The sequence below is a fragment of the Streptomyces sp. NPDC088732 genome, assembly GCF_044751205.1.
Classification (GTDB): Bacteria; Actinomycetota; Actinomycetes; order Streptomycetales; family Streptomycetaceae; genus Actinacidiphila.
The window spans coordinates 54,041-110,005 of record NZ_JBIVLI010000027.1 but is presented as its reverse complement, the minus strand read 5'-3'; the positions used below and the strand labels follow the sequence as shown (position 1 = coordinate 110,005).

Genomic DNA, 55,965 nt, shown 5'->3' with positions numbered 1-55,965 from the left:
CGCCATGACCTACGGCGAACCCGACCGCGGCCACCCCGTCTGGTCCCTCGACGAGGAGGCCGCCCGCCCCCTCGTCAAGCACGCCCTCGAGGCCGGCATCAACTTCTTCGACACCGCCAACCTGTACTCCTACGGCTCCAGCGAGGAGATACTCGGGCGCGCCCTGCGGGACTTCGCGAACCGCGACGACGTCGTCGTCACCACCAAGGTCCGCCACACCATGCGTCCGGGCAGCCCCAACAGCGGCGGCCTGTCCCGCAAGGCGATCATGACGGAGATCGACCACAGCCTGCGCCGCCTCGGCACCGACTACGTGGACGTGTACATGATTCACCGCTTCGACAACGACACTCCGCTGGAGGAGACCCTGGAGGCCCTCGACGACGTCGTGAGGGCCGGGAAGGCCCGCTACCTCGGCGCGTCCTCCATGTACGCCTGGCAGTTCGCCAAGGCCCTGCACCTCCAGGAGCGCAACGGCTGGGCCCGGTTCGTCACCATGCAGGACCACTACAACCTGCTCGCCCGCGAGGAGGAACGCGAAATGCTCCCGCTCTGCGCCGACGAGGGTGTCGCCACCATGATCTGGAGCCCCCTGGCCCGCGGCCGTCTCGCCCGCCCCTTCGACCAGGCGAACGCCGGTGAGCGCGCCGCGACCGACGGCGCCTACGCCGACCTGCTCTACAAAGCCACCGCCGACAGCGACCGCGCCGTCATCGACGAGGTCGGCGCCGTCGCCGAGGCCCACGGGGTGTCCCGCGCCCAGGTCGCCCTGGCCTGGCTGCGCCGCAACCCCGTCGTCGCGGCCCCGGTCGTCGGCGCCCGTACGACGCAGCAGATCGACGACGCCGTCGCCTCCCTCGACCTCGACCTGACCGACGAGCAGGCCCGCCGGCTGGAAGCCCCCTACACGCCCCGTCACGACTTCCAGGGCGTCTCGGACGCACGCGAACTCGAGCGCATCAAGGCCCGCATCCCCGGCTACGACAACATCTGACGCCGGGTCGCACTCCCGGGAGGACGAACGGCCGCGCCGGATCAGAATCCGACGGCCTCCCGCAGAAGAAGCACGGTGCCGCGTCCCGGGCGCGGTTCCGCGTTGAGCACGAGCAGCCGGCTGATGGCGCTGGGCATCCCGTACACCGCCTGGGCACGGGCGTTCTCCAGCGGGAGCGCGTGCTCCTCGACGCGGCGCAGCGCCGTCTCCAGGTCCGGCACCACCTTCTGGGCGCCGACGATCCAGATCGCGTGCGCGGCGCCGCCGGCGTTGGCCGGGAGCTGACTGCCGCTGCCCGAGGCGAGCACGAGCGAGCCGGTCTCGGTGACCGCGGCGACGCTGTTGACGACGACATCGGGGCCGGCGAGCAGCTTGCGGATCTCGTCGGCGCGGGTCGCGCGGTCCAGGGCCAGGACACGCGGCCTGACGGCGTCGTACCGGCCGCCGGTGTTGAGGTCCTCGTCGATGCCGGACAACCGCAGGGTCTCGCTGGCGCCGGTGAGCACGCTGGAACCCTCGGGGACCAGGTCCTTGACGCGGACACGCGCGGCCGCGACGTCGTCGAGGACCTCGGCGGCGAAACCGTTGGCACGCAGCGCGGCCGCGACCCGCTCCAGTAGCTCCGCCGGAGCCGGGTCCGTGAAGGAGGCGGTCGGAGCCGGTACGGTCCCGGAGTCCCGCGCCGCACGGGGTGCCGTGCCGGCCAGCGGGGAGGTGTCGAGGTACCTGATCTCGTAGACCCGCTCGGCGAACCTCCAGCCCTCCGCGGTGCGCTCGTAACGGTCGTGGTAAATGGCGTAGTTGAGACCCTGGCGGCCGTCCAGGGTACGCGCGAGCTCCTGGATGGAGGCGCGGCCGGTCGCCGTGTCCCCGTCGAGTCGGATCGTGCCGGGATGCGTGGTCTGCACGAAGAAGTCCCACTGGCTCTGCAGCCGCTCGCCCCCGGCACGGATCTCCTCGCGGCCGCGGAACTCGGCGGGGATGTTGGGCATGCGCAGGACACCGTCCGGTGTGAACAGCGCTGCCAGCCGCGGCCGGTCGCGCATCATCGCCGCGTCGGTGAACTCGCCGCGCAGCGCCTCGATCTCGACCCGGTCCGCGATGGCCTGGAAGTCGTTCATCGGCGTTCCCCTTCAGCCTCGTTGTCGTCCTGCCGTCCTGCCGTCCTGACCGGTACGACAGTGCAGCCCTCAGGAATGTGAGGTCGCGCCCGCCTCACATTCCGGCGGGCTGTTTCGTCGTACCGGGTAGTGGCGCAGAGACGAGCGAGGGAGAAGGCCGGACCATGACCACCACAGCCGAACCCGGCGACGACCGGGCCGATCCGGGCCTCGGCGCGATCATGAGCGAGCGGCGGCGGCTGATCAACCTCGGCTATCGGCTGCTGGGTTCCCTCGCCGACGCCGAGGACGTCGTGCAGGAGACCTACGCCCGCTGGTACGCCATGTCCCCGCGCGAGCAGCAGGCCATCGAGACGCCCGGCGCCTGGCTGATGACGGTCGCCGGCCGCATCTGCCTGAACATGCTGCGTTCGGCGCGGGCCAGACGGGAGACCTACGTCGGCGACTGGATCCCCGAACCGCTGCCCGAGCCCGCGGAGTGGATCACCGGGCGCTCCGGCGCGGGCGGGACCGACCCGGCCGACCGGGTCACCCTCGACGAGTCGGTGACGATGGCCTTCCTGGTCGTCCTCGACGCGATGACCCCGGCCGAGCGCGTCGCGTTCGTCCTGCACGACGTCTTCCGCTACCCCTTCGGCGAGGTCGCGGAGATCCTCGGCCGAAGCGCGGCGGCATGCCGCCAACTGGCCTCGTCCGCCCGCCGCCGCATCCGTACGGCCCGGCCGTCCGCGGGCCCGAGCGCCGGGCAGGCGGACATCGTCAGGCGGTTCAGGACGGCGTGGGAGGCCAAGGACATCGAGGCCCTGATCGGCCTGCTCGACCCGGACGCCACCGCGACCGCCGACGGCGGCGGGCTGGCCGTCACCCACCTGCGCGCGATCGTCGGCGGTGAGCGGATCGCCCGTGCCTACGCCGAGATCGCCCGTGTGTCGGGCGACCGCACGACGTTCGTGGAGTGCACGGTCAACGGCGTGCCCGGCCTGGTGGCGGAGCAGGACGGAGCCATCGCGACGGTGTTCGCGTTCGCGTTCGCGGGCGACCGGATCAGGCACATCTGGGCGGTACGGAACCCCGAGAAGCTCCGCCCGTGGCGCACCGACTGAGCGGCGACGCTCGCGCGCGGCGCCCGCTACGCCATGACGGAGACGGTGAGGCGTTCGGCGACCTCCGAGGCCGTCGGCATCGCCTCGATCTCGTCACGGAGGCGCTGCGCGGCAGCGGTGAAGCCGGGCTCGGCGAGCAGCCGGCCGACCGCGGCGGCGACGGCGTCCGGGTCCTGCTCGCCGATCGGCAGGGCCAGGCCCGCACCTGCCGCCTGGAGCCGGAAGGCCTGGCGCTGCTGCCCCGCGGTGTCGGGGACCACGACGGCGGGGATGCCGCGGGCCGCCGCCCCGAAGGTCGTTCCGGAACCACCGTGGTGCACGACGGCGGACACACCGTCGAGCAGTTCCGCCGCGGGCAGGAAGGTGACCAGCTCGACCCGGCCCGGCTCCAGCCCGAGGTCGTCGACCGGGACACCGCTGGACGTGGCGACCAGGTCGACGTCGAGGGCGCTCAGCGACCGGAGCAGCGGACCGAGCGTGGGAGCCGCGCCGCGGGCGGTGCTGAGGCTGACGAGCACGCGGGGCCGCCCGGTCCCCGGCGTCCTGGCCGCCCGCGGCGTGCCTTCGGGGCCCTGGTGGGGTTCGGGCCGCAGCGCGATGCGTTCGAGGGCCGGCAGCGCACCGTCGCGCTGCAGGCCGGGCGGGCACAGGTCGAGGAGCCAGCGGCCTGCGGGTGCCTGGGCCGGCGCCTCCAGACCCCGCTCGACATAACGGGAGTGCGCGGTGGCGGCGAGGGCGTCCAGCACCTCGGGCTCCAGCGCCGGGTCGATGCCCATCACGGCGGACGGCACCTTCAACACGGTGGCGACGAGCGGCCCCACGAAGTCGCAGTGTTCCGACACGACCAGGTCCGGTTCCCAGGCGCGCGCTCCCGCGAGCGCTTCGTCGGCGGAGAGGTCGATGCGTACCCCGGCGAAGAACTCGCCGACGAGCGCCGGCGACGGTGCGGTCATCATGTCGGCGCCGGTGCGGCGGCCCACCTCGGCGACGGTCACGTCGACGCTCGGACCGGCGGGGATCAGCTCAAAGCCCTCGGCCCCGACCGCGCCCGCCATGGCGGGCGCGGAGACGAAGGCAACGGCGTGCCCCTGCTTCCGCAGCGCCCAGGCGAGCGGCAACAGGGGGAGGAAGTGGCCGGTCAGCGGGTTGTTGAACATGAGGACGCGCATGGATATCCAGATCACCTGTGTGCTTGTGCCACGAGCCCGGCCGCACCGCGTGCCGCCCGGACCGGATTGATTGCAGGTACAAGCATATCTGGATTACTTGCCGGGACAAGTACAGCCGGGAAAGGTCGCTGGTGCGAGCCCCGCGAGGTTGCTCAGCGCTGCTGCTTGACGTCCTTGACCGAGGTCGGCCCCAGCTGCTTGGCGCTGGCGTACTCCGGCATCGTCATGGGCTTGTCGAACAGGAAGAACGACTGGTTCGTGCCGACGGTGAACTCCATGTACGCGTTCGTCGTGGCGTCGAAGCCGTAGTAGGCGTTGCAGGTGGAACCCGTGGTGTACGTGCCGTCCATGCCCGGTTGCGCGAGGACCGCCACGCCGTTGGAGGTGGACTCGACCCGCTCCGTCGGGGTGAGCATCTTGCAGCGCGGAACCGGCAGGCCCTTCATGATGAAGTACCCGTACTGGCCGTTGGCGTTCTGGATGTAGACGTAGGAGAGCTTCCCGCGCTGCCCCCATGTCTTGACCCACTGGTTGATCGCGTCACGGGTCGGCGAGTACTCCATGCGGCCCGCCGGCTGCTCGGCGACGAGGTGGTCGTAGTTGTCCTGCTTGGCCCTGTTCTCCTTGTCCTGGCTGGAGTCGGTGCAGGAGCTCAGCGCGAAGCCTGCGGCGAGCACGACGACGGCGGCCAGGAGCATGCGTGCGAACTTCTTCATGCGGTGCTGCCCTCTTCCCGGGGTGAGTGGGGGGATCAGTCGGTGCACGTCGTGTGCTTGGCGGCGACATCCAGCCGGTAGGGGAGGTTCTTGTCGCGGAAAGGCGCGCGGTGCTCCTGGGCGGCCTTGGAGTTGTAGTCGTTGACCGACTCGATCCGCGTGGTCTTCAGCGCGGTGATCGACTGGTCGATCTGGGTCGCGCGCGTCGGCGAGGCGGACTTGCGCTCCTCCTGGAGCACTTGGATCGTCCCTTCGGCGTTCTGCACGGCCTCGCACAGGTCGAAGAACTCCTCGTACGTGGTCTGGATGAACACGCCTGAGCCGACGGTGTTGTTGCGCTCCTCCGCCTTGCCGCGGAACGGAGCTGTCATCCACCCCGCACCGCCGAAGGCGAACGTCCCGATCCCCCACAGCAGCGCCAGGAAGACCACCGCGGCGACGGCCCATACGCCGAACCGCGCCCCCTCGCGTACCTGTCCCATGGCCACCCCCTTCGCAGGCGGTTCCGCGGCGTGGAACCGCCTTCTTGCGAAGGAGGACACAGCACCCGCCGAAACGGTTCCGCGTGTGCGGGGAGGGGCAGTTGCCTGCCGGTGCGCGCCGGCTCGTCGTAGCGGGCTTGATCGAGGGTGGTGCCCGAACCGGTCAGTGCGTCCTCGAGCCGTGGCGGCAGCTCCGGGTGGGCGGTCCGCCTGACCAGGGCGTTGCGCACACGCGTGTGCCTTTTGCAGCCCCCGTCATGCTGACTCATCATGGGGTTGCGCGCTAAACGTGAGGAATCGCGTCATAGGCGCACAAAGGGAACTGCCCTATGGCGATTTCCCTGTCGGCTCCGGCTGACCTGCACCACGTCGTCACCCCTTCTCAGGAGAACACCATGCTTATGCGTGCCGTCACCGTCCCCCGCTTCGGCGGCCCTGACGCAGTCGAGATCACCGAACACCCGGTGCCCGTGCCGGGCCCGGGGCAGGTGCGGATCAAGGTGAAGGCGGCCGCGCTCAACCCGGTGGACGCGGCCATGCGCTCGGGCGTCTTCGGCGGCGAGGCGAACATCGGCCTGGGCTTCGACGTTGCCGGAACCGTCGACGCTGCCGGCCCCGGCACCCCCTGGACCGCTGGCGACCGTGTCATCGCCCTGGCCACGGGCCATCACAAGCCGCTCGGCACCCACGCCGACTTCGTCGTCCTGCACACCGACACCCTTGCGCCGGCCCCCACTTCCCTCGACGACGTCCACGCGGCGACGCTCCCGCTGAACACAACGACCGCCGCCCAGGCGCTGGAACTGCTCGCCCTGGCTCCTGGGCAGAGCCTGCTGGTCACCGGAGCGGCCGGAGGCGTCGGGGCCCACACCGTGGAACTCGCGCACCGGCAGGGGCTTAAGGTCACCGGGATCGACTCCGCGGCCTCCGAGGAATTCCTCCTCTCCCGCGGCGCCGACCATTTCCTGGCCCGAGGGCAGACCCCGGAGGCGGCCGCCTTCGACGGCGTGCTCGACGCCGCACGGCTGGGAGCGGACGCACTCGCCGCCGTCCGCGACGACGGCGCCTATGCCGGCCTGTGGCCCGGCTCGGAGCCGCACCCCGAACGCGGGATACGCGTCGAGGCTCTGAGCGTCCGAGCCGACGGTGCCCTGCTCACGGAGCTGTCCCACCTCGCGGAAGAGGGGGTGCTGCTGGCCCGTGTGGCACGGACGTACCCCCTGCACGACGCGGCCGAGGCACACGCACGGCTGGCGGAAGGCAATCTGCCGGGACGGATCGTGCTCGTCCCCTGAGGCCGGCCGACACTCCAGGTGCCCGGATGGGGGGCCGACCGGGGCGCCGTCGGCTGATGAACCGGGTGGCCGACCGCCCGGCTCCCGGCCGGAAGCCGCGGCGCAATCCGGACGCAACCGCGTGACTTCGGCAGGTAGGCAGAACCGGGCTGACCGCTGTGCCGGTCTGCACCTCACGAGGGTGGTCAGCCCCCGCTGATGAATGCCTCCATGGCCCGTCCGGTCATCCGGACGACTGCAGAATCCTCTCGGCCCTCGGGGGGCAGCCTGGAGCGGTCCTCCTCCCTGCGCAGGATCGTCGGCCGGTCCATAGGGATCACGGTCGCCCCGAGACGATCCACCAACTCGGCCAGCACATCGAAGAAATGACCGGGAGGGAAACGGCTGATGCCGATACAGACCTCGTTGATGTCCAGCTCCGCTTGATAGCCATCAGCGAGTTGGATCAGCACATCCTGGAAATCCTCGTCGGCCGCGACGACGTACGGCTTCAGGATCTCCTTCAGGAGATCCATGTCCAGAGGCTTTGGCTCACCGTTCTCGTACACGAGGATGAACATAGTGCGGCTCATTAACGCTCCTTCACCTTCCCCTTCTTTCGTGGACATCCGCGTGAGGCCTTCTCGATATCCCGGCTATTCACGAGAAGGCCTCACGAACGGCCACTCTACGGAACGCCTGTGACAGTGCTCTCCCCGGGCCGCTCCGGGTGCCCGTAACGGAACGCGGTCGCAGCCTTTTCGCTACTGCACGAATGCCTTATGGCTGGCGTCAGGAATACGCCGCCGCGGGCGTAGTCGGCAATAGGTGCGGCCTCCGGTCGCGCCTCTTGCTTGCCCGGTCCCAGATAAACCGGTTGGGCCCGGGCCGGAACGGGCACTACGGTTCCATCGTGATCAACATCAAGGCGGCCCGACTCGGGGCCGAAGCCGCCCGTCGCCTGAAGCAGGCCGACTGCTGCGAGATGGAACCGGGGCTCACCGATGATGAGTTCGAGCGCGTGGAAGCGCAATACGGTTTCCAATTCTCCGATGAACACCGTGCCTTCCTCGCCGCCGGCCTGCCGGTCGGCTCACCGCCCCAGGAAGGCGCGACCTGGGACAATCCCTGGCCCGACTGGCGCAACGGCGATCCTGCCGAGCTGCGAGCCCATGTCGCATGGCCGACCGAGGGCATATTGCGCGAGGTGGAGCACCGCTACTGGCACCGGGGATGGGGTGAGCGGCCCACAGAGCCGCAGGTCGCACGGGCCGTTGCCGAACGGCACCTGGCAACAGTGCCTCGACTGGCCCCCGTGTACGCACACCGGTTCCTTCCGGCGGGCCGCGAAGGCTACGGGCACCCGCTCCTGTCCATCTGGGGCACCGACATCATCTTCTACGGCAGCGACCTGGCCGAATACATCGAGCACGAGTTCAACGAGGATTACGAGCGGGACTGGGAGAGCTGGAACCCGAAGGCGACCGTCCCCTTCTGGAAGGCCTTCTTGAGCTAGACGACCCTCCTATAGGCAGGTCTTATTGGTTTGCTCCGGAAGTCCTTCGGGGGTGGACCTGTCGGCGATTTTGTGCAAGTTCCCGGGGTCCACCAGGAGGAACCGGTTTGCGAAGAGCCGGGAGAAATCGTTCAGTGTTTCTCCCGGTGTGCCCGGGGGCGACTTGGTGCGTGTCGCCGGAGGGTCAGCGGTAGGCAGCGGTGAAGGCCCGGACGCCCGCGTCCGCATAGCGGTCGAGTTCGCTCTGCGTGTGCTGGGGGCTGCCGTGGAACATGGCCTTGTTCACGGGGATCCACAGAAGAAGCCCGGTGAAGTGGTGAGCGGCCAGATGTGCGTCGGTAACGCGGAGGAGACCGTGGTCGGCGAGGCGTTGGAAGGTGGCCGCCAGGGTGGCGAGGACGCGTTCGAAGCCCTGCCTGTACCAAGTGGCGCCGAGCTCGGGGAAGGTGTCGGCGTTGGCGATGATCAGGCGCCGCAGCTGGAGTACCTGGGGCTGGGTGAGTGCGGTCAGGAAGTGGCGGGCCAGGCGGGTCAGGTTCTCCTCCAGTGCCTCGGCGTCGGCCGGGATGTCGGCCACCAGATCGACCATGGCGTCGACCCGGTCCGTCGTGGCCAGGACGATCTCGGCGAACAGCTTCTCCTTGTCCGAGAAGTGCTTGTAGACGGTTTGCTTGGAGACTGCGGCCTGCTTCGCGATGTCGTCCATGCTGGTCCCGGAGTACCCCTTGGCCATGAACGCCTCGGTTGCGGCGTCCAGGATCGCCTTGTGCTTGCGCGCAGACCGGCCTTGCTCGCTCGCTTCCATCGCCCACCCTTCGGTACTGGACAGTCCAGTTTGTATGTGACTAATCTAGCGCCCGGCTCCAACGAGTACCACACCGTCTAGTTCTATCCATGGGGGAATCGCATGACACAGACCATTGGCGTCCCGGTCACGGCCCGCTCGGCGTCGGCACGGCCGACGACGCGGGTTCTGCTGGCAGGCGGCGTCACGGCAGGTCCACTGTTCCTGGGCCTCGGCGCGGTCCAGGGGCTCACCCGCGACGGCTTCGACTTCACCCGCAACGCGATCAGTCAGCTCAGCCTGGGCGATCTCGGCTGGATCCAGGTGACCAGCTTCCTACTGACCGGCTTGCTGGCCGCCGCAGGTGCGGCCGGGATCCGCCGCGCACTGGACGGCGCACCCGCCGGCACCTGGGCACCGCGCCTGATCCATGTGTTCGGCGTCTCGTTCGCCCTCGCCGCCGTGTTCACCGCGGACCCGGGGGCGGGGTTCCCCGCCGGTGCCCCCCAAGCTCCCGCCGCCTCCCTGAGCTGGCACGGCGCCGCCCACATGCTCAGCGCCATGGTGGGCTTCCTCGCGCTGTCCGCGGCATTCCTCGTCCTGGCCGGGTACTTCGCCACGCACCGGGAACGGGGATGGGCCGTGAGCTCACGCCTGGTACCGCTGGGGATCCTGGCCGGATTCGCCGGCTCCTCCGCCACCGTGCCGGCCTTCACCGCCGGAGCCGGACTCGGCCTCCTCTGGCTCACGGCCGTCACCGCCCGGCTGATGACGACCCTCCCCGCAGCACAGAAGTAACAGCACCCGTCCACGCGTCGCCGCCGCAACCAAGACAACCATCAAGATGACCACAAGAGAGACAGGACACCGCAATGACCGGACTGGTGAAGGGCCCCGCCAGCTACTTCCCGTCGATCGAGAAGAAGTACGGCCGCCCGATCACGGACTGGAAGGACCTCATCCGCTCCTCGCCCCTGACCAAGCACACGGAACTCGTCACCTGGCTCAAGACCGAGCACGGACTCGGCCACGGCCACGCCAACGCGCTTGTCGCACACACCCTCGCCGAGGGCAGCGGTAAGTAATCCGGGCATCCGCACCGCCGGACCCGTTCAAGCCCGCAATACGGTTGCGGCTGCGGCTGCGGCTGCGGCGCTGCGGCAAGGGGCGGCGAGATCCACCTCTACTGATCGGCCTGCCTGCCTTGCCTGTTGCCTTCGCCTGCCCGACATCACCGACAGCCTCGCAGAGGCAGCGGCTGAAGAAGACGGCCTACGGCCGCAAGACTCCCCACCAGGCCCGGATGCGCGCGGACCTTGTGCTGCGTGCGGCACGCGGACGCTCCAACGCGCGGATCGCCAGTGAGTCGGGCCTGCACGTGGACACGGTGCGCACGTGACGGGGCCGGTTGACCGCTGGCGGTCTTCCGGCCCCTGAGGACCGTGAGCGTTCCGGGAGGCCGCCGCGTTTCCCCCCGCTGCAGACCGCCGAAGTCAATGCGCTGGCCTGCCAGTTACCTGCCGAGCCAGGCATACCGCTGTCCCGCTGGTCCTGCCCGGAACTGGCACGTGAGGCTGTCGACCGGGGGATCGTGGAGGCGGTCTCGGCCTCCACCGTGCGCCGCTGGCTCAAGCGGGACGCGCTCAAGCCCCAGCAGTACCACTCATGGATCTTCATTCGCGACCCCGACTTCCGCACCAAAGTCGCCCGCATCATGGGCCTCTACGCCGGCCTTTGGCAGTGTTCGGGCTTTCGGGCCTTGCGGCAGCCCTCATCGGACACTGCCGCTTCGCACGCTGAGCCACGAGATCAGTCCGTCAGCGGGGTCAGAGGGTCCGGTCGGGACAGCGTCTCTGACAACGGCAGCCCGTCCCTCGCGGCAAGGGTCCGACGGACGCGCAGTTCAGCGCGTGTCCGCGGGCGGTACTTGGGTTCCTTGCCACACCCGCAGACCGACAACCCTTCGTAGCGAAGTCCTTCACCCAACACCGCCGCCACCACAGACCAACTGCGGACATCACGCCTGGGCGGCGGAGCGAAGTCGTGACCAGCGCAAATGAGGGGCTGAGAACAGTTCGGGCACAGGTGCTTCCGCTGCGGACAGGCATGCTGCTTGAAGCTGACACGGCACGAGACACACGCGTAGTGCAGCTTGTAGTAGGTCATGGCGTAGAAGCACACCGCGTCACCGTACCGAGCAGTCCTTCAAGCAGGCCACCCGTTTCAAGCGGCCAGCGGTCCGCCATCAGAAACGACGTTTTGATCGCGGTCCGACTGCATGACGCCAGCAAGGCCGTGACTGCCGATCGCGTCCGGCCCATGGTGGCTCTGACCGCCTTGCGTGAGCGTGCTTGCGGTCCGTCTACTGCACCGGTTGGCGGGTTCCAGGGGCCCGTTCCGATGGGAGCGATGTCTCGCCGGGCCCGAGGGCCGGCCGTTCCGGCGGTGCGATGTGGGTTCGGGGCAGCCCACGAGCGTTCTCCCGCCCGGCGTTGGCCACGACGACCTCGATGTAGGGCAGTACCAGCCCCAGGACCAGCGTGATCCAGGCCAGGGGAGTGGAGACCTGCCAGAGCACGACGGCGAGGACGAACGACACCGTCCGGATCGACATCGAGATGATGTATCGGCGCTGCCTGGCGCGTACGTCGTCCGAAAGCCCGGCTGCGGCCCCGGTGATCCGGAAGACCTGGTCGTCGCTGTGCTTCCGTGTCACGTTCCACCACTCGATCGATACGTCGGAACCACCCGGTTCCGGCACCGTCCACGGCACGCCGTGGTTCTTCCACCAATGAGACAGACGAGGCGCCCGCGATGTGACATCGCCCGCCGAACCTGCCCCTTCGTTGGGGCACCAAGCCATGGACTGCGCGGCGGGTGATCGGCGATGCTGCCCACATGCTGCTTCCCGCCGTCAGCGCGCAGACGGAAATGATCGAGGTCGTGCGCATCACCGAGGCCATGCACAGCCCCCTCTCCGACGACCTGACCGGTGAGGACACCGCGCTGTGGGAAGCGGACCAGGTTCGGGAGGCTCTGGCGCTGATCGCTGAGCTGCCCCCGGGGGAACGGTACCGCTGCTTTGTTCCTGGCTGGGGCATCCGGGCCCACGGCGACAAGGAGCTCCTCTTCGAGATCGCCTTCTGCTTCCACTGCCAAGGTGCACGTCTGCGGGGGCCAGGCGTGCCACCCGAGGAGCAGGGCATCCAGAGTTTCGACCCTGAAAGCATCCCGGGTCGCGCGCTTCTCGCTCTCTTTCGAACCACTGTGCCGAGCTGATAGCTCGGTCGGACTCAGCTTGGCCAGGACGTGTTGAGAGGGGCCCGTGGAGGGGGATATGGAGGAGCAGGACGGTCCGGGGCGAGAGCTGAACGCGTACGAGCGGGTTCTCGCAGAGGGCCGTCGCGTCGTGCGCGAGATGTTTCGCGTGAGCATCGGCGGTGCCCATGCCGGGCTCGTCATAGCGGTCTTCATCGTGGCCTTTTTCGCTGCCGTCGGCGGCGCCGCTTGGGCTCTGTGCGTCGGCGGAGCGGTCGCGTGCTCGTTCACCGTGGCCCTTGTCGCGGTTGTCGGTGGCGGGCGCCGCGGCCGGGCCGCAGTCACGCGCGCCTACCTCCTGACGTTCGGCTGGGCCGGTTGGCTGTGATCGGACGTGGACGCCGGACCCGACTGCCGTCCGACCCAGCCCTCGGCCGTGGGGCGACCGTTGGCACCCTCGACCTGTCGCACCCGGTGGGGTTCTGCCTCGCCACTGTCGTCCCGCGGTCATAATGGGGGTATGGCAGCCAGCTCGCAGCCCTCGGTCCCGGGGACCGCAGACCAGTCAGGCTTGTACGCCGAGGACCTGGCACTGTACCGGGAGAAGTTTCGGCGGCGCCTTCCGGCCTCGCTGGACGAGCTGCGCGGGCCTGCCCACGGGATCGTGGATCTGCCGCTGCACGTCGCCTGGTCGGGGATGACCTCTTACGATTTGGAAAAGCCCCGCCAGCGCATGGGCCTCTACCGCACTGTCCTGCACGAAGGACTGCACGACGACCTGCCCCAGTACCTCAACAGGGACCTGCTCCTCCAGATGTGGCCTGTTTTGCGCGGCCTGGTCGGACGCACAGTGCGCGCCGTGTGGGAGGAGGCGTTCCCCCAGCTCGCCGCCCGTGCCCGGGCCGCAGCGTGACGGACATGCCGGAGCTGCACGCGCGGCTCCTGGCCGATGTCATCGCTCTTGGTTCCCCCTACCCGCTGGTGCTCACCGGTGGCTATGCCGTGCGCGCCCACCGTTTGGTCGACCGCCCCAGCCAAGACCTCGATGTCGCCACGCAGAACCCGGCTCCCATGGCTGACATCGCCACCACACTCCGCGCCGGCCTGGAAGAACAGGGCTGGCACGTGCAGTCGCTGGAGATCGCTCCGCTCTCTGCACGCTTCACCGTGTCCGACCCCGCAACGGGGCAGGAGTGCGAGGTCGACATCCTGAAGGAAAACTTCTGGCGACCCATCACCCACAGCCCCTACGGGCCCGTCCTCGCCGAGGAAGACGTGATCGGCACCAAGGTCCGCGCCCTCGGCGACCGAGGTGCCCCCCGGGACCTGATCGACGTCTTCGCCGCCTCCCGACGCTGGTCCACCACCGACTTGGAGGAGTTCGGCCGCCGACACGCCCGGGGCCGCTTCGAACGAGAAGATCTCCAGGCCAACCTCGCCGGCGCCGAGTGGACCGACGACGAAGCGTTCGCCGCCTACGGCCTCGACGACTCCACGATTACCGCGCTGCGCTCCTGGGCCGTGCAGTGGGCCGACGAGCTGGCGGCCCGGCTTCTCGCGGAGTCCGACAACCCCGACGCCGACTGAAGGCCGCGAAAGGCCTGGCCGCAGACATGCTGGCGGCGCCCCGAGACCGACCCGGTCGGTCAGCGCTGCCGTGACCTGCGAGGATCAGGTCCTCGGCGGTCGGGATGCCGGGCGGCATCCGAGGTTTCCGCGCCGGCGGGAGTTTGTCCGGCCGAGGGTGAAAGGGAGCGGGCGGTGCCGGACAGGTGAAGGTGTGGAATTGAGGCTGGTGCAGGAGCCGTCCCGGGTGCGGGAGGCTCGATTCGAGGCGTTGTTGGGTGTGGTGGCGGAGCCGCTGCACCGGTACTTGCGGCGGCGGGCGGACGCCGCCGTGGTCGATGACGTGCTCGCGGAGACGATGCTCGTCCTGTGGCGCCGGCTGGAGGATGTGCCGGGGCTCGGCGGGGACGGTCCCGTCGAGTCCGACGAGGTGCTGCCCTGGTGCTACGGCGTCGCGCGGGGCTGTCTGGCCAACGCGCGCCGGGCCGAGGGGCGCCGGCTGCGGCTGGTGGAGCGGCTGACGCAGGCGGAGGAGCCACCGCGCGAGGTGGAGGCGGAGCACCTGGAACTGCATCACGCACTGGGCACGCTGGGGGCGCTCGACCGCGAGGTCGTCCGGTTGTGGGCCTGGGAGGGACTGGCGCCGAGCGCGATCGCGCAGGTCACCGGGCTGACCGCCAACGCCGCGAGCATCCGGTTGCACCGGGCGAAGAAGAAGCTCGCCGCTCGCCTCGAGCGAAAGAATCCCGCTCGGGCCGGACACAGGACGGATGAAGAAGGGAGCCGTCGGTGAACGACGAGGAACTGCTGGCCCGGATGCGGGCCATCGACCCGGCACGGACATCCGCGGCGCCTTCCCCCGATCCCAAGCGTCTCCTGGAGGCCACTGTGACCGCCGACACCCGTGTTTCCCCGACCACGCCCCCTGCCGCGGGCACGTCCCGCCGACGTTTCCTGCCCGTCGCGGTGGGTGCGGCCCTGCTCGTCGTGGTCGGAGGACTCGCCTGGGGTGTGACCTCCCAGGAGACCGAGCCGTCGGCCGCGGCGACCCCGTCGGCCCCGTCGGCCCCCGCTCTGACCCTGGCCGTCCCGGACGCGCCTGCCGGGAAGTGCGCCCCGGTGAGCGTCGACCTCCTGCGCGGTTTCAAGACCGCGTTCGAAGGCACGGCGACCTCGGTCAAGGGCGACCGTGTCGAACTCCGGGTGGACCACTGGTACCGGGGCACCGGCCCCACCACCGTCGGGCTCACCAGTGACGCGAACCTGGCCCAGCTCCTCAACGGAGCGGAGTTCGCCGTCGGCCACCACTACCTGGTCACCGCGGACGACGGCCGCGTCAGCCTGTGCGGCGCGACGGCGGAGGCCACTCCGCAGCTGCGGGGCCTGTACGAGCAGGCGTACGCCGGCTGACGAGCGCCGGTTGCCGTGCGCGTGCCGTCGCACCCCCATGAACCGGGGTGCGACGGCATGCGGCGGAGCGGAGGACTGTCAGAAGTCCAGGCTCCAGTCGTCCAGGTAGCCCGGCACGGCGGCGTTGCCCGGGAAGGACGGGGTGTTGTCCTGGATCCGCAGCTTCCAGGTGCCGTTGGCCGTCACGGTCGAGGCGTCGACGGTGTACGTGGCGTGCAGCTCGTTGCCGGTGTCCCAGACGAAGTCCTTCACCAGGAACGCGGTGCCGTCCGGCGCCACCAGCCAGATGATCTGCCCGCCGATCCACCCCTTGTACACGTCGACACCGACCTTGACCGAGGCGGAGGCGTTGCCCTGCCGGCCCGTGACGGTGATCGGTGACTCCGTGGTCGCCCACGGCCCGATGTCGTACCGGTCGGGGTTGACGAAGTGGCTGCCGCCCGAGGCCAGGACGGTCCACGTCCACGGCACCGGCAGGGTCTCCGCCGCCGAGGTGCGAATCGTGACGACCGCCGCGAAGGTGCCCGCGGCCGTCGGCGTGCCCGTGATCAGGCCCGTCGTACGGTTGATGGACAGGCCGGTGGGCAGGTTGGCCGCCGAGTACGTCAGGGCGCCCGGACGGCTGGTGGCCGCCACGATCTGCCGGCTGACCGGGACGCCCACCGCCGAGTTCCGGGTGGACGGCGGCACCACGGCGATGTGGTTGACGAAGCGCGGACCGACGTTCACCGCGGCCCAGGCGTTGCCCACCGTCTCGTACGCGTCGCTTGACTTGCCGAAGAGGTCCGCGGCGGCCTGAAGGGTGGCCACCCGGGCGGCGGCGTAGTCCGTGGTGCTGGTCATGTAGCGGGTCAGCGCCCGGTACCAGACGTTGGTGGCGTTGTGCAGCCCGAGGCCCGCGACGGGCTTGCCGTCGTAGGTGGGGCTGTCGTAGGCGACGCCGTTGATCGTCTTCTTGCCGCTGCCCTCGGACAGCAGGTAGAAGAAGTGGTTCGCGACGCCCGAACTGTTGTGGACGTTCAGGTCCTTGGTCTGCGGGGTCCAGTAGTCCTGGGACGTGCCCTTGACCGGGTCGGCGTCCTTGGAGGGCTGGTCCATGTAGCGCAGCGGCTTGCCGGTGCCGCGGACGTCGGCGAGCTCGCCCAGGGTGTAGTCCGGGGTGTCCGACGGGTTGTTGGCGTAGAACTCCACGGCCGTGGCCATGATGTCGCTGGTGGCCTCGTTGAGACCGCCGGACTCGCCCTCGTAGATCAGTCCGGCCGTCGCGGCGGTCACGCCGTGCGTCATCTCGTGTGCGGCGATGTCGAGTTCGGTCAGCGGGTGGGCGTTGTCCAGGCCGTCGCCGTACGTCATGCAGAAGCAGCCGTCGTCCCAGAAGGCGTTGGCGTAGTTGGTGCCGTAGTGGACGCGGGAGTACGAGCCGGCACCGTTGTCGGCGATGCCGTTGCGGCCGTACATGTCGTGGTAGAAGTCCCAGGTCTTGCGCTGGCCGTAGGCGGCGTCGACGGCGGCCGTCTGGCGGTCGGCCGTCGTGCCGTCGCCCCACTGGTCGTCGGTGTCCGTGACGAGGGTGCCGTTGCCGCCGACGCCCGTCAGGTCGTAGGTGCTGTGGCCGCCGCGCTGCGGGTCGGTCAGCTCGTAGTGGTCGCCGTTGCGTACGGTGCCGATCTGCACCCGGCCGCTGTACTGGCTCTGCCCGGTACCCGCGTTGATCTGCTCCGCGTGCTGCAGTTCCTCGCCGGTCGCGGCGTCGGTGAGCACCTGGACGCTGCTCGGGGTGCCGTCGTCCTGGACGCCGGTGACGACCGACTGCCAGGCGAGCCGGGGCTTGCCCTTGCCGCCGGCCCAGACCACCAGGCGGGGTGCGGCGGTGGCCTTGGCCTTGTCGTTCCCCTCCTCCTTGACCGAGGCCAGCGCGGACTTCCTCGCCGTGGCGGCCGGCACGGAGGCGACCGTCGTGGGGAGGGATATGCGGCCGGTGGGTTCGGTGGCGGTGCGGGTGGCGCCCTGCTGGTGCACGACCAAGTCGCCGCCGATGACGGGGAGTCCGCGGTACGTGCGCTCGTAGCGGGTGTGCACGGTGCCGTCGGCGTCCTTGACGACGTCCTTCGGCACCAGTTTCTCGCCGCTGCCGAGCCGCAGCGCGCGTGCGGTGCCGGCGCTCGCGCCGGCGGCATCGTCCAGGAGTGCGGCGTGCTGCGCGGTGGAGAGCCGCAGCGGCGCGGCGCCGGCCCGGGCGGTCGCGGATATCCGGGGCGGTGCGGGCCGGTGCGCGGCGTCGTCCGCGGCCCGGGGGGCGGCGACGGCGCCGGCCGCCGGGAGGGCGGTGGCGAGGGCGGCGGCCAGGGCGAGCGCCGCGAGGACGGCGGTCGTGCGGCGCGGAGGGGGCGAGGTCCGTGGCGAAGTGGCGCCCGTGACAGGGGGGTTGTGCGTCACTGGTGCAGCTCCTTGCGCCCGGCCGGAGGGGGCCGGGGGAGGGGGTGGCCGGAGGCGACGGTGCCTCCGCGGCGACGTCGCACGATGCGCAGGTGTGTACGACCCGGGGATCGTTTCAGCCACCCCAACCACCGTCCACAGTTCGGAGATCATTGTCCGAAAAGCGGTGAGCGGTTCATAGCGGGGCCATCACTGCGAGGTGGAGTCACTTGCGGCTTCATGTCGGTGTAACAGTCGGCGGTGCGGCCGTGGTGACAGGTTTCGGCCAACCGTGAACGTGTTGGCGGTGTCGGCATTCCGACAGCTGTCGTCAAAACGACAGCAGTTGGGGGCGGGCCTCACCGGCGGCGTCGGCGACATGCCGCCGTCCGGGATCCTGGTGGCCGTCCAGGCATCGAGTGCCCGCGTCCGTGGCGGAGTTCGTGCAGCTCAGGCTCCCGGCAGACTCCGGATCGCGACGGCCCGGAAGCCGGCCTGCCATTCGCTCCCGCGTCCGGCGGCCCGCTCCGCCACCAGGACAAAACCTCCACGTCAGAGGCCTGTTGCGACGTCGGGCGCGACGATTCGTCACGCGAACGTAACCCTGCCGTGATCGGGTGAAGATTGGGTGTGACGGACATGCACACCGTTCACCTCATGGGAGGAGACTCGTGGTCACAAGCCCGAGCCTTCGACGACGACGCCGACTTGTCGTGGCGTCGGCCATCACTGTTTTCGCCACCATATTCAGCGGCTTGGGGATTGCCGGACCGGCCATGGCGCAGTCCGGCAATCCCCTGCCGGACCTGAAGCTGGGTCAGTACGACGGACCCCGCCCCTCCCTGACCGGCGGGGGTGCCCTGCACTCCGCCCCGCAGCCCGGAACCATCAAGGGGCAGTACGTCGTGCGGCTGCGGGAGGCGCCGGTCACCTCGTACGCGGGTGGCGTCAAGGGGCTCGTGGCGACCAGGCCGGCGGCCGGTCAGGAACTCCAGCCGCACTCGGCCGCGGCCGAGAAGTACCGTCAGCACCTCGGCGACGCGCAGCGTGACGTGCTCGGCGACTTCGGTGTGCGGGCGCAGCGCACCTACACGACCGCCTTCAACGGCTTCTCCGCCAAGCTGACCGGTGATCAGGCCGGCCGGCTCGCCAAGGACCCGCGCGTCGCGGCGGTCACCGCGGCCCGTCTCGTGAAGGCCGACGCCGCGACGACCACGACCCCGCAAACGGCACAGGACACCGCACAGGCGTCGACGCGCACACCGGCGCAACCGGCCGCGCAGACAAAACCGGGCCATGGCTCCGATGTGGTCATCGGTGTGATCGACACCGGAATCTGGCCGGAGAGCGCGTCCTTCGCCGCCACCATGCCGCGGCCCGCGGGCTGGCACGGCACCTGCCAGAGCGGTCAGGACTTCCCCGCCTCCGCCTGCAACGGCAAGATCGTCGGGGCGCGGTACTTCGCCGACGGGTGGCTCAGCGCCTACGGCTCGCTCCCCGACGGGGAGAGCCTCTCGCCCCGCGACATGGAAGGGCACGGCACCCACACCGCCTCGACCGCGGCGGGTCTCCCGGTCAAGCACGCGATGATCCTCGGGCACGACTACGGCGCGATCTCCGGGGTGGCCCCCGATGCGCGTATCGCCGTGTACAAGGCCCTCTGGGGCGGCTCGGGCACGGACGCCGACATCATCGCGGCGATCGACGCGGCGGTGGCCGACGGTGTCCAGGTGATCAACTACTCGGCCGGCGTGTCGATGGGCGACTACGAGCCCAACAGCCCGATCGGGGACGCCTTCCTCAACGCCTACCTTGCCGGGGTCTTCGTCGCGGCCTCGGCCGGCAACGACGGCATGTCCGGGATGGTCAGCAACGCCGAACCGTGGGTGACCACGGTGGGCGCGACCGTCGAGCGTTCCCACGAGGCGACCGTCCGGCTCGGCGACGGCACCCGTATCGTCGGCACGTCGATGGACCGGCTGCCGTCCCGCCGCGACACCCCCATCGTCTTCGCCGACCAGGCCGGATCGCTCGAGGACGGCGCGCAGTACTGCTGGTCCGGAAGCCTCGACCCCGCCAAGGTCAAGGGCAAGATCGTGGCCTGCGACTTCCTCGACGCCGTCGACGCGGTGGCGACCGTCAAGGCCGCCGGCGGTGTCGGCGTGGTGCTGTTCCAGTCGACCGGCAACACGCGGCTGAACGTGATCTACGACTTCCCGACCGTCTACCTGTGGAGCGCCGAACAGGCGGGCAAGCTCTTCAACTACCTGTGGGCGCACCGAACTGACGGGACCGCGTCGCTGGCCGAGGGCGGGGACGGCAGCAGCCTCGTCGGGGTGCCGAGCGTGGCCGGCCTCTCGTCCTACGGTCCCGACCAGGTGCACACCGGACTGCAGAAGCCCGACCTCGTCGCGGACGGCATCGACGTGGTGGCGGCGGTGTCGCCGATGGCCGGAGGACGGCTCTTCGACGCGTATTCGGGCACCTCGATGGCCGCACCGCACGTGGCCGGCATGGCCGCACTGCTGCGTGCCCGGCACCCCAAGTGGTCGCCCGGCGCGACCGCTTCGGCACTGCGGACCACCGCCACCGACACCAAGGGCACGGCCAGCCCGCTGCGCCAGGGCTCCGGGCTGCCCCGCACCTCGTCCGCCGACGACCCGGGCCTGGTGATCGAGCCCTCGCCGGCCGAGCTGACCGCCTTCGCGTCCGCGGCGACCCCGGACGGCAAGGAGATCAACCTGCCGTCGATCGCGCTGCGCGAGTACGACGGAACGAAGCCGGTCCGTGTCACACGGCGGCTGACCAACGTCGGCACGCGAACCGAGGCGTACACGGCGCACGTCGACGGACTCGCCGGGATGAAGGTGACCGTCAGCCCCAAGACGATCTCGGTGAAGCCCGGTGCCACCGCCACGGTGACCATCACGCTGGAGCGCGGCACCGCGACCTGGGACCGCTACGCCACCGGGTCACTGACCTTCACCAGCGCCCGGCACCAGGTGCGGCTGACGGTCGCCGCCCGACCGTGGGGCTTCACCCCGCGTCCGTACGACGACACGGGCATCGAGTTCGGCCGTGTCGGCGGGCAAGGCCAGGGATACCTGGAACCCGGCTTCACCGGACCGCTGGCCGGCCGCACCACCGGGTACACCCCCGTGACCTGGACGGACAAGAAGCTCACGACCTCCGTCAGCGGCGGCGTGTTCTCCCCCGGCGGAGTGGGCACCCAGGGCACGAAGATCGTCGTACCGCCAGGTTCGGCCGGACTCATCGTGCAGACGGCCTCCGACGACCCGAACACGAACCTCGACCTCTACCTCTACAAGGACGGCAAACTGGTCGACCGGAGCTGGGCCTCCTGGCACAGCAACGAGCGCAGCGCCCGGTTCTTCCCCGAACCCGGCGTCTACACCGCCTACGTGCACGCCCAGACGGCGACCTCCCCCGAGGTTCCCTACCGGCTCGGGGTGACCGTCGTCCCTGAGAACGCCGAGCGGCACAACGCCACCTTGACCACACCGACCGAGGTGCAGCGGGGTGGGTACTCCCAGGTGACGCTGAACCCCGTGGGCCCGCAGCCCGACGTCGAGCAGTGGGCGTACACCGAGTTCCGCACCGGCCGGACCGTCGTCCCCGGCCTGCTGATCAGCTCCCGCTGACCGGCGCACACCCAGCCGGGGCCGGCCTTCCGCAAGGGAGGCCGGCCCCGCGGCATTTGCGGCCGGTGCCCAGCGCCGGCACACCTGCGGGTGCTACGGCGTGAGCACGATCCTGCCGAAGACCTCACCGGCGTCCATCTTCCGGTGCGCGAGCTCGGCTTTGTCGAGCGGCAGCAGCTCGTGCACCACCGCTTCGACCTCGCCGCGGCCGGCCGCGGCGAACAGCTCTCCGCGCCGGGCACGCAGGTCGGCCTCCGGGACGGTGGCCGCGCTGAAGGCGGCGAACGACATCGACTTCTGGAACGCCGCCATGATTCTGGTGCCGAAGTCCGCGGGCGGCCGGCCCGCGACCGCGCCGACGGCCACCATGCGGCCGTTCGGATTGAGCCTGTCGAAGAACGACGCCATGTCCTTTCCGGCCGCCACATCGAGAATGACGTCGTAGCCGCCGGGAGCATCTGTTCCTCCGTCGCCGGAGCGGTCCAGCACGTGGGTCGCGCCGAGGCGGCGCAGCCGCTCACCGCGCTCGGCCGACGACGTCGTGACCGCCACTGCCGCGGCTCCACCGACTGCCGCGAGCTGCACTGCCATGATCCCGATACTGCCGGCCGCGCCCCGCACCAGGACGGCCTCCCCGGGGGCGAGGTGAGCGTGCCGCAGACCGAAGTGGGCGACCGCACCTGCACTGCCGAGCGTCACCGCCGCCGCGGCGGACAGACCGGCGGGCAGGGGAACGAGCTGCCCGACCGGCGCGAGCACCTGCTCGGCGTAGCCCCCGCCGGTGCCGGGCGAGCCCCACACCCGCCGGCCGGCCCACGACGGGTCGACGCCGTCACCGACCGCGGTCACGGTGCCCGCCACTTCGCCACCCGGCACGTGGCCCTCCTTGAAGCCGTACGAGGCCAGCGCCCCGCTCCGGATCAAGGTGTCGACACCGCCCACCCCCACGGCCTCGGTGGCGATCAGCACCTCCCCGGCGCCGGGTACGGGCTCCGGCAGGTCGACGACAGCCAGGCCCTCAGGACCTCCGAACCTCTGGATCACCACTGCCTTCAAGGTCATCTCCGAATCTCCGAACCGCCTGTGGACGGTGGCGGCCCTCACATCCCGGGACCGTAACGGACGCCCCCGTCCGTTTGGGTAAAGTGAGAGCGGTGACCGACGATGTGCCTCATTCGCTGCGCTCCGACGCGCTGGACAATCGCGAGCGCATCCTCGATGCCGCCCGGGCGCTGTTCTCCACCGACGGCCTGGACGTGCCGATGCGAGAGATCGCGCGGCACGCCGGTGTGGGGCCCGCCACCTTGTACCGCCGCTTCCCGACCAAGCAGGCGCTCGTCGCCGAAGCCTTCGCCGACCAGCTGACCGCCTGTCGCGCCATCGTCGACGAGGGCAGCGCGGATCCTGACCCCTGGCGCGGCCTGTGCCTGGTGATCGAGAGGATCTGCGAGCTGCACGCACGCGATCGCGGCTTCACGCAGGCGTTCCTGTCCAGTTTTCCGGGAGCGGTGGATGCCGCCGCGAGCCGCGAGTACACGGTGACCGCAGTCGCCTCCTTGGCTCAACGGGCCCAAGCAGCGGGACGCCTTCGGCCCGACTTCGTCCTGGACGACCTGATCGTCATCCTGATGGCGAACCAAGGGATCCACGCCGCGTCGGCCACCACCCAGGTGGCGGCCTCCCGGCGCTTCGCGGCATTGGCGATCCAGGCGCTCGAGGCGCGCCCCGGCCAAGCGCCACTGCCGCCGGCGGTACGACTGGCCTCCGCGGTGCATGCGTCACCGCGTTGACCGGCGTTGCCCGCCGCCGGTTCCCAGGTGCGGGCGAGCGGTCATCGGCAACGGCAACGGCTAGGAGCCCGCGGTCGGGTCGGTCGTGGCAAGGCCCAGCGCCGCGCGGGCCTTGACGGCTTCGTCGTGGCCCGACAGCCGTTCCCCCGCTTTGTAATGGTCGTAGTACGCATGCGCGTTCTTGGCGCCGGCGGCCTTCGCCCAGTGCGCGCGGGCCGCGTCCAACTCCTTCGCGAGCGCCGCGACGTGCGGCCGCGCGGCGGCCGGCCAGTCGTGGTGGCGCAGGAGACGCGACTCTTGGCCGAGGGCGATGGTGACGTCGTGCGCCCACTGCTTGTAGCCCTTGAGGTCGTCCTCGATGTACTCCGCCTCCGGGGCGTCGTCATTCGCGTCGTCGAGCGTGTTGGCGGCCTTCAGATAGACGAGTTGATGCGCGTCGAGCGTGGTCTCGTCGCGCCGCAGCGACCCCGTGAGGGGGCCGCTGTGCTTGCGGTAGAAGCAGATCACCTGGCGCTCGTGGATGTTCCACGACCTGCTGGTGGGGACGAAGTAGGAGACGCCGGCGTCCTTCGGGAACGCCCAGGTGTCCAGGGTGTAGGCGTGTCGCAGCTGCCCGCACCGCTTCCCGGCCACGGTGGCGACCGAGTCGTCCCCCGGGAAGCCGCTGTTCTCCCCGGACATCTGGAAGACCCCGAAGACCTCGCCGGTGTGCACGCGCGCGCACGGCACGGTGGCCGCGCTTCTGATCGCGCCCTTCACCTCGTCCTTCGGGGTGTTGAAGCAGTCGCCCCTGCGCAGGGAGGAGAGCGTGTTGCCGTCCCGGGCGCCATGCGCGAGGCCGTCGCTGAAGCCCTTGGTGAACGCGGCGAGGCCGCCGAGCGCGATGAGCGCGGCCACCAGCGTGCTGAGCGCCGACAGCACCAGACCGGTGACGGCCAGGCCCTTGCCGCGCTCGCCCCGCCTGTTGATCTGTGTCAGCGCCACGGCCCCCAGCACGACGCCGATCACCGGCACGACGCACACCAGCCCCAACACCAGCGCCATGACCGCGAGTTTGTTCAGTGGCCGCCGCGTCGGCGGTTCGAGGGCCGACGGCTGGGGCGAGTACGGCGAGTCCACGGAACAGCGCTCCTCGTGCACGATCGAACGAACGTGCGCGAATATATCCGGTGCCGGCAGACGGCCGGGGCGCGGCCCGGAGTGGGCCGCGCCCCGGCCTGGATCAGGTGCCGGCGGCTGCTACGCGCGCTCCAGCGTCACGTTGTGGACGACGGTTGCTCCCTTCTGGAGCCGCACGGTGGCTACGGTCGGCCGGTAGCCGTCCTTGGCGACGATGACGGTCAACGGGTTGTTGCGGGTGTCGAGCCACAGTCCGAAGGTGCCGTCCGGGCGCGTTGTGAGCGTCCAGGAGCCGGCCCAGCTGTCGATCTGCACGGTCGCGCCGGCCAGCGGGGCGGTTCCTCCTGCCGTGGTCGCCCCGAGAACGGTCCCGCTGATGTTGCCCCATCGTCGCGGTGGGTCGACGTGCAGCGTGACGGGGATGTCGGGCAGTGCGTAGGGGGTGTCGGTGAACAGTGCGAGCCTGGCGCCGAGGTCGCCGGGTTGGGCGACCTCCAGGTTCGCGGTGTCGAAGGTGAGGGTGAGCACCGTCTTCTGACCGGGGGCGAGGGTGATGGTCCTGGCGGACTCGCCGAGCCAGGTGACCTCCGACAGCCCCGCCTGGTCGTAGCCGGGCAGCACCTCGACGGCGGTGGTGGGCGCGAGTTCGTAGGCGTCGACGGTGCCGCCGACCTTGTAGAAGCCCGGCGCGCCGCCGCTTCTGAACGTGCTGGTGTTGGCGTTGGGCAGGGCGGTCCAGGTCGCCGTCGCGGGGTCGAGGGCGAAGCCCTGGTTCGTCAGCAGGCTGTCGTCGGTCACACCGCTGGAGATCAGCAGCAGTCCGTTGGCAGCGGTGTACGCCGCGCCCCACAGCGGGATCGGCATGTCGGGCAGGGCCGACCACTTGTCGGTGGCGGGGTTGTAGACATACGAGGAGGCCACGGCGACGGCGCCGCCGCTCTCCCCGCCGGCGCAGTAGATCTTGGTGCCGATGGCGGCGCAGGACTGCCAGGCGATGGGCTCCGGATAGGGGGCGATCTCCGACCAGCGGTCGGCCTGGGGATCGTAGACGAAGGCGTCGGTCGTGCCGCAGCTCGTCGCGGCGCAACCGCCCACCATGTACAGCTTTCCGTCCAGGACGGTGCTTCCCGATCCGGCGTAGGCCTTGGGCGCCTTCGCACCGCTGGTCCATCGGTTGCTGACCGGGTCGTAGATGTCCAGGGCCGGGTCGATGCCGCCGGTGCTGCTGCCCCAGCCGCCGGCGGCGTAGAACAAGCCGTCGATGAAGCCGTGCGCGGGCGCGCGGCGCGGGTGCGGGGAGGAGGTGAGCCGGCTCCAGGTGCCGGTGTCGGGGGAGAGGCGGTACAGGTCGCCGGTGTCGTCCTCCCCGTCGTACCCGTAGGCCGAGTAGATCTTGCCGTCGAAGCTGTCGACGGCGTTGTCCATGATGGCCGCGGGCAGGTCGGCGACGGGCTTCCAGGCGTCACCCGAGGGCCCGGCCTCGCGGGAGGGAACGGCGTGCCCGGGCGGAAGCGTGGTGCGGCCGTCGATCGGTGCGGTGTGCCCGTCGGCGCCCGATGACGGGAGCGGTCGCCGGGCGGCGCGGTGGAGGGGTGCGCCGGCGCCGGTGCTGCCGGAGCCGACCCGCTCCGCGAGGGTCAAGGTGGCCTGGGCGCCTCCGGTGTTGGTGATGGTCAGCTTGTGCGTCGCGGTCTTTCCCAGGACCGCCGTCGCCTCGATCGGTTCCGTCGTCAAGGACAGCTGACCCGCCGTGAGCTTCCACGCCGAGGCCACGACGGTGTCGGCGCGCGCCGCCACCGTCTTGGACCGCTCCGTGTAGCGCGGCGCCGCTGCCGTGAGGGTGTGCTTGCCCAGGGGCGCGGTCAGGGTGAAGAAGCCGTCGCCGAGGTTCGGGTCCTCGGGTGTGGCCGCCGTGATCGCGCTCAGCGAGGGCTGGTCCCGGTCGATGACGGTGGCCGGTGCCAGCCCCGCGCCGGTGTTGGCGTCGGTGACGGTTCCGGTGATGAGACCGGCAGGGGTGGGGGTGAGCCCCCTGCCTCCGACGAAGACGTTGTCGACGGCCCACCACAGCGCGAAGGAGGCGGTGTAGTGGAACCGCACCCGGACCGAGGGTTCGCCCGCGTACCCGGCCAGGGGTACGTCGAGATGGGTCGGGCCGGCCGCGTCGGTGGTCAGGGACCGGACGTTCTTCCAGGTCACGCCGTCGTCGGTGCTGACGTCGAGGTCGGCGGTCTGCCCGAAGAAGGGCTTGAGGTCGGTGTCGAAGGCCAGCTCGGGGACCGTGACGCCGGTGAAGTCGAAGCGCGGGCTGACCAGGCTGGAGTCCTGCGCGGCCGGGTAGCCGTAGTGGTCGCTGTCGACCACCGCGAAACCGCCGTCGCCGCCAGTGGTGTTGGACCGCGCTCCGGGGTCGTCGAACGCCCAGCCGCCCTGAGTCCCCTCGGCGTCGACCACCGACCAGCCCTCGGGCGCGGAGTCCGTCGAGGTGAACTCCTGTGTCGGGCCGGTCAGCTCCGGCGCGTAGGCAGGGGCGCCGGCCGACCAGACGTCGGCGGGCACCGGAATGTCGAGCTGCTGCGCCGCCGTGCCCGCCGCCAGGTGCCGGGTGACTTCCTCGTAGCCGGGAAGGGACGCCGTGACCCGCAGGGTGTGCGCACGGTTCTGCGGCAGCTCGAGGCTGTACACGCCGGTCGCGGGGTCGCTCCACACCGGGCCGGCGGGCGAGCCGTCCACGACGATCCTGGCGTAGAGCGGCCAGCCGTGCCCGGAACCGTCGGTGATCCTCCCCGTGACCGTACGGCTGGGCACCGCGGTCAGCGCGTAGTTCCTCGTCAGCGTGGCCCCGTCGGCGATCGTGACGTCCGGCGTGGACGCCGTCGCGTAGCCGAAGGCCTCGACGCCGATGTCGTAGGTTCCGGCCGGCAGGGACAGCGTGTAGGCCCCCGAGGCGTCGGAGTGCACGGTGACGTCGCCGCCCGAGACCGCGGCCCCCGCCAGTGCCTTGCCGGTACCGGCGTCCGTGACCGTCCCGGAGATCTCCCCGCGCGGCCCACCGCGGAACGCGCCCAGGCCCCGGGGCGTGCCCAGTCCGGTCGGCCCGTCGAATCCGGGCCCTGCGGTGCACAGATAGGCGGGGTCGCACGTGCCGTTGGACCCGCTGGTCACATCGTTGAGGCCACTGGCCGCGGCGTAGGGGTAGGAGTTGGGGTAGCTGTCGGCCGCCGGCGCTCCGGCCGCCGCGTAGACCCCGGCGATGATCGGCGTGGCAGCACTCGTCCCGCCGTACACCTGCCAGCCGCTCTGTCCGTAGCTCTGGTAGACCGCCACACCGGTGGCCGGGTCCGCGACGGCCGAGACGTCCGCGACGGTGCGGCGGGGGCAGCCGGTGTCCTTCTGGAAGGCCGGTTTCGCCTGGTAGGCGGAGCAGCCCGAGCCGGTGCCCCGGTCGCCGTTGCTCCAGACCGATTCCGACCACCCGCGGGGACTGCTCGGGTCGCGGGCGAGCGAGGTCCCGCCGACCGAGGTGACGTAGGGCGAGGCGGCGGGATACGGGACTCCGTAGTTCAGGTCGCCGGCGGCGACGACCATGGCCACACCCGGGTGGTTGTAGTGCGTGTCGGTGGTCTCGGCGGGGTCCTCACCGCCCCCGGGGAGGCTGTCGTAGTAGGAGCCGTACGAGTTGGACACGACCTTGGCGCCGAGCGCGACGGCCAGGTCGACGGCCGCCCCGAGGTTGTCCCGGTCGGCGCTGTCGGCCTCCACGAGCAGGATGTGCGCGTTCGGCGCCACGGCGGAGACCATGTCCAGGTCCAGCGAGATCTCCCCGGCCCACTCGGGATCGGGCTGCGGGTACTCGGTGCCGCCGCGCTGGTCGACCTTGCGGAAGCAGCCGTTGCCGGTCGTGCAGTCAGGCAGCCCGTACTGCTGCCGGTACACGGCCAAGTCCTGCTCGGCGGTGGGGTCGTCGTACGCGGCGACCACGGCGACCGTCTGCCCGGCGCCGCCGGCTGCCGGGAGGTCGTAGGCGCCGCGCAGGTCGCCGGCGCCGTATCCGGCGGGCGCCTCAGACCGGCGGGCGGTCGGGAGGTCCGTGCGGCGCAGTGCGAAGCACGCGAATTCGTTCTTCTTCGGCGTCGAGCAGGAGGGCTCCGTCGACAGTCCGTTGTCCCGGGCGGTGTCCGCGACCGTGCGCGCCACGCCGGCAGGCGCCTGCGCGACGGCCGATGTCTGCGCCCCGAGCAGGGTGAGCGCCGCGAGGCCCAACACCGCGAGTAACGCGGTGAGTCTGAGCCGCCCGGAGCGCGTGGGCTTTCTCGATATGTGCAAGTGACCGTTCCCATCTGACCGGTGACACTCGATCAACTCTGAAGGCGGTGAGCGAATGAATCCATTCACTGCCGCGTCCATTAGTGATCCACTGCAGATGGCTGTCAATATGGCGCGTGGGCCTGATCGCGCCGGATGCGGCGTGCAGCGCCGAGGGGCGGGGCTGTCCGATGGCCGGGCCCACGGACCTCTGGTCCGTCGAGGAACCGTTGGACAGCCGGACGGGATCCCGGCGCCTTCCCAGCCCATGAACGGTCCCGCGGACGGACCGACTGCATCCGCGCTCAAAGGAAGAGTGGCCGGAGGCTCCCGGACGTCGGCACGCAACCCGCCGCCGTACGCACGACCAGGCGGCGCGTCTCACGGCCGGGAGCGGACCGCGCGTTTCAGGCGACGTGACGCGCAGGAATCCCCTGGAGGCCGGGGAGTTCAGGGTACGGAACGCCGGCGCACGATTCCGCGGCGCGGGGCTCCAGATGGGCCGCTTGATCAGGTGGATGCGCCGACGGGGTGCATGCGGCACCCGTCAGTAGTCGTCGAGGGGCTCGCAGCGGTCGTAGTGCCATGCGCCGTCCTCGCGGACCCACTGCTCCGTCAGGTCGAACCTCGGATCGCCTCCCACCCCGTACGTCACGACCGCGTGGGCACCGAACACCTGGTTATTCATGGACTTCGCTCGCTCCATGAGCCCGGCGAGCCGGTCCTTGCCGCCGGCGACCCGGCACCGACCGGTTGGACCACATCGCGTACCCGGTGTCGACGTCGGGCTCGAAGTACGCGGTGGTGCAGGCCCGTACGGCCTGCTCCAGATGTGTGCGTACGCGATCTTGAGCGGTCCGTGACCCGTTCGTCGCCAGGAACGTCTGCGGAAGCGTTCGGTGACGAGCATGGCCGCGCGCGCCGAGTGCGGCCCAAGGTAAACCCGGACCACGCTCATCACCTAAGGTCTCCCGACGAAACCCCAGAGCGCCCGATCGGAAGAGGTGGACGGCCTGGGCGCGGTCGGAAGCCGAGCGCGCACCGGCCCGTCGCCCTCAGACCTGGTTCACCAGGACCGGCACTGGTCCCGAGGGCCGGTCAGCTGATTGATCACCGGAGGTGAGGGACGGGGCGGGCAGTACGGGAAGCCGTGGTCGTCCCGGCACGGGCCGATTCCCCAGGGGCAGTACGGGGCCTCGGTGACCGTGACCGTTTTCTCGTCGTGGGAGGCGAAGCAGTTGTCGTTCCCGTTGTACGCGGCCGTGATCTTGTGCAGGCCGGTGGTGTTGAAGATCGCCACGTAGAGGGCCCGGCGGTCGGCCGCGACCGGCACCGTCGCCATGATGTCCCCGCCGTCGAAGAACGTCACGCCGAGGCCGTTGCCGCCGCTGGGGGTGCCGGTGCAGGTCACCGTGGCGGTCAGCCGTACGTACGCCCTGGCGGCGGCGGTCGTGGACGGCACCTGGAGTGTCGTCGTCGACTGGTCGGCCGCGGCCGACGGAGACGCGGTCCCCACGACGGCGGCTATCGCCGCGAAAGCCCCGGCACTCCACGTCCTTCGTTTGCACCAGCTCTTCACGAAATAGGCTCCTTGTTCGACTGCAGGCGTGAATCCTGCAGTTGGTCATGGAGCGTCACGTTACGTGGGTCATACAGCTCCCGCACGTGGAGCGAGCGGGGCTCCGCCCCGGGATTTTCGGTCGCCGCCTAGATGACGGGAGGTGCGACACGTGTGTACGTCAGCGAGTTGCTCGTGCCGCCCGGAGTGGTGACGTTGACGGAGACGGCGCCCGGGGGACCGGCCGGGGCGACCGCCGCGACCGCGGTGTCGGACAGCACGGTGAACGCCGCTGACGCCGCGCCGAAGTGGACCGCGGTCGTGGTGGTCAGCCCCGTGCCGGTGAGGGTCACGCCGGATCCCGCATCGGTCGGGCCCTGGGTGGGGGAGAGGAGGGTGAGGACCGGGGATCCCACGTAGCTGTACACGAGGGAGTTGCTCGTGCCGCCCGGTGTGGTGACGGTGACGGGGACGCTGCCGGTGCCCGCCGGGGCGACCGCGGTGATCTGTGTCGGGGAGTCGACGGTGTAGCTGGTGGCGGGAGTGCTGCCGAACCTGACCGCCGTGGCCCCGCTGAGGTCGGTGCCGGTGAGGGTGACCGCCGTGCCGCCGGCGGCCGGCCCTTGGTTCGGTGAAAGGGAGGAGAGGGCGGGCGCGCCGAGGTAGAAGAAGGAGACCGCGTTGCTGGTGCCGCCGGGTGTGGTGACGGTGACCGGGACCGCCCCCGTCCCCGCCGGGACCACCGCGGTGATCTGCGTGGCCGAGTTGACCGTGTACGACGTCGCGGCAGTGCTGCCGAACCTGACCGCCGTCGCCCCGGTGAGCCCCGATCCCGTGAGGATGACCGTCGTCCCGCCGGCGGTCGGCCCCTGGGGCGGGGAAACGGAGACGAGGGAGGGCTGCGCCGTATAGGTGTACGTCACCGAGTTGCTGGTGCCGCCCGGCGTGGAGACCGTGACCGGGACGGCACCCGTCCCCGGCGGGGCGACAGCGGTGATCTGGGTGGCCGAGTTGACCGTGTAGCCCACTGCCGCGGTGGTGCCGAACTTGACGGCGGTCGCTCCGGTGAAACCGCTGCCGGTGAGGACGACGTTGTTGTTGCCCGCGGCGGGGCCGGTGTTGGGGGATGCCGAGGTGAGGACGGGTACGGCGGCGACGGCGGTCGGCTGTGCGGCCGCCGCGGGGCTGGTCTTGTCTTTCACGGAGTCTCCGTACGGTGTCGGATCGGCCTGGAGGCCTGTCGTTGTCCTGCTCGCGCCCGCACGGGCCGGAGGTCCGGCCCGTGCGGGTCGTCCGGGCCGGGGCCCGGGAGGCACGGAGGGGGTCAGATACCGGGACTCGCGACGTAGCTGAACGCGCCCGTCGCGGTGGCGCTGCCCCCGTCGGCGGTCAGCACGACGTCGACGGCGCCGGCGGTCCCGGGCGGGGCGACCGCCGAGACCACATTGCCGTTGATCACGCTGAAGGGTGCCGGGACACCGCCGAAGGTCACCGCGGTGGTGCTGGTCAGTGCCGTGCCGACCAGGGTCACCGAGGTGCCGCCCGAGGCCGGCCCCTGCGTCGGCGTGAGGGTCGTGAGCGTGGGGGCGTCGAAGTAGGTGTACGAGAATCCGTTGTTGGTGCCGCCGACGGTGGTGACGCTGACGCTCACCGACCCGGGTGAACCGGCTGGTGCGGTGACCGTGATCTGCCCGTCCGACACCACGGTCGGCACGGCGGAGTTCGCGCCGAAGGCGACGCTGCTCGCGGTGTACAGGCCGGTGCCGTTGATGGTGACCGTCTCCCCGCCCGCCGTCGATCCGCCGGTCGGGCTGATGCTCTGCTTGAAGGGCGCCCCGATGTAGTAGAAGGGCAGCGGGTTGCTCGTTCCACCTGGAGTGGTGACGGTGACACTGACCGCCCCGCTGCCGGAAGGCGCGATGACGGTGACGCTGGTGGGCGTGACGCTGACGATCGTCGCGAGCCGCGTTCCGAAGTGCACGGACGTGGTGCCCGCGAGGTTGACGCCGGTAATGGTGACCGTTGTGCCGCCACCGCTGGACCCTTGGTTCGGACTGATGGGCATGCGTGTTCCTCCTCGCTCGGAATGCGCCGCATTGCCGAGAAGTGATGAGGGCTTTCGGTCCGCACACGTACCTGGCGGTGGAAGTCAGCTCTCGTCTCCACTGGCCAAGTGGTGAACCCGATCGGCGTCGTACGCGTCGCCCCGACCGGCAGTGCGCATCTGTCGGTCACGTTGGAGGGCCTGTCGAGGGAGAACAGCCTGTCAGGTGTGAGCTGCCGCCTGATCAGGGGATTGCCCACGTCCGCCTGCAAAGTCGAAAGCCGTTGGCACGGACATGTGTAGTAACCCATCAGAGTGATTGCGCGACAAGGCTTAAGCCGAGATGTCTCCCTTTCAGGTGAGCGCCACGGCGTGAAGAGAGGCGGTTGTCGGGCGCATTTAAGATTGCACTTTCATATGCCAATCAGTTGGACATGGCGTCGTCGGTCCTGACGGGACGCCAGTCGTGGCCGTGGGGCCGGTGGTCCGCCCCGGCGTCCGCGGTGCCCAGCGGACACCCCGCGACGGCGCACCGCGCGCTGAAGGGGCGGGCCCGCCTGGAAGGTGGCCAGTGCATCAGTTCGGTGCTTGACTGTTAAGGACTTAATGATTAGCTTCGAGGTGTGGATACAGCCGAAGACGCCGCCGGAAGCGCACGCGCCAGTCCGCTCGAACAGCTCAAGGTGATCGCTTGGGCGCAGATGCGGGCGGGGCAGGAGTGGATCCGCTCCCGCGGGCTCAGCGTGCAGCAGGCATTCGTTCTCAACCACCTCGTTGCACATCCCGGGGCGATCCAGCGCGACATCGCCCAGGCGACACGGACGACTGCCGCGAACGTCTCCGGTGTCCTGCGCGGGCTGGAGGCGCGCGGACTGGTCGAGCGGCGCTTCGAGAACGGCGACGAACGCAGCAAACGCGTCTTCGCCACCGACGCCGCGACCGAGCTCATCTCCGGACACGAGCAGGCGATGATCGCCGCGGACGAGTCGATCCTCGCGTCCCTCACCCCGGCCGAGCGTGCCACCCTGCAGGCTCTCCTCGACAAGATCACCGCTGACCTGCCGCACGTCGACATGCCCTGACCGACGCGCCGAAACCGCCAGGTCCTCTGATCAAGCCACACGCCAACGGTGCGCCGCCGTCCGCCCGGGCGGGGCGCGCACCCACGCGAACGGAGCATCCCCGTGACCACGCAAGCAGACAAGACCCTGACCATGATCCGTGAGGTGTGCGCTCTGGGACGCGTCGAGCTCGACCGCCCACACACCCCCGACGGCGACCCCGCCGCCGGTCGAGCGCTGGTCAAGGGACTGCGGGCCATCGACCAGGACGGCGAGCCCAGCGACATCTCCCTGTCCGTGGGCCTGCTGGCGCCCCGCGCCCCCTACTTCGACCGGCTCGTCCTGGACGCCCTCGCGGCCGGTACCCGCCAGATCGTCAACCTCGGGGCCGGCTACGACGATCGAGCACTGCGGTTCAGGCACTCCGGCGTCCGGTTCTTCGACCTGGACCTGCCCCACACGACCGCCGACAAAGCGCGGCGCCTCGAAGCCCTCGACACCGACTCGGCCCACGCCACCCTCGTCCCAGCGGACTTCGCGACCGACGACGTCACCGATGTTCTGGCGCGCGCCGGGCACGACGCCCACCAACCCACGCTCTTCATCGCGGAGCACCTCGCCCTGTTCCTGAAGCCCCGAGACGTGGCTCGGCTCATGACCGGCATCGCCCACCGCGCCGCCCGGGGCAGCACCCTGGCCCTCACTGCCGAGACGCACCCGGCCGGCCTCGACTCCGCGCTCGTCGTCACGACCGTGGACGAGGTGATGTTCGCCGGCGACGGCCCGTTGCACACGATCATGACCCGCGAGGCCTGGCTCACCCTGTTCGACCAGCACGGTTGGCAGGTGGAGAACGCCGACGAAGCGACAGCCGTCGACCACTTCGAGCTGCCCGTGGCCGACCGGGCGGTCCGGATCCGGACGCAGTTCCTCACCGCGACGACCGCCTGACAGGCGATGGGCACCGGGCCGTCGTCGTTGGCGTCAGCCCGTTGTTGCGTCGGCGGTGTGCTGGTGCAGTGCCGCCGCGGTGCTCCTCAGCCTGGCCAGCAGGGTGGTCAAGGCGTGGTTCCAGCGCGCGGTGCCTTGCTGCTCGGCGACGAAAGCACCAAGGGCCAGGATCTCCTCGGCGGCGAACGATTCCTGACCGGGGTTGTAGGCGAACTGCAGCAGCGGGATCTCCAGCTCGTCGTACCTGGTGGGATCCGTGGTGAACAGCCACGATCCCAGGGCCAGGGCGGCCGTTCCTTCGTCCGTGGTGCATCGCAGACTGACCGCGGGCTCCACGGCGCACTCGACGGTGGAGACACCGTGCGGCGTGAGCAGGACGATCCGTGCGTGTGCCGGAGCGGTCCGGACGGTTTCGAACGGGCCGGCCGACCGGGAGAGTTCTGCCTCGCAGATACCGCAACTGGCGGCGCAGCCAGGGCCCGAGGGGTCGGGACCGCCCTGCGCGGCACCGGCATGGGCGTGCACGGGGTGCTTGCATTCCCCGCAGACTGGCATGGCGTCTCCCGTTGCTGTGGTTCGGCCGGTGGGCGGGTTGTCCCACCGGGATGTGGTGTGAGCGTTGCGTGTACGTCAACCAACGGGGGGTGCGTTGTCATGCCCGCTGGGCATGAGGGCGTGCCGGGAATTCGTTTCGCCGCCGTTGGCGTTCTACGACGCCGGAGGTCGGACGGTCCGCGGGGCCGGGTCCGCCGGCGTCTCCTGGAGCTTGGTGAGGGTCGCCGGGTGGCCGAAGAGGCCGGCCATGCCGCCCGAGTGCAGGAAGACCGTGCGTTGTCCCGGACGTACCTCGCCTTCCTCGACCGCCGCGATGAGGCCGGCCATCGCCCGCCCGGTGTAGACCGGATCCAGCACGATGCCCTCGGTGCGCGCGGTCATGGTGAGAGCCGCCAGCGCGGCCCCGGTCAGGGCCCCGTAGCCCTCGCCGACCTGGTCGAGCCTGATCCGCAACGTCTCGGGCGGACAGTTTCCCCCGGTCAGACCGGAGGCCAGGTCGGCGACCGCCCGCCCGGGATTCGTGACGGCTCCGCAGTGGACTCCCATGACTCGTGTCGTGTCCAGCGCGGCGAGCAGGCCCGCCATCGTGCCCCCGGAGCCGACCGCGACGACGACCGTCGCCAGATCGGGTGCCTGTACGAGCAGTTCCCGCCCGCACTCCTGGTATCCGCGCGCGCCGGTGACGTTGGAGCCCCCGAAGGGGATCAGTGACGGCACAGCGCCCTGCCGTCGCAGACGCGCGACCGCGTCGTCGGCAACCGCGGCGAGTTCCCGATCGTCCACGTCACCGGCCCAGACGATCGTGGCCCCGAGCAGACCGTCGAGCGCGAGGTTGCCGGATGTAGAGGAACCGGGTGTCCCCGAAAGGACGAGGACGACATCGAGTCCCAGCCGGGCCCCGGCGGCAGCGGTCAGGCGCGCGTGGTTGCTCTGCGGCGCCCCGGTGGTAACAAGGACGTTCGCGCCTTCGGCGACGGCCTGGCCGCAGGTCCATTCGAGCTTGCGTACCTTGTTGCCACCACCGCCCAGGCCGGTGAGGTCGTCCCGTTTCACCCACAGGTCATCGGCGCCGAGGCCGAGCGCACGGGCCAGCCGCGGCATCGGCTCCAGAGGAGTGGGCCACGTCCCGAGGACGACCCGACGCGTCGGCCGGCTTTCCGAACTCATCGCAGTTCCTGTCTTCTCACGGCCGTCGCGCACGACAACCGTTGTGATCGGCTTCGCGCCATCCTGCCATCGTGCCCGCACCAGGCCGCCCGTCCGTTCGCGGAAGTTCCCCGTGACGGGTGTCAGACGGCGGGTCGCAGGCGAGGGACTTCAGCGGCCCGCCGTTCTGTGCGGGGTGCTGAACGGGTCAGTTCAGCTCGGTCAGTACTGCCGCCATGTCGTCGCAGGTGCTCCGCACGCCGCCGGTGTTCCCCAGGCGGTGGTGCTCCAGGCGTACGGCTCCCAGGTGGCGTGCCTGATAGATGAGTGAGCGCCGGACTGCCGCCGGAGATCGGTCCAGCGGGCCGTAGCCGTCGCCTTCCCAGAACGCGTCCCGTTCCGTGCCGGGCTTGGCCACGGCCATCCGGATGGTCCAGTCGGCCGCGGGGTCGCCCCACAGGGTCCGGTCCAGGTCGAGGACCCCGCTGATCGTCGGCTCAGGGGCGCCTTCGGCGACCATGACGTTCACGATCCACAGGTCGCCGGCGAGAAGGCGCGGTTCGGTGATGTCGTCCAGGGCCGGCTCTTCCCTGGCGACTGCCACCACCTGGCGCATGTCGGCCGCGTTGAGGCCCTCGGCGTCCAGGTCCGTGGCGATGTCCTCCAGGGACGCGATCACCGCCTGACGCCACGTCGCGTATCCGGGCCCGGCAACCGGCCCGAAATGCGGGCCCCGTACGCCGTGCACCCTGCCGGCGATGGCGCCCATCTGCCGGAAGAACGTCCTCCACGCCGGACGTGGGTACGCGACGAGACCCTGAGGACCGGAAGCGGGCGCTCCGTCCAGCAGGGTCTGGATCATCCAGTCACGGCCGATGACCTCGTGCGACCAGTCCGTCGCGATCACCCTGGGCATGAGGGGTGCGATCACCGAGAGCCAGGGAACGCTGGCGTACTCGTTGCGCATCAGCTGACGCTCGGACCGGAACTGAAGGCCCGGCTCGGGCGCGACACGTACAACCACCGGTCGATCCTGCCCAGTCACCACCACACGGAAGGTGTTGTTGTACATGCCGCCACCCAGTTCGACGGCGGAGACCACCCGCGCCCGGCTTCCGAAGGCTCGATGGCAGATCGCCTGAAGCTCCGCCGCGCCGACCGGCTTCTGGAAGGCCCCGGCAGAGCGCTCGATTGTTGTCAGCTCCATATATGGCTCCCGTCCCGCGTGTTCGTGCACATTCTGACGGCTCGGCTCCGGCGGAGTGGGACGTGACCCTTCCCGTCGGAAAGTTGAACGTGTTCAACTCTTCTGGCAAGGTACGTCTCCACGGCCCACATCTATCGGTTGGCCGAGACCGGCTGAGGGCGGGGAGGTCCTGGTGGGCGCTGGAAGAAGGCCGCATGCGTGGGGGGCGGCCATCGGGGGCTTGGCGGTGGTTCTGGCTGTCCTGACGGCATGCGCCGGCCCGTATCAGTACTACGGGGGAACAGGGGTCCACGACACCACGGCGGCCGAGATCGCAGGGGCCTGGGAAAACGTCGAGGGTACCCGCATGGTGCTTCGCAAAGACGGGGTGGCTCGTGTTGAGAAGCTCGACGGGCAGGACTTCGACTTCGAGGAGGGCTGGCGTCTCTCCGGTACGGGAACCTGGCAACTGAAGGACAGGGACAGTGGACAGGTCGTGCGACTCGCGCTGACAGCCCGGACCCGGGTGGACAGCCGTTCCCCCTCGACGTCCGCCGACTCCTCGGACCCCGAACCCCCGTCGACCTACACGTGGTCCTTCTTCGTGGACCGCGATCAACACGACGATGTGCAGTTGTTCTTCTTCTACGGCGATCCCGACATCGGGAACATGTACATGATGGCGCGCGATTCAGAGGCATAACCATGCGTGTGGTCAGCGGGGCCGCCGGCAACGCGCCTCAACGCGGATCACAGGAGCGCCCGCAACGGGTTGCCGCTCAGCGCACCTACGATCGGCGATCGCGCTCGCCGAGCACGAACTCCGCGGGCCAGCGGTCGTTCAGCACCTTGGCCAGCAGTGGATGGGTGGAGTCGACCACCTCGCAGCGGGAGATCCTCCCCTCCTCCTTGGCCGGCGGGCTCTCAAGGACGACCGGCGCACGCAGCACCTCCTCGCCCCACGGCCCGACCGCGTTGCACAGCAGGCCCTCGAAGCGGTGCCCGGGCAGGGTGCCGTCGTGGACACGGGTGACGAATTCCTCGATCACCTCGGCCTGGAGGTAGATCCAGACCAGGTAGACCACCGTGCGGCCGTCCTGGAGCGGGATCGGGAGCCGCGCTTTGAGGAAGTTGCCGACGCCGTCCACGACCATCATGGCTTTGGTGGCGACGCGTACGCTCTTCGCCCGCTCCTCCTCGGGGAGTTCGGCGACAAGGTGGGGCAGAGCCAAGTCGAAGCCCGGGCGTTCCGGATCCAGCGCCCCGCCGCAGCAGCACTGCGCACCGTGGCCGTGGTGGGGGGCGGGGCCGGTCGTGGCGCCGCTCGGCGCGGGGTCCTCGGCCGGAGTCGGGAGCAGCAGCGTGTAGTAGCGGACCGCCGTGAACGTCGTCGGCTCGGGCAGGTTCAGTGCCGCCATGGCCGCGGAGGCGGCTTGGTGGCGTGTGCCGTTGACCCGGATCTCGGCCTCCATCGCGCCGGGTCGGCCGCCGTAGAAGACTTTGACGCCGTTGAAGAACGGGGATTCCAGGTCCGCGGTGAACGTGTCCGCGACGCGGTGCAGGACGTTCGCTTCCAGCAGGGCGGCCTGCATCCGCCGGTTCTCGGTGGGGTCGAGGCCGAAGGCCACGGTGCCGGAGGTGATCGAGTGCCAGTCGGTCACACCTCGCTCGTGCTCGGGGCCCTCCTGCGCTGCGAAGCGCCCTTGCTGGTACAGGAGTTCAAGCAGGCACGCGCCGGCGGTCTGCACCCATGTGTCTGCGGCGTCACGGGCATCGGCTCCGACCGCCACGACGCAGTCCGTGAAGCAGGGCACGTCCGGCTGGAGACTCACGTCGGGCAGCGCGACCAGGTCGTAGTGACGGCCACCCCCGTGCTGGGGCGGGGTCACCGCTACCGCCCAGCCGTGCGGGCTGAGCAGCGAGTTGCCCTTGAGTTCGGCGCCCTCGGTCACGCCGGGCGCGAGGGCCTCGAGGCCCGCCTTCACCAGAGCGAGGAACTCCAGGTCGGGCAGGCGGTTGTCGGCCTGCTCGGTTTTGCGCCCACGGCGTCGTATCCAGGACATGCGCGGATCATACTGAGACGACCCTGTTGGCCTGGAGGAATTACGGTGCGCCCGGTGCCGCCCCTTCGGTCGCCTGGCATTGCGTGGCAGGCCGACGGCCTCGGCGCCAGCATCCAGGCTGTGCAGTGCTCGTCGTCGTGGGCGAGGACGGGACCGCGGGCGCTGCGGCCGATGGTGAGGCCGGCGTCGAGCCGAAAGACGGGGCGCATGTCGCGACCCGCACACGGGGATAGAGGTGGCCGGAGGTCGCCCTCGCGTCCGTCGCGGGCCGCCGGCCAGGGGCCCGGATGTCGCACGGGACCGGTTCTGAGCGACCGGATTCGCGGGTACGTCCATGCACGACTTCGCCCGTGGCGCGGCGGGGGCGGTACCTCGTCTCGATCGCCAGGTCGGGCGTCGACGCGGCGGCGCTGGAGCGGGCGGCACGTCCGCGGTGGCCCTCATTCCACGGGGTCAACCCCTCCCACGAGGCGGGCCGACCCGTCCCGGGCAGCCCTGGACGGGGCGGGGCAGGGGCGAGGGCCCCCTGCCGGCGCTGGGGACGACGCGATCTCATTGCCGCCCGTCCGCCCGTCCGCCCGTCCGCCCGGCGCCCGCCGCCCACCGTCCGCGTCGAGCGCCGAGTGGGCTGGGTCATAGTTTTTGACCGATCCGTCCAGCATCGAGTTTTTTACCGTATCGTCCATAACGTGCCCCGCCGCGTCGGCGCGGGCCGTACAGCTACAGCTGTGGAGGTCGGACCTCCACCGGACAGGAGACTTGATCATGGGACAGCTCGACGGCAGGACAGCCATCGTCACTGGGGGTAACAGCGGGATCGGGCTGGCCACCGCCAAGCGGTTCGCGGCCGAGGGCGCGTACGTGTTCATCACCGGTCGGCGCCAGGAAGCGCTCGACGCCGCGCTGGCCGAGATCGGTCCGAACGCCACCGCGGTCCGGGGCGACGTCTCCGACCTCGATGACATCGACCGCCTCTACGCCGCCGTTTCCGGGCAGGGGCGCCGCATCGACGTGCTGTTCGCCAACGCCGGCGGCGGCGAGTTCTCGACCTTGGAAGCCGTCACCGAGAAGCACTTCGACTCGACCTTCGGGATCAACGTGAGGGGGACGCTCTTCACCGTCCAAAAGGCGCTTCCCCTGCTGAACGAGGCCGCCTCGGTCATCCTCACCGGGTCCACCGCGGCGACCTCCGGCGGAGAGGCTTTCGGCGTCTACGCGGCCTCCAAGGCGGCCATCCGCTCCTTCTCCCGCACGTGGGCCAACGAACTCAAGAGCCGGAAGATCCGAGTGAACACCCTCGTTCCGGGTCCGATCCAGACCCCCGGCAACTCCGGGCTCGCTCCCAATGCGGCAGAGGCCGCAAAGCTCTGGGACTTCTTCGCCGGCCAGATACCTCTGGGGCGGATGGGCCACCCGGAGGAAGCGGCGGCGGCGGCGCTTTTCCTCGCCGGCGACCAGAGCAGCTTCATCACCGGAACCGAGCTCTTCGTCGACGGCGGTCTCAACCAGGTTTGATCGCGTCACCGCGGTGGCCGGCCAGCGTCCGCCCCACCTCGTCCGCCCGGCGTTGTGCGGACTGCTCGGAGGAGGCCCACGCGATGTAGGCATCCGGTCTGACCAGTACGGACCTGCTGGTCGGACCGGACGTCGTGACGCACTCCACCGTGCCGGCCCACGCTTCGGTCACCGAAGCGGGAAGCGGCGCGTCCGCCGGTGTGACCAGCACGAACCGGCGGCCGCGCAGTACCTCGTACAGGCGTCGGCCGTCGGTGAGCGGGACATCCGGAGCACGCCTCCCCGTGAGCGGGTCCGCGCCCGCCGGGGCGCCGTAGGCGATGTCGATGCCGGACATCGCCCGCGCCAGCCGCGAGGCCACCGGGGGGAGACGCAGGACGGTCCGGGCGGCGACGTCCCGGACGCCGCGCAGCGCGCGCGGGGTGGTCAGGACACCGCGCAGCAGCGCGCCGCTCATACGCAGCACTCTGCGCCCCACCGGGTGCCTTTCGGCCTCGTAGGTGTCGAGCAGGGCTTCGGGGGCACCGTCGCGCAGGACGGCAGCGAGTTTCCAGCCCAGATTGGCCGAGTCCTGGATGCTGGTGTTCATGCCCATGCCGCCGGCGGGGGAGTGCACGTGTGCCGCGTCGCCGACGAGGAAGACCCTCCCGGCGCGATAGTGCGGCGACTGCCGCTCGTCACTGTGGAACCGCGAGATCCAGCGCGGATCGTGCATACCGAAGTCGCGGCCGAGTGCCCGTCGGGCGATGGCCCGGATCTCCTCCAGATCGACCGGTGCGCTGTCCGGCATCTCATGGTGGCGATTCCAGGCCATGATGCGGAACCATCCGTCGCCGTACGGAACGAGGATGGCGAAGGCGTCGCCCACTGCCCCTACGGTGGGGGGCTTTGTCGGGGGGTCGGCCAGCCGGACGTCGGCCAGCATCATGGACCGCACCGCGGAGCGGCCGGGGAACGGCAGGCCGAGGGATCGGCGCACCATGCTGTTTCTCCCGTCGGCGCCCACGACATAGGTCGCGCGCAGCGTTTGGGGGGAGCCGTCCGGGGCCCGTACCTGAACGTCGACGCCGGTCGCGTCCTGCTCGAGCCCGACGGCTTCCCAGCCCTCCCGGATGTCGACACCATGGGAAACGGCCCGTTCCCGGAGTACCCGCTCGGTGTGGTACTGCGGTGTGACCAGCACATGCGGGTACCGGGTCGGCAACCGCGACAGGTCGATCCCCAAGAACTGCAGAACCGGGTTGCGGACGCCGGTCGCGAGCAACTGGTCGGCGACACCGCGGGCGTCGAGTTGCTCCATCGTCCGCGCGTGGACGGCGAACGCCCGGGTGAGCTGCGATTCCTGCACCCGCCGCTCGACGACGGTGCAGCTGACACCGGCCTCCGCCAGATCGCCCGCCAGCAACAGGCCCGAGGGGCCCGCTCCTACGATCAAAACCCGGTTGTCGGAGCTCATACGACCCCTCCAAGGCTGCCGGGGCCACCGCGACGAGCCCGAGGCGATGGGCCGGCCCTCTGGGAATTCCTTGCCCGTCCCTCCGGCGGCGATGCCGACAAGCCGGGGCCCCGGCTCCTTGACAACCCCAGGGCGGCTTTACAAACCGTACCTCCGGGTCCAGCCCTGCGCGCGGCGTGCCGGCGGCTGCGTGTCCCGTCCCGATGACAGGCACCCGAGGTGGAGGCCGTGCTCCGCGTTCGGGGTCACAGCGGGCACGGTGAGCGCTCAGTCGGCGAGCCCGATCACCAGCCACATCAGCAGAGCACCCGTCACCGTGAACAACAAGGTGGCCTTGGAGGGATGGGGGCTGTGGGCCTCCGGCAGGATGTCCGACGTCGCGAGGTACAGCAGGAAGCCGGCGAAGAAGCCGAGATACAGGCCCAGCAGCCCCGTCGGGATCGTGAAGCCCAGCGTGATCGCCGCCCCGACGACCGGAGCCAGCGCGTCGGCCAGGAGCAGCAGTTGAGCCCGGCGCCGGGCATTGCCGTAGAGCCTGGTGATCGTGTAGGTGTTGAAGCCGTCGGCGAAGTCGTGGGAGATCACCGCGATCGCGACGACGATGCCCAGCGTATTGCCGGCCTGATATGCCGCGCCGATGGCGAACCCGTCGATCACACTGTGTCCCACGAGCGCTGACGCCGCCGCCAGGCCGACTCCCTCCGCGGACTCGTGGGTGTGCCCCAACGCGTGGGTGTGGGGCGCGTACTCGCTCTCGTGGGCGCGGTGAATGGCCACCCCCCGCTCCACCACGTGCAGAGCGAGGAACCCCGCGACGAACATCAGCAATGCCGCGGGAACCCCGAACACGTGCCGTGGCTGAGCGGCCAGCGCGTCGGGAAGCAGATCGAAACCGATGACGCCGAGCATGAGACCGGCGGCAAGACCGAGAACCAGATGACGGCGGTCACCGACCCGCTGCGCGACGAATCCACCCACAAGAGTCATGGCCATGGCGCATGCGGCGATCAGAACCGGCATGAGCCAATCTTGCGTGACGCCCTGACGGGTCGCTACTCAGCCCTCCGCGCACACGGGCGCCCCCTGTCCTGGAGTGCCGTGGCACGGCGGACCGCTCTTTGCCGCCCGTACCCGACCGCCGGGGTCCTGGCGGAGCACCGGTCCGTCATCCGGGGGCGTCGGGCGCGCGCCCGGCATGCTGCTGAGGGGTGTGCGGCACTCGGTCTAGAGTGCGTGCGGTAGTAGGCCACAGATCTATGGAGGGTTCGCTCGTCATGTCCGCTGAGATCCACGAGTTCCAGGTGGAAGCGCGTCAGCTGCTGCAGTTGATGATCCATTCGATGTATTCGAACAAGGATGTCTTTCTGCGGGAGCTGGTCTCCAACGCCTCCGACGCGCTGGACAAGCTGCGCTTGGAGTCGTTGCAGAACGACGCACTCGACGCGGACGTCTCCGACCTGCACATCGCCCTGGACGCGGACGCTCAGGCGCGGACGCTGACGGTTCGCGACAACGGGGTCGGCATGTCCCGCGACGAGGTCGTGTCCCTCATCGGCACGATCGCCAGTTCCGGGACGGCGAGGCTGCTGCAGGAGCTGAAGGACACCAAGGACGCGGATGCCGCGGCCGGCCTGATCGGCCAGTTCGGAGTCGGGTTCTACTCGGCCTTCATGGTCGCCGACGAGGTCACCGTGGTGACCCGGCGGGCGGGGGAGAGCCGGGGAACCCGCTGGACCTCGCGCGGTGAGGGAACGTACACGGTCGAGGCCGCCGACGACGCGCCTCAGGGGACGGCGGTGACGCTGCACCTCAAGCCCGCCGATGCGGAGAACCAGCTGCACGACTACACCGACGGCTGGAAGCTCCGGGAGATCGTCAAGCGGTACTCGGACTTCATCACCTGGCCCATCCGCATGCCGGCACAGGCCCCAGCGGCGGCCGCCGACCCGGAGGACGACGGGGGCGAGCAGCCTGCCGCGCCGGAGACCGTGAACTCGATGAAGGCGCTGTGGGCGCGCTCGAAGGAGGAGGTGACCGACGAGGAGTACCACGAGCTGTACAAGCACCTGGCCCACGACTGGCTGGCCCCCGCCGAGACCGTCCTGCTGCGGGCCGAGGGCACCTTCGAGTACCAGGCTCTGCTGTTCATCCCCTCCCACGCCCCGCACGACCTGTTCACCGCCGATCACCGCCGCGGCCTGCAGCTGTACGTCAGGCGCGTCCACATCATGGACGACTGCGAGGAACTGCTGCCGTCCTACCTGCGCTTCGTCAAGGGCGTCGTGGACGCGCAGGACCTCTCGCTCAACGTCTCCCGCGAGATCCTTCAGCAGGACCGGCAGATCCAGATGATCCACCGGCGCCTGACCAAGAAGGTCCTGTCCACCCTCAAGGACCTGATGACGGGCGCACCCGACCGGTACGCCACCGTGTGGCGCGAGTTCGGCTCCGTGCTGAAGGAGGGCCTGCTCAGCGACTTCGACAACCGGGACACCCTGCTGTCGCTGTGCTCCTTCGCCTCCACGCACGACGCGGAAGCGCCGACCACGCTGGCGCAGTACGTGGAGCGCATGAAGGAGGGCCAGGAGGAGATCTACTACCTGACCGGCGACTCCCGGGAGGCCGTCGAGAACTCCCCGCACATGGAGGCCTTCCGCGCGAAGGGCATCGAGGTACTGCTGCTGACCGACTCCGTCGACGAGGTCTGGGTCACCGCGGTACCCGCTTTCGACGGCAAGCAGCTGCGCTCGGTGGCCAAGGGCGAGGTCGACCTCGACGCAGGTGAGCAGGACACGCAGACCGTCAGCGAGCGCGAGAACCAGCAGAAGGAGTACACCGGCCTGCTGTCCTGGATGACCGAGGTACTCACCCAGGACGTGAAGGAGGTCCGGCTGTCCACCCGCCTGACCGTCTCCCCGGCCTGTCTCGTCTCCGACACGCACGACATCACCCCGGCGCTGGAGAACATGTACCGGGCCATGGGCCAGGACGTCCCGCACACCAAGCGCATCCTCGAACTCAACCCGGGCCACCCGCTGGTCGGCAGCCTCAACAAGGCCCACGCCGAACGTGGCGGGGACCCGGCCGACGCCGGCCTCGGCGACATCGCGGAACTCCTCTACGGCATGGCCCTCATCGCCGAAGGCGGCGCACTGAAGGACCCGGCGCGCTTCGCCAAGCTCATGGCCGATCGCCTCACCGTCTGACCCGGCCCGTCCTGCGTGGGCCTTTCGGACCGGTGGGGTCGCTGCCCACCGGGCCGAAAGGCCGAGCGCATTCACGTCTCCCCAACGGTGCCGCCTGTTGCCGTCTCCGGCGCGGGCGGCGCCGTTCAGGCCGACCGGGCCCAGGGGGAGCAGTGGCACTGTTCCGCCGCCGTCATCGGGCTTGCCACTCCCGGGCGCTGGCCGAGTAGACGGTGCGGCGGGCGCGGTTGAGGTTGCCGAGCGGGCGGAACTCCGGCGGGGCGTGCCAGGGGTTGAAGGCAAGGCTGTCCACGCGGTCGCAGTTGGCCAGGCCTCTTTCGCCAAGGATGTCCTGGACGGGAATCGTCAGGGTGGCCACGCCGAGCCAGGGCGAATCGTCCTCCATCCATTCGACCGACCCGTCCTCGATCGGTGTCAGTCGCTCGTTGACGTACTTCTGGATGTGGAGGGCGAATCGCACGGACGAGCCGCTGAGCCGGGCGGCGAATTCGGTCCGGAGTCCGTCGTTCGAGTTCTGCGGCGGGGCGGACGTGGGTTCGGGACCGGCGAGAGGGCTGATGCGGAACCTGACGGGTCCGGCATCGCCCCACAGGATGGCCCCGCGGCTCCAGTAGGACTCCAGAGCCAGACTGGGGGACGGGCGGTTGGCCTGTCGCAGGTTGCCGACGATGCGTGCGGTCTCCGATGGGCCGAAAGCCTCCAGCATGCGTGACATGACCAGGTGTTCGGGACCGGCACCGATCCTGGCGATCTCTACGAACTGGGTGGCGTCACGGGCGTGGGAGACCGGAAAGCTCGTCATGAGGAGGTCGTGTTCGCTCCCACCGGGGTGGCTGATCTTCAGTGCCGCGCCGCGGAGGTCGGGGACGACGTCGGACCGGATGGTCCCGCTGGCGTTGGACAGCCTCACGATTACCGGCAGTTGTGTCCCGGCGACGAAGTGCCCGGCGTGCAGGTCGGCGGGCAGGTCGGTCCGGAACCGGAGCTCCGCGTTGTCCACGCCGACAACGATCTTGGCGTGGAAAGTGCGACGGGAGACCTGCGATCCGGACTTCTCCTTGTTGGCCCGCTGGACACCGACGACGATGTCCGCCAAGTCGCGGAAATGAGCCTCTTCGGCTTCGGGGGAGCCGCCGTGGTGGATCTCGCGCCAGGGGGCTGCCCCCGGAGCGTCAGGTGAGGAGGTGCGGGTGTCTGTCATCGTGCGTCTTTCTTGGTCGGCCCGGTGGTCGGTCGGATGAGCCGGGCGTTGTGCGTCGCTGTCTCGATGACGTCGTCGAGTCGGCCGGCAAGGACCTGCCGCGCCGCGCTGAGCGTGAAGCCGGCAGCGGTGCCGACGGGTACGTGGGCCGGGACGGCGAGCGCATAGGGGTCGACCAGGACGTCGACGACGACCGGGCCGCCCGTGTGGGACAGTGCGCCGGCGAGCCCCTCCTCCACGTCATCGGGGTCCTCGATGCGGATGCCCCTGGCGCCCAGGGCCTCTGCGACGGCGGCGAAGTCCGGATTGGCCAAATCAGTCCCGAAGGGAACGAAGCCCGCTTCCTGCTGTTCGATCTTGACGAAGTCGAGGCTGCTGTTGTTCAGCACGATGTGCACGACGGGAAGGCGGTGCTGTACCTCCGTGAGCAGATCGCCGAGAGCGAGCATGGTGAACCCTCCGTCGCCGCACAGCGCGATCGTCTGTCTGCCGGGGAAGGCGAGCTGTGCGCCGAACGCGCCGGGTGAGGCGGTGGCCATCGACGCCCATGAGAACGATCCGAACAACCGCCGCCGCGGGCCGTACTTGATGTGTCGAGCGGCCCAGATGACGGGAGTGCCCGTGTCCGCGAAGAACAGCGCGTCGTCGTCGGCGAGGTCGCTGAGGACGGTGGCGAGGTACTCGGGCCTGATCGGTTTGATACGAGGACCCTTGTCGGTGTAGTGCCGCATCCTGCGGTGGAAACGTTCGGTCTCCGCCACGCAGTGGGCGAGGTACGCCCCGTCGGCCTTCGGTTCGACCAGCGGCAGCAGCTCGGCCACGGTGGCCCGTACGTCGCCGGTGACGCCCAAGGCCACCGGTACGCGCCGACCGAGCCGTTCCGGGTTCCGGTCGACCTGGATGACCCTGGTCCTGCCGTGCGGCAGGAACTCGCTGAACGGGAAGTCGGTGCCGAGCATCAGGAGCAGGTCAGCGTGCTGAAGCGCGTAATGGCAGCCTCCGTAGCCGAGGAGACCGGTCATCCCCACCGCGTTCGCGTTGTCGTGCTCGAGGAACTGCTTGCCCTTGAGGGAGTAACCGACCGGTGCGCTGAGCTTCTCGGCCAGCGCTTTCACCTCGGCGTGGGCCCCGGCGCATCCCTCGCCGCCGAAGACCGCCACGGTACCGGCCGCATTGATCATCTCGGCCATGACCGAGAGATCCTCGGCCCCGGCAGGCGCACGCACCGGTCGCGGCAGCGGAATCTCGTAGCGGTCCTTCGGCGCGTCCGCCGCCGCGATGTCACCAGGCAGCGCGACGACCGCAGGACCGCCCCGGGTCACGGCGGCCATCACCGCCGAGGTCACGACAGTGCGCAGCTGAGCGGGATTGACCAGCCGGCCCACGTACACCGCCGCGGACGCGAAGAACCGGTAGGGGTTCAGTTCTTCGACGGTCGAACTGTCCGTCAGGCGTGTCTCGGTGTCGCCGGCCAGCACGATGACGGGCACCTCTTCCTTGAGGGCGTCCAGCATCCCGTTGATCAGGTGCGCCACTCCGGGGCCCGCCGTTCCGCACACGGCGACGGGGCGTCCCGTCAGTTTCGCCTCGGCGACCGCGGCGAAGACGCCGAACTCTTCGTGCCGGACGTGCACGAAGTCCACCTGGCCGTTGCGCCGCATCGCGTCGACCACGGGGTTGAGCGCGTCCCCCACGATCCCGTAGCAGCGCCGCACACCGGCGCTGACCAGCATTTCCCACAGTCCGTCGGCCACTGTCCTCGACATGGCGGGTGTCTCCCTGTCCGCTGGTGCCGTCGGTCCGGTCAGCGTTCGCCGGACGCGGCGTCGAGGACTCCGGCCCGCGGGCTCAGTGCCCAGTCGAGGGCGAAGTCGGCGACGGCTTCCCATCCGGGCGCTCCGCAGGTGAAGTGATCGCGCCCGTCGAAGACGGTGTGGGCGGTGACCGCCGTCGAGTGCTTCGCGTTCTTCTCGTAGTTCTGCCGCTGGACGACGGGGGGCAGGATGTGGTCGCTGCCGCCGGAGACGAAGAGCAGCGGCGCGCGGTCGCTGTCGGAGAAGTCGAAGGTTGTGGCGGCGTGCGGGGTGACAGCCGCGAAACCGCCCTGGAAGAGGATGCGGGCCGGAGTGGGTGCCGCGTAGCGGTCGAAGACCTGCTGGGAGGCGTTCTCGTCCAGAGTGTTGGTGAAGGCGTAGTGGAACTGAGCGGCCGTCAGGGGGACGGCCCGGCGTATGTTCGCCGGGTCCTTCAGCACCGGGAGGACCGAGCGCAGCTCCGACAGCGGCATGGCATTCACGCCCTTGACCGCGGCGCCGTCGATCGACACCCCGGCCGTTCCGAGACCGGAGCCCACCAGAAGCTGCGCGAACGTCCCGCCGAACGAGTGCCCCATGATGATCGGAGGAGCGTCGAGCTTCTCGATGACCTCAGTGAGGTGGTCCAGGACCTCGCGGACTCCGACGCCGGCGATCGCCGAGGCGTCCTCGCGGAGCGCAGCCACTCCGGCTTCCCCCGGCGCGATCCCGGGGTAGCCGGGCGTCACGACGGTGAAGCCGCGCGCTTCGTACCTGGCCACCCAGTGCTCCCAGGCCAGCGGTGTCATCCACAGCCCGTGAATCAGGACGATCGTCTTCGTTGCAGCAGTCATGCCTGCATCCCTCCATCGTTGCGGCCGCGGCCGCGGCCAGGCGCACGCGCCCGGACGGCCTTGCTCTGTCGCAGACAGCGTGCCGCCGCGCGCACTGTGCACGGCCCCAACAGTCGCCGCCGCAGTTGTGCGCGGCGACGACACCAGCTCGCTTCGCGAGGACCGGGCGCTCGGGCTCATCCGTCCGTCGCCGGCCCGTGGTCGTGCCGGGCCCGATTACCACTGCTCACCGTGTCGCTCCAGACCACGGCCAGCCTGGCCAGCTCTCGATGTGCGTGGCGGTCGAGGTCGAGGCCGGAGAGCTTCTCGATCCGGTTGATGCGGTAGAGCAAGGTGTTGCGGTGGGCCGGGAGTGCCGCGGCCGCTTCCGTCCGGTTGAAGCCGTGCGCGGCCAGGGAGCGCAGTGTCTGCGACAGAGTTCCCGAGGGGTCCTCGGCATCCAGCAGGCCCAGGACCCGTCGCACGATGCTGTCGGCCAGCCGGGGGGAATTCGCGAGCATGATCTCCGTCAGGAAGTCGTCCAGGCGGATCCGCCCCCGGCGTCCGTCCCCGATCGCCAGAGTGACGAGATCGTGCAGGTTGCCGACCGCGTCCGCGAGCCCTGTGTCGCTGGTGGCCGACTCGGTGGCGAGAATCAGCGCACTGTCGGCAAGAGGGCCGGCCCAGTCGAAGTCCGGTCCGGTCAGGCCGGCGACGCGGTGACCGTCCGCGCAGGCGAGTGCGCCCGCGGACCGCAGTCGCGCCGCCAGTCCCGAGTGCGCGGCGGCCGAGCCGCCGACGACGGCGGCGACGAACGGGCAGTGCGGCCCCGCGAGTCGGAAACCCAGTCGCTCCGCCCGGTCGAGGTCCTCGACGGTCGTCGCCGATTGCGCGCAGACGCGTGCGAACAGCGTCGCCGCCCGGGAGTTGCCGTGGGCGGACGGCAGGTCCCGCTGGTCGGCGAACGCCCGTGTGACCGTCGTGAGGGCGATGTCGAGGAACGCCCACGGCACTTCCAGGTGCGGGAGCAGCCAGGCACCGCTTTCCGGCGAGTCGGCTTCCAGCACGGTGCTCCGCACTGCCCGCGCCGCTCCCGAGCAGGCGCGGATCACGTCCTCGGCGGCCAGGCCGTGGCGTGCCGCCTCCCGCGCCGTCTCGTACAGGTCGGACAGCGCTGCCTCGTCGGGTCCCTGCCCGCTCAGCAGCCAGTTCCTGGCCAGATCCAGACTGCGTCGGACCATGTCCTCCATGACGCCCGCCTGACAGCCACGACCGGCTATCCGGCCCACCGGGGCGCCGCTCAGCTTGCAGGCCACCTGCCGTGCCAGTGACTCGCTGTCGAGGCCCCGGAGAACGCTGCGCAGCCGGCCGACCGCCGCGGGCCCGGCGGCGGTCCGGGTCATGGCGTCCATGGTTCAACCTTCCGGAGGCTTGGTGCGATGCGGCTCCCGCCCGCGCGCGGGGCAGCGGATACCGCTGCGCCGGCGGACAGGGGAGGGCGGCCGACGCGCAGGAATGCAAGGTGTCGCGGGTACTTCGTCCCGACCGGTGGCAACCGGCGCAGGGGGTGGCCCATCCCGTGGTGACCGTTGTGCCGGTGCCGAACGCGACGCGGGGGATGCGGAGTGGGCACCCCGCGTTGTCACATCACGTCCGGCGGCGGGAGCAGGAAGTTCCATGCGCTCAGCACGCCGCTCACGAACGCCACGACCGATGCGGGCAGCAGCAGGTAGAGCCCGGTGGGCAGGCCGCACGCCAGGACGGCTCCGCCGGCCACGAACAACAGCATGACGACGATGCCGGTGTCCCGACGATCGAAGAGCCCGGCCCGCCTCCTGGGAACGTTGGCCACACGTCGTTTGCGACGCTCGATGACCAGAAGGCTCACGTTTCCATTCAGCCCTGCGGTGATGAACTCCGTGCCCAGGGCCCAGTCGGGCTGGCGGGGCACCAGCAGAACCGTCGCCATGACCAGCGGCGCGAGGAACAGCACGAGCGTCTGCGCAGCGATGGCCCGCAGCACCGGGTGTCCCGCGATCCGTTCGGCGTTCAGGGACACCGCGACGAACAACAGACCGGTCAGAGCCCCACTGGCACCCCCGGTCATCACGCCGAAGCTCTCCCAGCCAACGAGACCGGCCATCTCCTCGCACACTCCCCATCGGCAGTTGGAAACACGTTCATCGGGGCAGCCACCGCAGCACTGCCGGGCGGTTGCCCGTTTGCCACCTCCCGCAGGTCCGCCCCAGGGGACTGCGGCCGGCTCCGATGCGTGCCGGCTCTCGCGCGTACGGCCTCCACGGACGTGACTTCCGCCCCCGTCATTCAATGCCCTTCCCCCTTGGGCGCGGGCACGAAGAACAGGCGGGTTTCTGGGCCCTCGCCCACCGGGGACGCCCCTAGCGTCGCGGCATGAACAAGAGCCCCGTCGCCCGCGTGGGCGGCTCCTGGACCTGGCATCTGCTCTATGGAGTGGTCTCCATCGCCACCGGCATCATCGCCGTGGCATGGCCCGGTCCGACCCTCGTTGTGCTCGCGGTGCTCCTCGGCACGCAGTTGATCGTCACCGGGGTCTTCCGGTTGGTGGGATCCGCAAGCCTCGGGGAGTCGAGTACCGCCCGCACCCTCACGGCGATCCTCGGCGTCGTGAGCCTGCTCCTCGGGCTGTACACGATCCGGCACGTCCTGATCACGCTGCTCGCGCTGGGGATTCTGCTGGCTGTCTACTGGATCGTGGACGGTTTCACGGCCGTGTTCGCGGCGATCGACCATCCCGCGCTGCCCGGGCGTGGGTGGAATGTCTTCATCGGGCTGCTCGGTGTTCTCGCGGGCCTGACACTGCTGGTCTGGCCGGGGCTGTCCCTGCTGACGCTGTCCCTCCTGGCCGGGCTGTGGCTGATCATGCTGGGTGCCATGCAGCTGGGACTCGCACGCCGGATCCGGGCCGCCGCCTGAGGAGAGGTCCACGAGCCGTGATCGGGGCCGGTGCACCGGGCGCCTTCGCCGGACGCCCTGCACCGGCGCCCGGTGCTCGCAGAGGCGGCTGTGCAAGGATTTGTGAGTGACTGTGCACGACCCCTCCGGTCCGGGCAGACCGAGTGGTGACCTGCGGCGTGTTCTGGAGCGCATGGACGCGGGCGTTCTGGTGCGCCGGATGGAGTTCGGATTCGCCCGGCTCCCCGCCTACACGAACTTTCTCTGGCCGGTGGACCGCGCGGCCGTGGTGCGCTGGAACGTCGATCTCGTCATGCGCTGGATGATCAACGGCATCCCCCCGGACGACTACCTCCGTTCCGAACTGCACGAATTCCTGCGTGCACGTGCCGCGGCCGGCCAGCCGATCGAGGACAGCATCCTGGTGTACCGCCGCGGTGCCCGGATGTTCTGGGAAGCGCTGCTGGATCTGGCGACCGACGAGGGACGGTCCTTGCTGATCGCCGAGTCGGACACGCTCTGGAGCGCTCTTGAGCAGTACCTGGACATCGTCGTGGCCGTGGTCGCGCAGGTCTACGCGGACCAGGAGGACGCACCGTCCACCGCTGGTGACCGGCGTGCTCGTGCCCTGTTCGACCGGTTGTGCGCGCAGTTGCCCGTCACCATCGAGGACCGGGACCGGGCCGCCCGGGTCGGCTTCGACCTGACAGAACCCTTCTGCCCCTTCACCGCGCGGCTGGTAGGGGTTCACGTCGGCGGGCATGCCCACTTCGCGTCGCGGCTGCGTTCCGCGGGGGTGCTCGCGTTCACCGAGGGCGTCGGCGTCACCGGCCTCGCTTCGCCGAAGTTCGACTGGTCGCCGTACCTCGATGACCCGCGACTGCTTCTGGCTCAGGACCCGCCCCTCACGGGCGGACACCGACTGGGGGCGGCAGCGGACGGGTTGCGCGCACTCATCGCGATCGCAGCCAGGTCCGGGCGCCGGGGCCTCGTGCACGCCGAGGACTTCTTGCCCGAACTGATGCTTGCCAATTCGCCGGGGATCGCCGAGCGGACGACTCTGCGGGTCTTCGGCCCTTTGAAGCAGGCGGATGCCACGGATCTGGAGATCACCCTGCGGTGCCTCGCGGACAACGGTTTCGACAGCGCGGCCGCCGCGGCCGCGCTGCCGGTGCACCGCAACACCCTGCTGTACCGGGTCACCAGGATCGAGAAGCTGACGGGGCTGTCGCTCAGGAACCAGCGGGATCGAACGCTTGTGCTTCTCGCGGTCATGTGGGACGCGATCGCCGAGGACGTGCGGCCGGATTCCGGAGGGCTGGAGGGCCCCGAAGTCTGGTGACGCCACCGTACGGCTGTGCCGGCACGAGCGGCGCACGGCACTGAAGTCCGCGCCGCGGAAGTCGGCACCGGTGCCGGGACCGCCTTGATCCGAGGGGCCCTTGAAGAGGTTGCCCGAACTCCGATGAGTTCCCGCACGGACCGAGGTCTTCAGGACGTCCCCGCGCGCACGGACCTGGAGGAACCTTGAAGCTCTTGCTCACGTCAGGCGGCGTCACGAACCCGAGCATCCGCACGGCGCTCGTGCAGCTTCTCGGCAAGCCGATCGCCGCATCCCACGCCCTCTGCGTTCCGACAGCGCAATGGGGTCACCCGATGTGCGGTCCGACGTCGGTACGGGGCCTCTTGGCCGCCGAGCCCACGTGGCAGCACCGAGGTACCGACGAAACGGGCCTCCGGAAGTGACGAAAGTCGCTACCGGGGCCCGTTTCTCGCGTTGATCTAGGGATCCGCAGGTCGGGTTGGCCGAACGTAACGTCCCTCACACGTCGAAGCCCCCTCGTCGGCCGTCACAGGTCGACGAGGGGGCTTCCGTGTTGAGGTGATGTCCTGGGTGTGATGCCTGTCACTCAGGTGGCGGACGTCAGGTGGCCGATCGGGGTCCAGGTGCCCAGGGGCTTCGTCTTGCGTCTGCGGTTCGTGCGCCTGACGGGTCGTTCCCCGCTGAGGGCCAGGCTGTCCAGCCATCTTGTGATCTTGCGCCTGTTGGCGTGGGCGATCTGGAACACAAGAAGGATGGTCTGGGCGGCGAGTCCGCGGATGGGCCGTAACCGCGAGGACTCGATGGCCTCGGCGAGTGGGCTCTTGGCGAAGCCGTTGAAGCCTTCGACGCTGTTGCGGAGGCGGAAGTAGATCTTCTGCCACTGTTCATCGCCGTAGTCCAGGGCCTGCCAGTGCTTGGCCCCTTCTTCTGGGGCGAGGGTGATGGCTCGCTGGCGGCAGACCTTGACGGGGCCGGTCGGGCTTGGCTCCGGGTCGACGAGGGGGAGCTGGATGCCGCGGCCCAAGGAACGGGGCTTGAGGGGGCACTGGACCTTGCCAGCCTCTGCGGGGCACATCATGCGCTGGTGGCCTTCGGCGTCCTGCCGTTCTTTGGGCATCAGGCGGTAGGGCTTACGTGCGGCGATGCGCGCGGTCCAGGTCTCGCGGTCGATGCGGCCGGCGTGGAGGTCGCCGGTGGCGTCGATGAGGGCCTGGGGCATGGAGGGGCAGTACCAGGTGCCTTCGACGAGGATTGCTCCTTGGGTTCCGCCCTGGTTGCCGAGCTGGTCGACGCGGTAGTCGTAGACGGGCTGGTAGCCCAGGGCCCGGACGGGCAACTGCCATTCGGCCGGTTCGGAGTTGTTGTAGGCGCGGTCGCCGGCGAGGTAGCCGGGGGCGTAGCCGCGCTTCTGGAGCCGGGAGATCGTTTTCAATCCGTTGTATGCGGGCCGCTCTCCGGGCTTGTCCAGGCAAAGACCGAGGACGAGTGCCGGGGGGACCTCGGGATCGGGCGTGCCGTCGTCTAGGAGCGGCTTGTCGTGCCGGGTGTCCCTGGTGACGGCGAGATGGGCGTCGAAGCCGAAGAGGTAGCGCTTCCTCAAGGAGGGCTTCTTCTGCGGGATGCCTGAGAGCTTTCGCGACTTCCGGGAGGGCTCTGCGTCGTCGGCGAGGGGCGAGGCGTCTGGGTCGCGGTGGTCGCCCTCTCGTACGTACCAACCGGCATCGGGGTCGGTGGACAGTTCAGGCCCGTTGGTGCGGCGGCCGCGGGCGTAGGTACGCACGGGAGTCGCATCCACGGCTACGCCGCCCGTCAGTTCGGCGAGCAGATTCTTGAGCGGGCCCACGGACGCGTCGAGTACGAACTCGGTGAACAAGGCCAGCCGATGCTCGCGCGCTGCGAGATCCGCGGGGTCGGCCGTGTCGATGAGCCTCTGGGCCTCTTGGCGCGTGAGGTGCTTGTTGGGAGGCAGAGGCGATGGGTCCATTGCGGTCTTCATGGCGTGGAACAGACGGCGTACGACGGCGTAGGCGGCCTCGAAGCCCCAGTCGTTGTCCTCGTAGTCAGGGATTTCGAGTTGGGTGCGCATGGCCGGGCTGAGGCGGAAGTAGAGGACGTCCGTGGTCCGCTCCAGGATGATCTTTCCGCCGGTGATCTGGCAGCACAGGTGGAGACCGATCAGCAGGGTGCGAAGGCGGAGCCGGCGATGGCGCCCACGGGGGAGGTGAACAAACTCTTCCAGCAGCGGGACGAGCGAGCTGCCGTCCACTTCTTCGATGGCGGGCTCGACGTCCGCGTCGGATAGGTGGTTGCGCTGGACACGCATGGCTGCCAGCCGCGCGTGGCGGTCCTTTGCCGCTGTCCGTCCGCCCGTCATTGCTCGCCTCGCAGAAGGGCCGCGGCGTCCGTCGGGGAGACCCCGGGCAGGAAGGGGAGGATCCGCGACAGGCCGTGGAGC

50 protein-coding genes (2 of these 50 only partly in view) are annotated in these 55,965 nt (G+C 70.1%); 22 read left to right on the top strand and 28 right to left on the bottom strand.

The genetic code is table 11. The features are described from left to right. Positions 1-994: the 3' portion of an aldo/keto reductase gene (locus ACIP9H_RS35295; protein ID WP_401591080.1), read on the top strand. Its footprint begins 56 nt before the window's first position; the window shows 994 of its 1,050 coding nt (coding positions 57-1,050); its start codon lies off the left edge, out of view; its stop codon occupies positions 992-994. A gap of 41 nt (positions 995-1,035) precedes the next feature. Here the strand turns inward: ACIP9H_RS35295 and ACIP9H_RS35290 are convergent, their stop codons facing one another. Beyond that, complete coding sequence (locus ACIP9H_RS35290) at positions 1,036-2,115, bottom strand: nuclear transport factor 2 family protein (RefSeq protein ID WP_401591082.1); 1,080 nt, start codon at positions 2,113-2,115, stop codon at positions 1,036-1,038. A gap of 164 nt (positions 2,116-2,279) precedes the next feature. Here ACIP9H_RS35290 and sigJ point away from each other — a divergent pair, with 164 nt between their 5' ends. Continuing rightward, positions 2,280-3,218 (top strand): RNA polymerase sigma factor SigJ, encoded by a 939-nt coding sequence (gene sigJ, locus ACIP9H_RS35285; RefSeq protein WP_401591085.1) that lies wholly within the window; start codon positions 2,280-2,282, stop codon positions 3,216-3,218. Positions 3,219-3,244: 26 nt separating this feature from the next. Here the strand turns inward: sigJ and ACIP9H_RS35280 are convergent, their stop codons facing one another. The 3 genes from ACIP9H_RS35280 to ACIP9H_RS35270 form a co-directional block, all read right to left on the bottom strand. Continuing rightward, on the bottom strand, positions 3,245-4,402 hold the full coding sequence (locus tag ACIP9H_RS35280) for a nucleotide disphospho-sugar-binding domain-containing protein (protein ID WP_401591088.1): 1,158 nt from the start codon (positions 4,400-4,402) through the stop codon (positions 3,245-3,247). Between the two features lie 137 nt (positions 4,403-4,539). Continuing rightward, on the bottom strand, positions 4,540-5,103 hold the full coding sequence (locus ACIP9H_RS35275; RefSeq protein WP_401591091.1) for a hypothetical protein: 564 nt from the start codon (positions 5,101-5,103) through the stop codon (positions 4,540-4,542). Between the two features lie 35 nt (positions 5,104-5,138). Beyond that, positions 5,139-5,585: a hypothetical protein gene (locus tag ACIP9H_RS35270; RefSeq protein WP_401591094.1), complete on the bottom strand. Its 447-nt coding sequence runs from the start codon at positions 5,583-5,585 to the stop codon at positions 5,139-5,141. Positions 5,586-5,986: 401 nt separating this feature from the next. On the opposite strand from ACIP9H_RS35270, the gene ACIP9H_RS35265 reads away from it, so the two are divergent. Then, the gene (locus tag ACIP9H_RS35265; RefSeq protein ID WP_401591125.1) at positions 5,987-6,880 is read left to right on the top strand and encodes an NADP-dependent oxidoreductase; all 894 of its coding nucleotides are present in this window, start codon (positions 5,987-5,989) and stop codon (positions 6,878-6,880) included. 185 nt (positions 6,881-7,065) lie between these two features. On the opposite strand, the gene ACIP9H_RS35260 is transcribed toward ACIP9H_RS35265, so the two are convergent. Further along, the gene (locus tag ACIP9H_RS35260) at positions 7,066-7,440 is read right to left on the bottom strand and encodes a hypothetical protein (RefSeq protein ID WP_401591097.1); all 375 of its coding nucleotides are present in this window, start codon (positions 7,438-7,440) and stop codon (positions 7,066-7,068) included. A 332-nt stretch (positions 7,441-7,772) separates the two neighbouring features. Here ACIP9H_RS35260 and ACIP9H_RS35255 point away from each other — a divergent pair, with 332 nt between their 5' ends. Beyond that, positions 7,773-8,375, top strand: coding sequence for a hypothetical protein (locus ACIP9H_RS35255; RefSeq protein WP_401963114.1), 603 nt, complete (start codon positions 7,773-7,775; stop codon positions 8,373-8,375). Between the two features lie 184 nt (positions 8,376-8,559). Here the strand turns inward: ACIP9H_RS35255 and ACIP9H_RS35250 are convergent, their stop codons facing one another. After that, positions 8,560-9,180, bottom strand: coding sequence for a TetR/AcrR family transcriptional regulator (locus ACIP9H_RS35250; RefSeq protein WP_401591101.1), 621 nt, complete (start codon positions 9,178-9,180; stop codon positions 8,560-8,562). 102 nt (positions 9,181-9,282) lie between these two features. Here ACIP9H_RS35250 and ACIP9H_RS35245 point away from each other — a divergent pair, with 102 nt between their 5' ends. The 3 genes from ACIP9H_RS35245 (at position 9,283) to ACIP9H_RS35235 (ending at position 11,128) form a co-directional block, all read left to right on the top strand. Continuing rightward, positions 9,283-9,957: a DUF998 domain-containing protein gene (locus ACIP9H_RS35245; protein WP_401591104.1), complete on the top strand. Its 675-nt coding sequence runs from the start codon at positions 9,283-9,285 to the stop codon at positions 9,955-9,957. Positions 9,958-10,031: 74 nt separating this feature from the next. Continuing rightward, a complete protein-coding gene (locus ACIP9H_RS35240; RefSeq protein WP_401591107.1) occupies positions 10,032-10,244 on the top strand; it encodes a DUF4287 domain-containing protein in 213 nt (70 codons plus the stop codon). A gap of 323 nt (positions 10,245-10,567) precedes the next feature. Continuing rightward, the gene (locus ACIP9H_RS35235) at positions 10,568-11,128 is read left to right on the top strand and encodes a helix-turn-helix domain-containing protein (protein WP_401963111.1); all 561 of its coding nucleotides are present in this window, start codon (positions 10,568-10,570) and stop codon (positions 11,126-11,128) included. Between the two features lie 393 nt (positions 11,129-11,521). On the opposite strand, the gene ACIP9H_RS35230 is transcribed toward ACIP9H_RS35235, so the two are convergent. After that, on the bottom strand, positions 11,522-11,875 hold the full coding sequence (locus ACIP9H_RS35230) for a DUF3099 domain-containing protein (protein WP_401592607.1): 354 nt from the start codon (positions 11,873-11,875) through the stop codon (positions 11,522-11,524). Between the two features lie 182 nt (positions 11,876-12,057). Here ACIP9H_RS35230 and ACIP9H_RS35225 point away from each other — a divergent pair, with 182 nt between their 5' ends. From ACIP9H_RS35225 to ACIP9H_RS35200, 6 genes are all read left to right on the top strand, one after another. Next, entirely contained in the window at positions 12,058-12,438 is a 381-nt protein-coding gene (locus ACIP9H_RS35225) for a hypothetical protein (RefSeq protein ID WP_401963109.1), read from the top strand. A gap of 58 nt (positions 12,439-12,496) precedes the next feature. Beyond that, complete coding sequence (locus ACIP9H_RS35220) at positions 12,497-12,805, top strand: hypothetical protein (RefSeq protein ID WP_401963107.1); 309 nt, start codon at positions 12,497-12,499, stop codon at positions 12,803-12,805. A 132-nt stretch (positions 12,806-12,937) separates the two neighbouring features. Continuing rightward, the gene (locus ACIP9H_RS35215; RefSeq protein ID WP_401592613.1) at positions 12,938-13,330 is read left to right on the top strand and encodes a hypothetical protein; all 393 of its coding nucleotides are present in this window, start codon (positions 12,938-12,940) and stop codon (positions 13,328-13,330) included. A 5-nt stretch (positions 13,331-13,335) separates the two neighbouring features. Next, on the top strand, positions 13,336-14,004 hold the full coding sequence (locus ACIP9H_RS35210; RefSeq protein ID WP_401592615.1) for a nucleotidyl transferase AbiEii/AbiGii toxin family protein: 669 nt from the start codon (positions 13,336-13,338) through the stop codon (positions 14,002-14,004). Between the two features lie 193 nt (positions 14,005-14,197). Continuing rightward, positions 14,198-14,776, top strand: a complete 579-nt coding sequence (locus tag ACIP9H_RS35205; RefSeq protein ID WP_401963105.1) for an RNA polymerase sigma factor — start codon at positions 14,198-14,200, stop codon at positions 14,774-14,776. Next, on the top strand, positions 14,773-15,393 hold the full coding sequence (locus tag ACIP9H_RS35200; RefSeq protein WP_401963104.1) for a hypothetical protein: 621 nt from the start codon (positions 14,773-14,775) through the stop codon (positions 15,391-15,393). The genes ACIP9H_RS35205 and ACIP9H_RS35200 overlap by 4 nt, the downstream gene beginning before the upstream one ends. 78 nt (positions 15,394-15,471) lie before the next feature. On the opposite strand, the gene ACIP9H_RS35195 is transcribed toward ACIP9H_RS35200, so the two are convergent. Then, a complete protein-coding gene (locus tag ACIP9H_RS35195) occupies positions 15,472-17,829 on the bottom strand; it encodes a M4 family metallopeptidase (protein WP_401963102.1) in 2,358 nt (785 codons plus the stop codon). 734 nt (positions 17,830-18,563) lie between these two features. Between ACIP9H_RS35195 and ACIP9H_RS35190 the strand changes: the two genes are divergently transcribed. Then, positions 18,564-21,470 carry a S8 family serine peptidase gene (locus tag ACIP9H_RS35190; RefSeq protein ID WP_401963100.1) on the top strand — a complete coding sequence of 969 codons (2,907 nt, stop codon included), beginning with the start codon at positions 18,564-18,566 and terminating at the stop codon, positions 21,468-21,470. 93 nt (positions 21,471-21,563) lie between these two features. Here the strand turns inward: ACIP9H_RS35190 and ACIP9H_RS35185 are convergent, their stop codons facing one another. Then, positions 21,564-22,526, bottom strand: a complete 963-nt coding sequence (locus ACIP9H_RS35185; RefSeq protein ID WP_401963131.1) for a zinc-binding dehydrogenase — start codon at positions 22,524-22,526, stop codon at positions 21,564-21,566. A 98-nt stretch (positions 22,527-22,624) separates the two neighbouring features. Here ACIP9H_RS35185 and ACIP9H_RS35180 point away from each other — a divergent pair, with 98 nt between their 5' ends. Then, entirely contained in the window at positions 22,625-23,260 is a 636-nt protein-coding gene (locus ACIP9H_RS35180; protein WP_401963098.1) for a TetR/AcrR family transcriptional regulator, read from the top strand. 60 nt (positions 23,261-23,320) lie between these two features. Here ACIP9H_RS35180 and ACIP9H_RS35175 read toward each other — a convergent pair whose 3' ends face one another. From ACIP9H_RS35175 to ACIP9H_RS35150, 6 genes are all read right to left on the bottom strand, one after another. Beyond that, the gene (locus tag ACIP9H_RS35175) at positions 23,321-24,304 is read right to left on the bottom strand and encodes a DUF4190 domain-containing protein (protein ID WP_401963096.1); all 984 of its coding nucleotides are present in this window, start codon (positions 24,302-24,304) and stop codon (positions 23,321-23,323) included. 195 nt (positions 24,305-24,499) lie between these two features. Beyond that, positions 24,500-28,705, bottom strand: coding sequence for a carboxypeptidase regulatory-like domain-containing protein (locus ACIP9H_RS35170; protein WP_401963094.1), 4,206 nt, complete (start codon positions 28,703-28,705; stop codon positions 24,500-24,502). A gap of 526 nt (positions 28,706-29,231) precedes the next feature. After that, complete coding sequence (locus ACIP9H_RS35165; RefSeq protein ID WP_401592631.1) at positions 29,232-29,372, bottom strand: hypothetical protein; 141 nt, start codon at positions 29,370-29,372, stop codon at positions 29,232-29,234. A gap of 378 nt (positions 29,373-29,750) precedes the next feature. Then, complete coding sequence (locus tag ACIP9H_RS35160) at positions 29,751-30,200, bottom strand: Ig-like domain-containing protein (RefSeq protein WP_401592633.1); 450 nt, start codon at positions 30,198-30,200, stop codon at positions 29,751-29,753. Positions 30,201-30,391: 191 nt separating this feature from the next. Next, a complete protein-coding gene (locus tag ACIP9H_RS35155; protein ID WP_401592635.1) occupies positions 30,392-31,444 on the bottom strand; it encodes an IPT/TIG domain-containing protein in 1,053 nt (350 codons plus the stop codon). Positions 31,445-31,566: 122 nt separating this feature from the next. Beyond that, entirely contained in the window at positions 31,567-32,307 is a 741-nt protein-coding gene (locus tag ACIP9H_RS35150) for an IPT/TIG domain-containing protein (RefSeq protein WP_401592637.1), read from the bottom strand. Between the two features lie 602 nt (positions 32,308-32,909). Between ACIP9H_RS35150 and ACIP9H_RS35145 the strand changes: the two genes are divergently transcribed. After that, positions 32,910-33,368: a MarR family winged helix-turn-helix transcriptional regulator gene (locus ACIP9H_RS35145; RefSeq protein WP_401592639.1), complete on the top strand. Its 459-nt coding sequence runs from the start codon at positions 32,910-32,912 to the stop codon at positions 33,366-33,368. A gap of 102 nt (positions 33,369-33,470) precedes the next feature. Next, positions 33,471-34,298 (top strand): class I SAM-dependent methyltransferase, encoded by an 828-nt coding sequence (locus tag ACIP9H_RS35140; protein ID WP_401592641.1) that lies wholly within the window; start codon positions 33,471-33,473, stop codon positions 34,296-34,298. Positions 34,299-34,331: 33 nt separating this feature from the next. Here ACIP9H_RS35140 and ACIP9H_RS35135 read toward each other — a convergent pair whose 3' ends face one another. The 3 genes from ACIP9H_RS35135 to ACIP9H_RS35125 all read right to left on the bottom strand — a co-directional run bounded on the left by ACIP9H_RS35135 (position 34,332) and on the right by ACIP9H_RS35125 (position 37,206). Beyond that, positions 34,332-34,853 (bottom strand): hypothetical protein, encoded by a 522-nt coding sequence (locus ACIP9H_RS35135; RefSeq protein ID WP_401963092.1) that lies wholly within the window; start codon positions 34,851-34,853, stop codon positions 34,332-34,334. Between the two features lie 153 nt (positions 34,854-35,006). Continuing rightward, positions 35,007-36,020: a D-cysteine desulfhydrase family protein gene (locus ACIP9H_RS35130; RefSeq protein WP_401592645.1), complete on the bottom strand. Its 1,014-nt coding sequence runs from the start codon at positions 36,018-36,020 to the stop codon at positions 35,007-35,009. Between the two features lie 187 nt (positions 36,021-36,207). After that, positions 36,208-37,206 carry a phosphotransferase family protein gene (locus ACIP9H_RS35125; RefSeq protein ID WP_401592647.1) on the bottom strand — a complete coding sequence of 333 codons (999 nt, stop codon included), beginning with the start codon at positions 37,204-37,206 and terminating at the stop codon, positions 36,208-36,210. Between the two features lie 226 nt (positions 37,207-37,432). Between ACIP9H_RS35125 and ACIP9H_RS35120 the strand changes: the two genes are divergently transcribed. Beyond that, the gene (locus tag ACIP9H_RS35120; protein WP_401592877.1) at positions 37,433-37,888 is read left to right on the top strand and encodes a hypothetical protein; all 456 of its coding nucleotides are present in this window, start codon (positions 37,433-37,435) and stop codon (positions 37,886-37,888) included. An 85-nt stretch (positions 37,889-37,973) separates the two neighbouring features. Here ACIP9H_RS35120 and ACIP9H_RS35115 read toward each other — a convergent pair whose 3' ends face one another. Beyond that, positions 37,974-39,248 carry a DUF6348 family protein gene (locus tag ACIP9H_RS35115; protein ID WP_401592649.1) on the bottom strand — a complete coding sequence of 425 codons (1,275 nt, stop codon included), beginning with the start codon at positions 39,246-39,248 and terminating at the stop codon, positions 37,974-37,976. A 765-nt stretch (positions 39,249-40,013) separates the two neighbouring features. On the opposite strand from ACIP9H_RS35115, the gene ACIP9H_RS35110 reads away from it, so the two are divergent. Then, positions 40,014-40,763, top strand: a complete 750-nt coding sequence (locus ACIP9H_RS35110; RefSeq protein ID WP_401592651.1) for an SDR family oxidoreductase — start codon at positions 40,014-40,016, stop codon at positions 40,761-40,763. On the opposite strand, the gene ACIP9H_RS35105 is transcribed toward ACIP9H_RS35110, so the two are convergent. Together ACIP9H_RS35105 and ACIP9H_RS35100 are read right to left on the bottom strand one after the other, a co-directional pair. Beyond that, on the bottom strand, positions 40,750-42,219 hold the full coding sequence (locus ACIP9H_RS35105) for an FAD-dependent monooxygenase (protein WP_401592653.1): 1,470 nt from the start codon (positions 42,217-42,219) through the stop codon (positions 40,750-40,752). The genes ACIP9H_RS35110 and ACIP9H_RS35105 overlap by 14 nt on opposite strands. Positions 42,220-42,486: 267 nt before the next feature. Further along, on the bottom strand, positions 42,487-43,239 hold the full coding sequence (locus ACIP9H_RS35100; RefSeq protein ID WP_401592655.1) for a ZIP family metal transporter: 753 nt from the start codon (positions 43,237-43,239) through the stop codon (positions 42,487-42,489). Positions 43,240-43,493: 254 nt separating this feature from the next. On the opposite strand from ACIP9H_RS35100, the gene htpG reads away from it, so the two are divergent. Continuing rightward, positions 43,494-45,425, top strand: a complete 1,932-nt coding sequence (htpG, locus tag ACIP9H_RS35095) for a molecular chaperone HtpG (RefSeq protein ID WP_401592657.1) — start codon at positions 43,494-43,496, stop codon at positions 45,423-45,425. Positions 45,426-45,597: 172 nt separating this feature from the next. Here htpG and ACIP9H_RS35090 read toward each other — a convergent pair whose 3' ends face one another. From ACIP9H_RS35090 to ACIP9H_RS35070, 5 genes are all read right to left on the bottom strand, one after another. Continuing rightward, complete coding sequence (locus tag ACIP9H_RS35090) at positions 45,598-46,626, bottom strand: hypothetical protein (RefSeq protein ID WP_401592659.1); 1,029 nt, start codon at positions 46,624-46,626, stop codon at positions 45,598-45,600. After that, complete coding sequence (locus ACIP9H_RS35085) at positions 46,623-48,392, bottom strand: thiamine pyrophosphate-dependent enzyme (RefSeq protein WP_401592661.1); 1,770 nt, start codon at positions 48,390-48,392, stop codon at positions 46,623-46,625. The genes ACIP9H_RS35090 and ACIP9H_RS35085 overlap by 4 nt, the downstream gene beginning before the upstream one ends. A 38-nt stretch (positions 48,393-48,430) precedes the next feature. Continuing rightward, positions 48,431-49,273: an alpha/beta hydrolase gene (locus ACIP9H_RS35080; protein WP_401592663.1), complete on the bottom strand. Its 843-nt coding sequence runs from the start codon at positions 49,271-49,273 to the stop codon at positions 48,431-48,433. A gap of 176 nt (positions 49,274-49,449) precedes the next feature. Beyond that, positions 49,450-50,664 (bottom strand): helix-turn-helix domain-containing protein, encoded by a 1,215-nt coding sequence (locus ACIP9H_RS35075; RefSeq protein WP_401963087.1) that lies wholly within the window; start codon positions 50,662-50,664, stop codon positions 49,450-49,452. 230 nt (positions 50,665-50,894) lie between these two features. After that, positions 50,895-51,395: a hypothetical protein gene (locus tag ACIP9H_RS35070; protein WP_401963085.1), complete on the bottom strand. Its 501-nt coding sequence runs from the start codon at positions 51,393-51,395 to the stop codon at positions 50,895-50,897. A gap of 269 nt (positions 51,396-51,664) precedes the next feature. On the opposite strand from ACIP9H_RS35070, the gene ACIP9H_RS35065 reads away from it, so the two are divergent. Further along, a complete protein-coding gene (locus tag ACIP9H_RS35065) occupies positions 51,665-52,207 on the top strand; it encodes an HdeD family acid-resistance protein (protein ID WP_401592669.1) in 543 nt (180 codons plus the stop codon). 172 nt (positions 52,208-52,379) lie between these two features. Further along, on the top strand, positions 52,380-53,528 hold the full coding sequence (locus ACIP9H_RS35060) for a PucR family transcriptional regulator (RefSeq protein WP_401592671.1): 1,149 nt from the start codon (positions 52,380-52,382) through the stop codon (positions 53,526-53,528). 568 nt (positions 53,529-54,096) lie between these two features. Here ACIP9H_RS35060 and ACIP9H_RS35055 read toward each other — a convergent pair. Together ACIP9H_RS35055 and ACIP9H_RS35050 are read right to left on the bottom strand one after the other, a co-directional pair. Beyond that, on the bottom strand, positions 54,097-55,833 hold the full coding sequence (locus tag ACIP9H_RS35055) for a hypothetical protein (RefSeq protein ID WP_401963084.1): 1,737 nt from the start codon (positions 55,831-55,833) through the stop codon (positions 54,097-54,099). Positions 55,834-55,880: 47 nt separating this feature from the next. After that, positions 55,881-55,965: the final stretch of a hypothetical protein gene (locus tag ACIP9H_RS35050; RefSeq protein WP_401597395.1), read on the bottom strand. The gene runs 839 nt beyond the window's last position; the window shows 85 of its 924 coding nt (coding positions 840-924); its start codon lies off the right edge, out of view — the gene reads right to left on this strand; the stop codon is at positions 55,881-55,883.

What these genes read in the sequence shown, in the direction of transcription:
- ACIP9H_RS35290 (WP_401591082.1), bottom strand. Translation starts at nt 2,115, where the DNA reads ATGAACGACTTCCAGGCCATCGCGGACCGGGTCGAGATCGAGGCGCTG.
- sigJ (WP_401591085.1), top strand. Translation starts at nt 2,280, where the DNA reads ATGACCACCACAGCCGAACCCGGCGACGACCGGGCCGATCCGGGCCTC.
- ACIP9H_RS35275 (WP_401591091.1), bottom strand. Translation starts at nt 5,103, where the DNA reads ATGAAGAAGTTCGCACGCATGCTCCTGGCCGCCGTCGTCGTGCTCGCC.
- ACIP9H_RS35270 (WP_401591094.1), bottom strand. Translation starts at nt 5,585, where the DNA reads ATGGGACAGGTACGCGAGGGGGCGCGGTTCGGCGTATGGGCCGTCGCC.
- ACIP9H_RS35265 (WP_401591125.1), top strand. Translation starts at nt 5,987, where the DNA reads ATGCGTGCCGTCACCGTCCCCCGCTTCGGCGGCCCTGACGCAGTCGAG.
- ACIP9H_RS35260 (WP_401591097.1), bottom strand. Translation starts at nt 7,440, where the DNA reads ATGTTCATCCTCGTGTACGAGAACGGTGAGCCAAAGCCTCTGGACATG.
- ACIP9H_RS35250 (WP_401591101.1), bottom strand. Translation starts at nt 9,180, where the DNA reads ATGGAAGCGAGCGAGCAAGGCCGGTCTGCGCGCAAGCACAAGGCGATC.
- ACIP9H_RS35245 (WP_401591104.1), top strand. Translation starts at nt 9,283, where the DNA reads ATGACACAGACCATTGGCGTCCCGGTCACGGCCCGCTCGGCGTCGGCA.
- ACIP9H_RS35240 (WP_401591107.1), top strand. Translation starts at nt 10,032, where the DNA reads ATGACCGGACTGGTGAAGGGCCCCGCCAGCTACTTCCCGTCGATCGAG.
- ACIP9H_RS35225 (WP_401963109.1), top strand. Translation starts at nt 12,058, where the DNA reads ATGCTGCTTCCCGCCGTCAGCGCGCAGACGGAAATGATCGAGGTCGTG.
- ACIP9H_RS35220 (WP_401963107.1), top strand. Translation starts at nt 12,497, where the DNA reads ATGGAGGAGCAGGACGGTCCGGGGCGAGAGCTGAACGCGTACGAGCGG.
- ACIP9H_RS35215 (WP_401592613.1), top strand. Translation starts at nt 12,938, where the DNA reads ATGGCAGCCAGCTCGCAGCCCTCGGTCCCGGGGACCGCAGACCAGTCA.
- ACIP9H_RS35210 (WP_401592615.1), top strand. Translation starts at nt 13,336, where the DNA reads ATGCCGGAGCTGCACGCGCGGCTCCTGGCCGATGTCATCGCTCTTGGT.
- ACIP9H_RS35175 (WP_401963096.1), bottom strand. Translation starts at nt 24,304, where the DNA reads ATGGCGCTGGTGTTGGGGCTGGTGTGCGTCGTGCCGGTGATCGGCGTC.
- ACIP9H_RS35165 (WP_401592631.1), bottom strand. Translation starts at nt 29,372, where the DNA reads ATGAATAACCAGGTGTTCGGTGCCCACGCGGTCGTGACGTACGGGGTG.
- ACIP9H_RS35150 (WP_401592637.1), bottom strand. Translation starts at nt 32,307, where the DNA reads ATGCCCATCAGTCCGAACCAAGGGTCCAGCGGTGGCGGCACAACGGTC.
- ACIP9H_RS35135 (WP_401963092.1), bottom strand. Translation starts at nt 34,853, where the DNA reads ATGCCAGTCTGCGGGGAATGCAAGCACCCCGTGCACGCCCATGCCGGT.
- ACIP9H_RS35130 (WP_401592645.1), bottom strand. Translation starts at nt 36,020, where the DNA reads ATGAGTTCGGAAAGCCGGCCGACGCGTCGGGTCGTCCTCGGGACGTGG.
- ACIP9H_RS35125 (WP_401592647.1), bottom strand. Translation starts at nt 37,206, where the DNA reads ATGGAGCTGACAACAATCGAGCGCTCTGCCGGGGCCTTCCAGAAGCCG.
- ACIP9H_RS35115 (WP_401592649.1), bottom strand. Translation starts at nt 39,248, where the DNA reads ATGTCCTGGATACGACGCCGTGGGCGCAAAACCGAGCAGGCCGACAAC.
- ACIP9H_RS35110 (WP_401592651.1), top strand. Translation starts at nt 40,014, where the DNA reads ATGGGACAGCTCGACGGCAGGACAGCCATCGTCACTGGGGGTAACAGC.
- ACIP9H_RS35105 (WP_401592653.1), bottom strand. Translation starts at nt 42,219, where the DNA reads ATGAGCTCCGACAACCGGGTTTTGATCGTAGGAGCGGGCCCCTCGGGC.
- ACIP9H_RS35100 (WP_401592655.1), bottom strand. Translation starts at nt 43,239, where the DNA reads ATGCCGGTTCTGATCGCCGCATGCGCCATGGCCATGACTCTTGTGGGT.
- htpG (WP_401592657.1), top strand. Translation starts at nt 43,494, where the DNA reads ATGTCCGCTGAGATCCACGAGTTCCAGGTGGAAGCGCGTCAGCTGCTG.
- ACIP9H_RS35090 (WP_401592659.1), bottom strand. Translation starts at nt 46,626, where the DNA reads ATGACAGACACCCGCACCTCCTCACCTGACGCTCCGGGGGCAGCCCCC.
- ACIP9H_RS35085 (WP_401592661.1), bottom strand. Translation starts at nt 48,392, where the DNA reads ATGTCGAGGACAGTGGCCGACGGACTGTGGGAAATGCTGGTCAGCGCC.
- ACIP9H_RS35080 (WP_401592663.1), bottom strand. Translation starts at nt 49,273, where the DNA reads ATGACTGCTGCAACGAAGACGATCGTCCTGATTCACGGGCTGTGGATG.
- ACIP9H_RS35075 (WP_401963087.1), bottom strand. Translation starts at nt 50,664, where the DNA reads ATGGACGCCATGACCCGGACCGCCGCCGGGCCCGCGGCGGTCGGCCGG.
- ACIP9H_RS35070 (WP_401963085.1), bottom strand. Translation starts at nt 51,395, where the DNA reads ATGGCCGGTCTCGTTGGCTGGGAGAGCTTCGGCGTGATGACCGGGGGT.
- ACIP9H_RS35065 (WP_401592669.1), top strand. Translation starts at nt 51,665, where the DNA reads ATGAACAAGAGCCCCGTCGCCCGCGTGGGCGGCTCCTGGACCTGGCAT.
- ACIP9H_RS35060 (WP_401592671.1), top strand. Translation starts at nt 52,380, where the DNA reads ATGGACGCGGGCGTTCTGGTGCGCCGGATGGAGTTCGGATTCGCCCGG.
- ACIP9H_RS35055 (WP_401963084.1), bottom strand. Translation starts at nt 55,833, where the DNA reads ATGCGTGTCCAGCGCAACCACCTATCCGACGCGGACGTCGAGCCCGCC.